General features: G+C 71.4%; 50 protein-coding genes and 1 pseudogene (1 of these 51 cut by a window edge). 32 read left to right on the top strand and 19 right to left on the bottom strand.

The features are described from left to right. The 3 genes in view from ACFWY5_RS35730 to ACFWY5_RS35720 are tightly spaced (each overlapping or abutting the next) and all read left to right on the top strand, a layout consistent with a single transcriptional unit that may run on beyond the window. Positions 1–275 carry the final stretch of an acyl-CoA dehydrogenase family protein gene (locus tag ACFWY5_RS35730; protein WP_379637240.1) on the top strand. 823 nt of this gene lie to the left of the window's left edge, so the window shows 275 of its 1,098 coding nt (coding positions 824–1,098); the start codon falls outside the window, past its left edge; it ends in the stop codon at positions 273–275. Beyond that, the gene (locus tag ACFWY5_RS35725) at positions 272–1,207 is read left to right on the top strand and encodes an acyl-CoA dehydrogenase family protein (protein WP_379637238.1); all 936 of its coding nucleotides are present in this window, start codon (positions 272–274) and stop codon (positions 1,205–1,207) included. The genes ACFWY5_RS35730 and ACFWY5_RS35725 overlap by 4 nt, the downstream gene beginning before the upstream one ends. Further along, the gene (locus ACFWY5_RS35720) at positions 1,204–2,031 is read left to right on the top strand and encodes a TIGR03619 family F420-dependent LLM class oxidoreductase (protein ID WP_379637236.1); all 828 of its coding nucleotides are present in this window, start codon (positions 1,204–1,206) and stop codon (positions 2,029–2,031) included. The genes ACFWY5_RS35725 and ACFWY5_RS35720 overlap by 4 nt, the downstream gene beginning before the upstream one ends. Here the strand turns inward: ACFWY5_RS35720 and ACFWY5_RS35715 are convergent. After that, a complete protein-coding gene (locus ACFWY5_RS35715) occupies positions 2,021–3,664 on the bottom strand; it encodes a CHAP domain-containing protein (protein ID WP_379637234.1) in 1,644 nt (547 codons plus the stop codon). The two genes, ACFWY5_RS35720 and ACFWY5_RS35715, sit on opposite strands and share 11 nt — an antisense overlap. Positions 3,665–3,929: 265 nt before the next feature. On the opposite strand from ACFWY5_RS35715, the gene ACFWY5_RS35710 reads away from it, so the two are divergent. Together ACFWY5_RS35710 and ACFWY5_RS35705 are read left to right on the top strand one after the other, a co-directional pair. After that, positions 3,930–4,556 (top strand): PaaI family thioesterase, encoded by a 627-nt coding sequence (locus ACFWY5_RS35710; protein ID WP_379637232.1) that lies wholly within the window; start codon positions 3,930–3,932, stop codon positions 4,554–4,556. A gap of 165 nt (positions 4,557–4,721) precedes the next feature. Continuing rightward, positions 4,722–5,399 carry a GntR family transcriptional regulator gene (locus ACFWY5_RS35705; RefSeq protein WP_379620619.1) on the top strand — a complete coding sequence of 226 codons (678 nt, stop codon included), beginning with the start codon at positions 4,722–4,724 and terminating at the stop codon, positions 5,397–5,399. 7 nt (positions 5,400–5,406) lie between these two features. Here ACFWY5_RS35705 and ACFWY5_RS35700 read toward each other — a convergent pair whose 3' ends face one another. The 6 genes from ACFWY5_RS35700 to ACFWY5_RS35675 are packed head-to-tail and all read right to left on the bottom strand — an operon-like array spanning position 5,407 to position 12,029. After that, a complete protein-coding gene (locus ACFWY5_RS35700; protein ID WP_379637230.1) occupies positions 5,407–6,156 on the bottom strand; it encodes a glucose 1-dehydrogenase in 750 nt (249 codons plus the stop codon). Further along, on the bottom strand, positions 6,143–8,209 hold the full coding sequence (locus tag ACFWY5_RS35695; protein ID WP_379637228.1) for an acetate--CoA ligase family protein: 2,067 nt from the start codon (positions 8,207–8,209) through the stop codon (positions 6,143–6,145). The genes ACFWY5_RS35700 and ACFWY5_RS35695 overlap by 14 nt, the downstream gene beginning before the upstream one ends. Then, complete coding sequence (locus tag ACFWY5_RS35690; protein WP_379637226.1) at positions 8,196–9,731, bottom strand: class I adenylate-forming enzyme family protein; 1,536 nt, start codon at positions 9,729–9,731, stop codon at positions 8,196–8,198. The genes ACFWY5_RS35695 and ACFWY5_RS35690 overlap by 14 nt, the downstream gene beginning before the upstream one ends. A gap of 17 nt (positions 9,732–9,748) precedes the next feature. Next, the gene (locus ACFWY5_RS35685; RefSeq protein ID WP_379620627.1) at positions 9,749–10,072 is read right to left on the bottom strand and encodes a VOC family protein; all 324 of its coding nucleotides are present in this window, start codon (positions 10,070–10,072) and stop codon (positions 9,749–9,751) included. Then, a complete protein-coding gene (locus ACFWY5_RS35680) occupies positions 10,069–10,284 on the bottom strand; it encodes a Zn-ribbon domain-containing OB-fold protein (RefSeq protein ID WP_379637224.1) in 216 nt (71 codons plus the stop codon). The genes ACFWY5_RS35685 and ACFWY5_RS35680 overlap by 4 nt, the downstream gene beginning before the upstream one ends. A 26-nt stretch (positions 10,285–10,310) precedes the next feature. Next, complete coding sequence (locus ACFWY5_RS35675; RefSeq protein ID WP_379637222.1) at positions 10,311–12,029, bottom strand: serine/threonine-protein kinase; 1,719 nt, start codon at positions 12,027–12,029, stop codon at positions 10,311–10,313. A gap of 109 nt (positions 12,030–12,138) precedes the next feature. Here ACFWY5_RS35675 and ACFWY5_RS35670 point away from each other — a divergent pair, with 109 nt between their 5' ends. The 3 genes from ACFWY5_RS35670 to ACFWY5_RS35660 are packed head-to-tail and all read left to right on the top strand — an operon-like array spanning position 12,139 to position 15,197. Next, on the top strand, positions 12,139–13,743 hold the full coding sequence (locus ACFWY5_RS35670; RefSeq protein ID WP_379637220.1) for a BCCT family transporter: 1,605 nt from the start codon (positions 12,139–12,141) through the stop codon (positions 13,741–13,743). Between the two features lie 42 nt (positions 13,744–13,785). Beyond that, on the top strand, positions 13,786–14,397 hold the full coding sequence (locus ACFWY5_RS35665) for an isochorismatase family cysteine hydrolase (protein WP_379637218.1): 612 nt from the start codon (positions 13,786–13,788) through the stop codon (positions 14,395–14,397). Between the two features lie 5 nt (positions 14,398–14,402). Then, on the top strand, positions 14,403–15,197 hold the full coding sequence (locus ACFWY5_RS35660; protein ID WP_379637216.1) for an SDR family NAD(P)-dependent oxidoreductase: 795 nt from the start codon (positions 14,403–14,405) through the stop codon (positions 15,195–15,197). A 5-nt stretch (positions 15,198–15,202) separates the two neighbouring features. On the opposite strand, the gene ACFWY5_RS35655 is transcribed toward ACFWY5_RS35660, so the two are convergent. Next, positions 15,203–16,333 (bottom strand): serine hydrolase domain-containing protein, encoded by a 1,131-nt coding sequence (locus ACFWY5_RS35655; RefSeq protein WP_379637214.1) that lies wholly within the window; start codon positions 16,331–16,333, stop codon positions 15,203–15,205. Between the two features lie 29 nt (positions 16,334–16,362). On the opposite strand from ACFWY5_RS35655, the gene ACFWY5_RS35650 reads away from it, so the two are divergent. After that, the gene (locus tag ACFWY5_RS35650; protein WP_379637212.1) at positions 16,363–17,247 is read left to right on the top strand and encodes a cyclase family protein; all 885 of its coding nucleotides are present in this window, start codon (positions 16,363–16,365) and stop codon (positions 17,245–17,247) included. Here ACFWY5_RS35650 and ACFWY5_RS35645 read toward each other — a convergent pair. Continuing rightward, positions 17,244–18,374, bottom strand: a complete 1,131-nt coding sequence (locus ACFWY5_RS35645) for a cytochrome P450 (RefSeq protein ID WP_379620643.1) — start codon at positions 18,372–18,374, stop codon at positions 17,244–17,246. The two genes, ACFWY5_RS35650 and ACFWY5_RS35645, sit on opposite strands and share 4 nt — an antisense overlap. A 77-nt stretch (positions 18,375–18,451) precedes the next feature. Between ACFWY5_RS35645 and ACFWY5_RS35640 the strand changes: the two genes are divergently transcribed. After that, positions 18,452–19,042, top strand: coding sequence for a TetR/AcrR family transcriptional regulator (locus ACFWY5_RS35640; RefSeq protein ID WP_379637210.1), 591 nt, complete (start codon positions 18,452–18,454; stop codon positions 19,040–19,042). Here the strand turns inward: ACFWY5_RS35640 and ACFWY5_RS35635 are convergent. Together ACFWY5_RS35635 and ACFWY5_RS35630 are read right to left on the bottom strand one after the other, a co-directional pair. After that, on the bottom strand, positions 19,027–20,541 hold the full coding sequence (locus ACFWY5_RS35635) for an AMP-binding protein (RefSeq protein ID WP_379637208.1): 1,515 nt from the start codon (positions 20,539–20,541) through the stop codon (positions 19,027–19,029). The genes ACFWY5_RS35640 and ACFWY5_RS35635 overlap by 16 nt on opposite strands. Positions 20,542–20,577: 36 nt before the next feature. After that, positions 20,578–21,633, bottom strand: a complete 1,056-nt coding sequence (locus tag ACFWY5_RS35630) for an LLM class flavin-dependent oxidoreductase (protein ID WP_379637206.1) — start codon at positions 21,631–21,633, stop codon at positions 20,578–20,580. Between the two features lie 67 nt (positions 21,634–21,700). Between ACFWY5_RS35630 and ACFWY5_RS35625 the strand changes: the two genes are divergently transcribed. The 4 genes from ACFWY5_RS35625 to ACFWY5_RS35610 all read left to right on the top strand — a co-directional run bounded on the left by ACFWY5_RS35625 (position 21,701) and on the right by ACFWY5_RS35610 (position 26,582). After that, positions 21,701–22,621: a carbon-nitrogen hydrolase family protein gene (locus ACFWY5_RS35625; protein WP_379625021.1), complete on the top strand. Its 921-nt coding sequence runs from the start codon at positions 21,701–21,703 to the stop codon at positions 22,619–22,621. Positions 22,622–22,625: 4 nt separating this feature from the next. Further along, entirely contained in the window at positions 22,626–23,579 is a 954-nt protein-coding gene (locus tag ACFWY5_RS35620; RefSeq protein ID WP_379637203.1) for a LysR family transcriptional regulator, read from the top strand. Next, a complete protein-coding gene (locus ACFWY5_RS35615) occupies positions 23,539–24,753 on the top strand; it encodes an alpha/beta fold hydrolase (protein ID WP_379637201.1) in 1,215 nt (404 codons plus the stop codon). The genes ACFWY5_RS35620 and ACFWY5_RS35615 overlap by 41 nt, the downstream gene beginning before the upstream one ends. A 62-nt stretch (positions 24,754–24,815) precedes the next feature. Continuing rightward, entirely contained in the window at positions 24,816–26,582 is a 1,767-nt protein-coding gene (locus ACFWY5_RS35610; RefSeq protein ID WP_379637199.1) for a hypothetical protein, read from the top strand. Here the strand turns inward: ACFWY5_RS35610 and ACFWY5_RS35605 are convergent. The 3 genes from ACFWY5_RS35605 to ACFWY5_RS35595 form a co-directional block, all read right to left on the bottom strand. Further along, the gene (locus tag ACFWY5_RS35605) at positions 26,579–28,066 is read right to left on the bottom strand and encodes an ATP-binding protein (RefSeq protein ID WP_379637198.1); all 1,488 of its coding nucleotides are present in this window, start codon (positions 28,064–28,066) and stop codon (positions 26,579–26,581) included. The two genes, ACFWY5_RS35610 and ACFWY5_RS35605, sit on opposite strands and share 4 nt — an antisense overlap. Further along, on the bottom strand, positions 28,063–29,712 hold the full coding sequence (locus ACFWY5_RS35600; RefSeq protein ID WP_379625032.1) for an FAD-dependent oxidoreductase: 1,650 nt from the start codon (positions 29,710–29,712) through the stop codon (positions 28,063–28,065). Before ACFWY5_RS35600 ends, ACFWY5_RS35605 begins: the two co-directional genes overlap by 4 nt. 70 nt (positions 29,713–29,782) lie before the next feature. After that, a complete protein-coding gene (locus tag ACFWY5_RS35595) occupies positions 29,783–30,409 on the bottom strand; it encodes an NAD(P)-dependent oxidoreductase (RefSeq protein ID WP_379625034.1) in 627 nt (208 codons plus the stop codon). Between the two features lie 52 nt (positions 30,410–30,461). Here ACFWY5_RS35595 and ACFWY5_RS35590 point away from each other — a divergent pair, with 52 nt between their 5' ends. Next, positions 30,462–31,061, top strand: coding sequence for a TetR/AcrR family transcriptional regulator (locus ACFWY5_RS35590; RefSeq protein ID WP_379637196.1), 600 nt, complete (start codon positions 30,462–30,464; stop codon positions 31,059–31,061). A gap of 21 nt (positions 31,062–31,082) precedes the next feature. Here the strand turns inward: ACFWY5_RS35590 and ACFWY5_RS35585 are convergent, their stop codons facing one another. Beyond that, a complete protein-coding gene (locus ACFWY5_RS35585; RefSeq protein ID WP_184967134.1) occupies positions 31,083–31,757 on the bottom strand; it encodes a ThuA domain-containing protein in 675 nt (224 codons plus the stop codon). Positions 31,758–31,845: 88 nt separating this feature from the next. Between ACFWY5_RS35585 and ACFWY5_RS35580 the strand changes: the two genes are divergently transcribed. Genes ACFWY5_RS35580 through ACFWY5_RS35570 form a run of 3 tightly spaced genes read left to right on the top strand, consistent with a single transcriptional unit; the run spans position 31,846 to position 34,344 of the window. Then, on the top strand, positions 31,846–32,709 hold the full coding sequence (locus tag ACFWY5_RS35580) for an NAD-dependent epimerase/dehydratase family protein (protein WP_379637195.1): 864 nt from the start codon (positions 31,846–31,848) through the stop codon (positions 32,707–32,709). Beyond that, a complete protein-coding gene (locus ACFWY5_RS35575) occupies positions 32,709–33,563 on the top strand; it encodes an RNA polymerase sigma-70 factor (protein WP_379637341.1) in 855 nt (284 codons plus the stop codon). The genes ACFWY5_RS35580 and ACFWY5_RS35575 overlap by 1 nt, the downstream gene beginning before the upstream one ends. Before the next feature lie 19 nt (positions 33,564–33,582). Then, positions 33,583–34,344 carry an SDR family NAD(P)-dependent oxidoreductase gene (locus tag ACFWY5_RS35570; protein ID WP_379625040.1) on the top strand — a complete coding sequence of 254 codons (762 nt, stop codon included), beginning with the start codon at positions 33,583–33,585 and terminating at the stop codon, positions 34,342–34,344. A gap of 1 nt (position 34,345) precedes the next feature. On the opposite strand, the gene ACFWY5_RS35565 is transcribed toward ACFWY5_RS35570, so the two are convergent. Next, a complete protein-coding gene (locus ACFWY5_RS35565) occupies positions 34,346–34,969 on the bottom strand; it encodes a MerR family transcriptional regulator (RefSeq protein ID WP_379637193.1) in 624 nt (207 codons plus the stop codon). Between the two features lie 16 nt (positions 34,970–34,985). Continuing rightward, positions 34,986–35,825 carry a LysR family transcriptional regulator gene (locus ACFWY5_RS35560; protein WP_379637191.1) on the bottom strand — a complete coding sequence of 280 codons (840 nt, stop codon included), beginning with the start codon at positions 35,823–35,825 and terminating at the stop codon, positions 34,986–34,988. A gap of 255 nt (positions 35,826–36,080) precedes the next feature. Here ACFWY5_RS35560 and ACFWY5_RS35555 point away from each other — a divergent pair, with 255 nt between their 5' ends. Beyond that, positions 36,081–37,112, top strand: a complete 1,032-nt coding sequence (locus ACFWY5_RS35555; RefSeq protein WP_379625088.1) for an acetyl-CoA acetyltransferase — start codon at positions 36,081–36,083, stop codon at positions 37,110–37,112. A 39-nt stretch (positions 37,113–37,151) separates the two neighbouring features. Then, a complete protein-coding gene (locus tag ACFWY5_RS35550; RefSeq protein WP_379625046.1) occupies positions 37,152–37,682 on the top strand; it encodes an RNA polymerase sigma factor in 531 nt (176 codons plus the stop codon). A 53-nt stretch (positions 37,683–37,735) separates the two neighbouring features. Here the strand turns inward: ACFWY5_RS35550 and ACFWY5_RS35545 are convergent, their stop codons facing one another. After that, positions 37,736–38,908, bottom strand: coding sequence for an RNA-guided endonuclease InsQ/TnpB family protein (locus ACFWY5_RS35545; RefSeq protein WP_379637189.1), 1,173 nt, complete (start codon positions 38,906–38,908; stop codon positions 37,736–37,738). A 113-nt stretch (positions 38,909–39,021) separates the two neighbouring features. On the opposite strand from ACFWY5_RS35545, the gene ACFWY5_RS35540 reads away from it, so the two are divergent. After that, on the top strand, positions 39,022–39,864 hold the full coding sequence (locus ACFWY5_RS35540) for a hypothetical protein (protein ID WP_379637187.1): 843 nt from the start codon (positions 39,022–39,024) through the stop codon (positions 39,862–39,864). Here ACFWY5_RS35540 and ACFWY5_RS35535 read toward each other — a convergent pair. Further along, positions 39,854–40,795 carry an N-acetylglucosamine kinase gene (locus ACFWY5_RS35535; RefSeq protein ID WP_379625050.1) on the bottom strand — a complete coding sequence of 314 codons (942 nt, stop codon included), beginning with the start codon at positions 40,793–40,795 and terminating at the stop codon, positions 39,854–39,856. The genes ACFWY5_RS35540 and ACFWY5_RS35535 overlap by 11 nt on opposite strands. Positions 40,796–40,875: 80 nt before the next feature. Here ACFWY5_RS35535 and ACFWY5_RS35530 point away from each other — a divergent pair, with 80 nt between their 5' ends. The 11 genes and pseudogenes from ACFWY5_RS35530 to ACFWY5_RS35480 form a co-directional block, all read left to right on the top strand. Next, positions 40,876–41,745, top strand: a complete 870-nt coding sequence (locus tag ACFWY5_RS35530) for a MurR/RpiR family transcriptional regulator (RefSeq protein ID WP_379625052.1) — start codon at positions 40,876–40,878, stop codon at positions 41,743–41,745. After that, entirely contained in the window at positions 41,746–42,480 is a 735-nt protein-coding gene (locus ACFWY5_RS35525; RefSeq protein ID WP_379637185.1) for a sugar isomerase domain-containing protein, read from the top strand. It abuts the gene before it with no gap. A gap of 12 nt (positions 42,481–42,492) precedes the next feature. Next, entirely contained in the window at positions 42,493–43,866 is a 1,374-nt protein-coding gene (ngcE, locus tag ACFWY5_RS35520; protein WP_379637183.1) for an N-acetylglucosamine/diacetylchitobiose ABC transporter substrate-binding protein, read from the top strand. Between the two features lies 1 nt (position 43,867). Next, positions 43,868–44,806, top strand: a complete 939-nt coding sequence (locus tag ACFWY5_RS35515; protein ID WP_379625058.1) for a carbohydrate ABC transporter permease — start codon at positions 43,868–43,870, stop codon at positions 44,804–44,806. Continuing rightward, positions 44,806–45,723: a carbohydrate ABC transporter permease gene (locus ACFWY5_RS35510; protein WP_379625061.1), complete on the top strand. Its 918-nt coding sequence runs from the start codon at positions 44,806–44,808 to the stop codon at positions 45,721–45,723. Before ACFWY5_RS35515 ends, ACFWY5_RS35510 begins: the two co-directional genes overlap by 1 nt. A 17-nt stretch (positions 45,724–45,740) precedes the next feature. Then, the gene (locus ACFWY5_RS35505) at positions 45,741–46,298 is read left to right on the top strand and encodes a GNAT family N-acetyltransferase (RefSeq protein ID WP_379637181.1); all 558 of its coding nucleotides are present in this window, start codon (positions 45,741–45,743) and stop codon (positions 46,296–46,298) included. A gap of 5 nt (positions 46,299–46,303) precedes the next feature. Next, positions 46,304–47,170, top strand: coding sequence for an SseB family protein (locus tag ACFWY5_RS35500; protein ID WP_379637179.1), 867 nt, complete (start codon positions 46,304–46,306; stop codon positions 47,168–47,170). Continuing rightward, positions 47,167–47,550, top strand: coding sequence for a hypothetical protein (locus tag ACFWY5_RS35495; protein ID WP_379637177.1), 384 nt, complete (start codon positions 47,167–47,169; stop codon positions 47,548–47,550). Before ACFWY5_RS35500 ends, ACFWY5_RS35495 begins: the two co-directional genes overlap by 4 nt. 85 nt (positions 47,551–47,635) lie before the next feature. Then, positions 47,636–48,040 (top strand): YbaB/EbfC family nucleoid-associated protein, encoded by a 405-nt coding sequence (locus tag ACFWY5_RS35490; RefSeq protein WP_379625070.1) that lies wholly within the window; start codon positions 47,636–47,638, stop codon positions 48,038–48,040. Then, entirely contained in the window at positions 48,037–48,387 is a 351-nt protein-coding gene (locus ACFWY5_RS35485) for a hypothetical protein (RefSeq protein ID WP_379625072.1), read from the top strand. The genes ACFWY5_RS35490 and ACFWY5_RS35485 overlap by 4 nt, the downstream gene beginning before the upstream one ends. 27 nt (positions 48,388–48,414) lie before the next feature. Then, positions 48,415–56,314 (top strand): annotated as a pseudogene (locus ACFWY5_RS35480) (hypothetical protein); the annotation flags it as partial.

Genomic DNA, 56,314 nt, shown 5'->3' with positions numbered 1-56,314 from the left:
TCGACGCCGAGGCCTACCGCCTGCACACCTTCGCCACCGCCCGCCGCCTGTCCGGGGGCGCGGAGATCGGCTCGGCCACCAGCATGGGCAAGGTCTTCTGGTCGGAGCTCGACCTGCGCATGCATACGCTCGCCACGGAACTGCTCGGCGAGCGCGCCGCGGCCACCTCCTGGCACGACGGCTTCCTGTTCGCCCTGGCCGGGCCCATCTACGCCGGCACCAACGAGATCCAGCGCTCCATCATCGCCGAACGAGTCCTGGGGCTGCCCCGATGAACTTCGCCTTCACCGACGACCAGCTCGCCCTGGCCGCCACGGTCAGGGACGTCCTGCGCACCCACTGCCCGCCCCACGCCCTGCGCACTGAACGAGCGCCAGGCTGGGCCGAGCTGGCCGTCACCGGCTTCTTCACCGCGCTGGTGCCCGACGCGGCCGGCGGGCTCGGGCTGGAGCTCATCGACCTGGTCCCGGCGCTGGAGGAAACCGGGCGCGCGTGCCTGCCCGGCCCGGTGGTGGAGACCGCCGTGGCGGCGCCGTACCTGCTGGAGGGTCGTTCCGAGCTGACCAAGCTCGGCGCGCTCACGGTGAGCGCCGCCCGCGACGGACTCGCGCCCGACGCCGACCTCGCCGACCTCGTCGTGGCCGGCCCGCGCGTGGCCACCCGTGATCGGGTACGGCTGGCGCCGGCCCCGGGCGCCGACCCCTGCCGCAGGATGTTCGAGGTGAGCCTGACCGGCTCGGAGGAACTGCCCGGATCGTGGGCCGCCGCCCTGCCCAGGGCGACCGTCGCGACCGCCGCCCAGCTCATCGGCGTGGCCCGCCACCTGCTGGACACCTCGGTCGGCTACGCCCGCGCCCGCACCCAGTTCGGCGGCCCGATCGGCGCCTTCCAGGCGGTCAAGCACATGCTGGCCGACGTGGCGATCGCGATCGAGTTCGCGGCGCCGCTGGTGAGCCGGGCGGCGCTCACCCTGGAGCGGCCCAGCGCCGTCCGGGACGTCAGCGCGGCCAAGGCGGCGGCCGGTGAGGCCGCGGCGCTCGCCGCGCGCACCGCGTTGCAGGTCCACGGCGCCATCGGCTACACCTACGAGCTGGACCTGCGGTTCTGGCTCGCGCGGGCCTGGTCGCTGTCGGCCGCGTACGGCGGCGCGGCCGAGCACCGCGCGATCGTGCGCGCCGAACTGCCCGGGGCGGCGAGGTTCCCGTGAAGTACGGCGTGCCGCTCGGCCTCATCCACCCCGCCGCCTGGAAGGACGTGGCGGTGGCCGCCGACGAGCTCGGGTTCGAGTCGGTGTGGCTGCCCGAGCACCTCGTCTTCACCACCGACCTGTCCACGGCCACCTATCCGGGCGGCGCGAACCCCGGGATCAAGCCGGCGACGCCGTTGTTCGACGCGCCCGCCTACCTGTGCTTCCTGGCCGCCTGCACGCGGCACGTGCGGCTGGGTACGGCGGTGCACCTGTTCGCGCTGCGGCACCCCCTGGTCTCGGCGCGCGCCTTCGCCACGCTCGACGTGGTGTCGGGCGGGCGGGCCATCTGCGGGGTGGGCGCCGGGTGGTATCGGGGGGAGTGGGAGGCGGCAGGGGTGCCGTTCGCGGCGCGCGGGGCCCGGCTGGACGAGGCCCTCACGGTGGCGCGGCGGCTGTGGAGCGAACCGGTCGTGCGCCACTCCGGGCGCTTCTACGACCTTCCCGAGGTGGCCTTCGAGCCCAAGCCCGTGCAGGCGCGGCTGCCGGTGTTGTGCGGCGGCGAGTCCGCGGCGGCGCTGCGGCGGGCGCGCACGCTCGGGGACGGGTGGATCAGCATGCCGCACACCCTGGAGACGGTACGGCCCCAGCTCAAGGCGCTCCGGCCGCCCGCTGACCGGGACTTCTCCGTCACCGTGCACGCCTACGGGCTGGCCTCGCCCGAGGAGGTGCCCGCCTGGGCCGCCCTGGGTGTGGACCGGCTGATCGTGCGGCCGTGGTCGCGTACGCGCGACGCCGTGAGCGGGCTGACGGCCTTCGCCGCCGCCTACGGCGTCACACGCTGACGCGGCGGGATGCTTCCGTGCGGCGGTGACGGCGGCCGCGGAGCGGGGCCTCCTGGGTGAACGCCTCCGGGGTGTCCAGGATGTCGCCCACGAACGTCGCGTGGGCGGAGGCGCGGTGACGTCGTCCGCGGGCCGGGGCGTACTGGGCGTTCTGGGCGAAGGCCGTGTCGAGCTCGGTGGGGAGCTCGGGGCGACGGCGTCTGCCGTGGTAGGAGCCCGTCTTCTTCGGCGCGGACGTGCGCGGGGTGAACGGGTCGAACGGCTCGACGGCGCGGGCGGTGGCGGCGTCGAGGTTCTCCAGGGCCTTGGCGGTGAGCCGGTCGAGGTCGAGGTCGGCGGCGGGCTCGTCGAAGATGCGGGGGAGGGCGCCGGTGTCCTCGGAGAACACGTAATGCGACGTGTCCACGGCGGGCTGGTTCGTGTCCACGGTCGGCGGCTGTGTGTCCAGGGCGTTGGCCGTGGCCGCCATCTGGGCGCTGATCGTGTCGATCGGCCGGTCCAGCACCGCACCGGTCCGCAGGGGGAGTTCCAGCTTGGCCGGGGCGGTCTCCAGGCCGGCGAACGTCAGGTCCAGCGGCTTTTCGGCGAGCGGGGTCGCTTCGGTCGCCAGGGTGACCTCGGTGGTGGCCTGCAGGGCGATCTGGCCGCGGCGGGGACGGCGGCGCCTGCCGCGCTTGGGGGCGGGCTTGGCCGGGGTGGCGGCGGCGGGCCGTACACGGAGCTGGCGGGTTTTGGCGACGGCGAGCACCGCGAGGGCGGCGATCAGGGCCGAGCCGATGAACGCGGGCGTGCCCAGGGCGGTGGTCGTGTCGGCGGGCTTGGTGTCCACGATCACGGGCAGCGGCGCGGTGGTGGCGGCGTTCGTGTCGGCGGTGGCGGGCTTGGCGTGCTTGCCCTTCTTGACGGCCTTGCCGGCTTCCGGGGCCGTGCTGGCTACGCCGGGTTTGGCGGCCTCGGGCCGCTCCTCAGTGGGCCGGTTCGCACCGGATTTGGGCGCTGCGGGGCTTTCTGCGGTCTTCTGGGGTGAAGGGGCGGACAGGGGGCTGTGCGCCTGTTCTGGGGCCGTCTGGGGGATCAGCGCGGTCAGCCCCTGGTCCGGCAGACCGTCGCCGTCGGCCGGGTGGCCGGTCGAGGCCTTGACCTCCTGCTCGTCCCGCTTGCGCGCGGCCTCCTTGTCGAGGCGGGCCTTGATCTTCTCCGGATAGCCGTAGCCGACGACCTTGCTGGTGTCGCGCTCCTTGCGCTTGGCGACACCGCCGTCGATGTTGCCCTCGATCGTGTGGATGGTGTTGCCCTCGACCCGGGTCACGATGCCCACGTGGTCGATGCCGTCGACGTCGTTGCCGCCGCGCCAGTCGTAGAAGACGAACGCGCCCGGTTTGGGCGTCTTACCCCAGGCGTCCTGCTCCTGGAACCACTCGGCGTGCGCCACGGTCCAGGCGAACTGCCCTACCCAGTCCTCGTAGCCCAGCTTGGCCGCCGCCCAGGAGAGGTACATGTCACACCAAGGTGCCGAGCTGTAGTCGGCGTCGAACTCGATGTTCTTGCCGTACCAGTCGCCGAACTTGGTGTACGCATCGGCCTTCTCGGAGTACCCGAGTTCCTTCTCCAGCAGGTCGATGAACTTCTTCATCTCTGGGGTCATGTACGTGCTGCGGACCTTCCGGGCAGCCCGGGTACGAGGGAGCAACCCGGGACGCTAGTGACGACAGTGGGGGGCTGTTGTCTTCCGTGAGGAGTGAGGCTACCTCGCCAAAAGGCCAGGTCAAGCATGAGCCAAGAAACCGCCAAGTGCAGCGCGGTATCAAAACCGCAGGTCAAGAGCCTGCCAGAAATTTCACGAAATCGCCGGGAAAGGGGGAAAAATCTCCCGAACATAGTTCGGTATGCTGCTGGTCATGACGATCGAGGCGGCCACCGTCGAACCCCGGCTCCAGGCGCTCTGCGAGCTGTCCGCGCAGGTCCGCGACCTCATGGACGCCACCGCTCTCACCGACGTCCAGGAACCCGAACTCGCCGCCGTCACCGCGATGCTCGCCGAGGCCACCGCCCGCCTGCGCGCCGCCACCCGCGACACGCCGCAGCCGTTCGAGATCGGGCCCGACGGCGGCCTGCGCCACCTGGGCAACGCCGTCACCGGCGGGGCCAACCCGCACGCCCTGCCCCTGGTCGTCGAACACGACGGCACCGCCGTACACGCGCGGCTGTCCTTCCGGCCCATGCACGAGGGCCCGCCCGGATCCGTGCACGGCGGGATCAGCGCGATGATCCTCGACCACCTGCTCGGCCAGGCAGCCGCCGCGGCGGGCGCGGCCGGGATGACGGCCTCCCTGACCGTCCGCTACCTCAAGCCGGTCCCGTACGGCGCGCCCCTGCTGGCCAGGGCGGAACACGTCCGAGCCGAGGGCCGCAAGTCCTGGTCGGAAGGCCGGATCACCACCCCGGACGGCACCCCGCTGGTCGAGGCCACCGGCCTCTTCATCACCCCCACAGCCTGGACCACCCGCCCAACCCCCCACCCCTGACCCCCACCCTCCAGGCCCCCGGCATGCCGACCCCCTGGGCTGTCACCCCTCGGTAGGCCCGCCGGGTTTGTCGCCCTGCGGAGGGCTTGGGGTGTTGGCGGTCGGGGTCAGGGTGCTGGTCTTTGCGGCGTTGGTGGGGCGGGGGGAGACCGTAGGGTTGAGGGCATGTCCACGGCCCGGGAGACCGTCTACGCCACGCTCAAGGAGCGCATCATCGAGGGTGACCTGCACCCCGGGCAGCGCCTCATCGAGCGGGACCTGGCCGCCGAACTGGAGGTTTCCAGGGTGCCGGTGCGGGAGGCGCTCGGGCGGCTGGAGGCGGAGCGGCTGGTGGTGCTGGTGCCGCGGCAGGGGGTGCTGGTCAGCCCGTTCACCCCACAGGACGTGGCGGACTTCTTCGACGTGCGGGAGAGCCTGGAGGTGCTGGCGGCGCGGCTCGCGGCTCAGCGGGCCGACGGGAACGGGCTGGCGGCGCTGCGGGCCGTACTGGATCAGGCGGATGAGGCCACCCGGCGCGGGGACGCGCGGGCGATCGCGCTGGCCAACGCCGCGTTCCACACCGCGGTGGTGGCGCTGTCGGGCAACGCGCTCCTGGCCGACATGATGCGCCCGCTGGAGGCCCGGCTGCGGTGGTTGTTCCGGCTCACGCACTATGACCCGGAACAGCAGTGCGCCGAGCATCACGAGCTTTACCAGGCCATCGCGGCCCATGATCCCGACAACGCCGCCGACCAGGTGTTGCGGCACATCCACGCGGGCCGCGCCCGTTCGGTCGAGCTGGCCGCCACCTGGACCGCGGTCGATCCGGTGGCCGCCACCCGGACGCGGCGCCGCCGTACCTGACCGCGATTCAGTAGCCCGCGCCGGTGGTGAGCCCGCCGTCGACGGTGAACTCGCTGCCCGTGCAGTACGACGCCTTGTCCGAGGCCAGGAAAGCCACCAGGTGCGACACTTCCACGGGCTTGGCGAAACGCTTGATGACCATGGATTTCACGAAGGAATCGGCGTCCACCTCGTTCATCATGTCCGGGTCCAGCGTCATGGGCGTGTTGATCGCTCCCGGATGGACGGAGTTGACGCGAATCTTGTACGGCGCGAGCTCCCTGGCCGCCGATTTCGTGACTCCGCGGATGGCGAATTTCGAGGCCGCGTAGGCGGAAAGCCCGGCCGCCCCGATAAAGCCCTCGATCGAGGAGATGTTGACGATCGCCCCCCGCCCCGCGACTCTCATCGGCTCGATGACGGTCTTGATTCCCAGCCAGGTTCCTTTGAGATTGACGTCGACCACCCGGTCGAACTCCTCCGGCGCCATGTCCGCGATCCGCCGGAACTTGAGAATCCCCGCATTGTTGACCAGCACGTCCAGCTTCCCGTAGGCCTCCACGGCGGCGTCGGCGGCGCGCGACCATTCCTCCGGCCGGGTCACGTCGTGCCGGACGTAAACCGCCCCGGTCTCCTCCGCGAGCGCCTTTCCCTCGTCGTCGAGCACGTCCCCGAACACCACCCGCGCGCCCTCTTCGAGAAACAGGCGCACATGAGAGGCGCCCATTCCCCGGGCGCCGCCGGTGATCAGCGCCACTTTCCCGTCAAGCAGTCCCATGACGCCCTCCAGCCGCGACGGCCACGGCCGCCGCCTCCATCGACCGATAAACCGGAATCCCCGACACGGCGACGATCCGCCTGACCTCTTCTTCGACCCCGCCGGGCGCGCATTCCGCATTCCGCACCACCAAAGTCACCCGCGCCCGCACGTCCTCCTGCGCTGCCGCCAAAGCCCGCGCGTAATCCAGCAAGGGCTCCGCCCGCGTGCCGTAGGTGAAAAAGCTCTGCGCGTTCACGTGCGCGACCACGTCCGGGTACGGCTGCCGCCGCACGATCGCCCCCACCACCTCGCGCACCAGCTCGGCCCGCCCGCGCGGCCCCACCGGAATCTCCAGCGGATTGGCCAGCGAACTGCCGACCCCGACCCCGAGCCCGCGCAGTTCGCCCGTGGCGTCCTCGCCCAGCGGATCCAGCCGCAGCCCCGCCCGGTCCAGCACGTCCGCCGCCAGCACGCTCGCCCCGCCGCTTGGCCCCACCACCAGCACCCCGCCCGGCTCACCGAACGGCAGGCGGCGCGCGTGCGACTGGAAGTAGGACAGCACGCCGATCAGGTCGTCCTGGCTGGCGACGAGCGTGGTGCCGGTCTGGTCGGCGAGGGCCTGCCAGATGCGCCCGTCGCCGACCAGCCCGCCGGTGTGGGAGGCGGCGGCCCGCCGTCCCTGGGCACTGCGCCCGCCCACCAGCATGACCAGGGGCTTCCGGCAACCGGCCACCGCCTCGAAGAGGGCCCGCCCGTCACGAGGGTCCTCCAGGTACAGGCCCACGGCCGTGGTCTCCGGATCGGCCGACAGCCAGCGAAGAAGCTCGGCGGGGGTCACGTCGGCCGCGTTGCCCACCGTGGCCACGCGGCTGAACCGCAGTCCCCGCCGCTCGCCGACCTTGATCACCTCTCCGGCCAGCCCGCCGCTCTGCGAGACCAGCGCGATGCCGCCGGGTTCGCCCAGCCCGCCGCCCACGAACGTCTGGCGGCCCCGGGGACTGTAGACCCCCATGCAGTTGGGGCCGAGCAGCCGCGTTCCCGCCGCGCGGACCGCCGACACCAGCTCCGCCTCCAGGTCGTGCTCGCCGCTCTCGCCGAAGCCGCCGCTCATCACCTGCACGTACGGCACGCGCCCCGCCTGCCGTACCACGTCGGGGCATCGTGCGGCGGGCACGGCCACGAGGGCGTAGTCGACGTCGGCGGCGTCCAGCGACGGTACGGCGGGCACCCCGGCGATCTCCTCGGCCGTCGGGTGGACGGCCACGACGGGTGTCCCGGCGGCCTTGTAGAACTCCAGGAACATGTTCCCGAAGTTCGGCCGGGTGGTGGAGGCGCCGACCACGGCGACCGCTCTGGGCTCGAACAGCGGGAGAAGGTCGGGTACGGGGCGGCTTCGGGCGGCCTCGTGACGGCCGGGGATGTAGCGGGCGTCCACGGCGACGGCGCCGCCGGCTGTGGCGATGACCGGGTTGAGCTCGAACTCGCCCAGGTTCAGTCGTTCCCAGAGGCCGCCTGCTCCGCCCAGCGCCAGCAGGATCTTGACCACCGCGTCCACGTCCACCGGGTCCGTGCCGCGGTAGCCGTACAGGAGGGGCGATCCGCGCAGGGAGGCCAGCATGCGGCGCGCGTCGGTCTCCGTGATCGGGCACAGGCGCAGGGTGGTGTCGCGGAGTGCCTCGGTGAAGACGCCGCCCAGGCCGGTCAGCAGGACCGGGCCGAACCCGGGATCGTGGACGAGGCCGGCGATCAGCTCGATGCCGGGCGCGGCCTGTTCCTCGACGAGGTAGGCGTCGAGGCCGGCCCGCGCGGCCATGGCGGTCGCCTCGGCGGGCAGGTCGGCGTGGGTGAGGCCGAGGCGGACCGCGCCGACGTCGGACTTGTGGAGCGGACCGACGCCCTTCAGGACCAGGGGCGCCGTCAGGCCGGCGGCGGCGGAGAAGTCGCCGTCGCGCACCACGACGCCCCGCGGCACCGCGATCCCGGCCGCCGCCAGCAGAGCCTTGGCCTCAGGCTCGGTAAAAGCGGGCTCAGTAAACGCGGGCTCGGGGGGTGTGGGGTCAGGCTGGGTCACCGTGCTCCGCCACGTGTCCGTAGGTCTCGCGGATCTCGCGGCGCAGCAGCTTGCCGGGCCCGCCGGAGGCGTCCTGGAAGTGCGGCAGCGCGTCGGCGACCACGATCGTGTCCGGCCGCTGGTGCGGCGCGAGCGTGTCGGCCAGGGCGAGCGCGATCTTCGCCGGCTCCAGCGAATGCCCGGCCCGTGGCACGACCGCCAGCAGGACGCGCTGCTCGGAGGCCCCTTCCGGAACGCCGACCGCCCCGGCCTCCGCCACCCCGTCGAGCGCGGCGGCCGCCTCCTCGACCGTGGATGGCTGGGTCCACTGGCCCGATTTCAGGATCGCGTCCTCGCGCCGCCCGAGCACCCGCAGCACGCCCTCGGGGGAGAGGGAGCCGAGGTCGCCGCCCACGTACCAGTCGCCGCGCAGCACGTCGGCCGTCTGACCGGGCTCGCCGTCGTAGCCCGCCATGCGGTGCGGTCCGGCCAGGTTGATCTCGCCGGTCCGCCCGACGAGCCGCTCGCCGGAGGGCCCGGTGATCCGTACGGCGTTGCCGGTGCGGGCCCGGCCGGAGGCGCCGAGCGGGGTGGAGCCGTCGTCGACGCGGCCCATGCAGGTGTACGGGGCCTCGGTCTGGCCGTAGTAGGAGTAGACCCCGGCCTCCGGAAGGCGTTCCTTGATCTTCTGGAGCATGGGCGCGGTCAGCGGCTCGCCGCCCAGCATGATCACGCGCAGGGAGGTCAGGTCGACCCCGGTGTGGTCGTCGCCGCCGAGCAGTGCCGCGTAGAAGGAGGGGATCTGGGAGACGTGGGTGACCTTCTCGCGGGGCACGACCTCGAGGAAGTTGGCCGGGCCCCAGTCCTGTTCGAGGACGAGGCGCATCCCGGCGTACAGGGCCGGGCCGACGATCGCGGGGAAGCCGATGCCCCAGATGATCGCGCCGGTGCCGAAGACGGAGTCGTCGGCGCGCGGGACGTCGAGCCAGATCTGGGCGGTGGCCAGCGACGAGGCGTGCGTGTGGACGACCGCCTTGGGCAGGCCGGTGGTGCCCGAGGTGTAGTAGAGCGCGAGCGGGTCGTCGTGGTGGCCGCCGAGCGGGGGCTCGCTCTCGTCCTCGTGCTGAAGGTCGGCCGCGCTGATCCAGGTGGTGACGGCGGGCAGGTCGGGGCGGATCCGCTCGACGACCTCCTCGACGGTGGAGTCGTAGACGAAGGCGGTGCAGCCGGAGCGCTCCACGACGGCCCGGAGGGTCTCGACGGGCCAGTAGGGGTTGAGCGCCGCGGTGATCGCGCCGATCTTGGCCTGGGCGAGGTAGACCTCGGCCACCTGGAGCGTCTCGTTGAGCAGCGCCGCGACCCGCCGGCCCGGCCCGATGCCGGCGGCGAGCAGGGCGTGGGCGCGGCGGTTGACGATCCGGTTGAGCTGGTCGTAGGTGAAGCTCTGCTCGCCGCAGTAGGTGAGCGCGACCCGGTCGGGGGTGCGCAGCGCGCCGGCGGTCAGGATCGCGTGGCCGTAGTTTCCGTAGGGTGATCGCGCCATGGGGGGTGGCCTCCGGTTCAGAGGGACGTGTACAGCACGAAGACGTTGCCCGAGGGGTCGCGCAGGACCGCCCTGATCTCGTGGGGACCGGCCGCGGGCGGCGCGAGGACGGTCGCGCCGCGGGCTTCCAGATCCCGTACGGCCCGCCGTACGTCATCGACCTTGTAGGACGGCGCGCAGGCGTCGGTGACGTGCTCGGCCGGAGCGGCGAGTGCGAGCGTGACCCCGCCGCCGTCGAGGGCGGCGAAGCGGTCGCCGTCGCGGAACTTGACCGGCAGCCCGTAGAAGGCGATCGCCTCGTCGAGGTCCTTGACGGGGATGAACACGTTGCCGAGCTTCACGCTGGCCTCCACTGGGGTAGGTCGTCGACGAGGGTCATCCGGACGGGCATCCCGACGCGCACGCTGCCGGGCGCACAGTCGATCACCTGGCCGAACGCGCGGGTCCCGTCGGGCAGGTCAACCCAGGCCAGCACGTACGGCTCGCGCCCCCGGAACTCGGGCACGAACGAGCGGTACACCACGGTGAACGTGCAGACGGTGGCATGCTTCATCGCTTGCCAAGCTAGCGCACGCTTGGTTAGTCAACAAGAGGCTCGGAGGGCGACGGCGAGGAAGAAGAGGGGGACGGGGGAGAGGCGGCGCCGCGCGAGGGCGAGGCGGACGACGGCGAGGCCGACGGGCAGGCCGGGCCGTCCATGGCGACCTCGCTCACCTGCGGCCCGTTGGCGGCGGCGGGCGTCGTCAGGACCACCACGCCGAAGTAGGCGCGCTCGCCGCAGCCCACGTCGCCGAGGTCGCGGGTGAAGCCCGAGGTGTAGGAGGTCTGCCCGCTGAGCGTGGTCGTCTCCCTGTGCACGACGCGGGAGCTCTCGCCGTCCTCGCGCCGCGTGTAGGAGACCGTCAGCCGTACCGGCCCGGCTCCGGAGGCCGCGACCCGCACCGCTCCGGCCGACCCGCTCCAGCCCATGATGCTCGCCGACCGCACGGAGGTGCGCGGCAGTCCCCGGCCGGTGGGCGTGGGCGCCGGGGCGGACGTCGGCGCAGGCGGAGGGGTGGACGCGGGCGGGGTGGACACGGGCGGGTTGGGCGGCGGCGCGTCGGTCGGCACGCCGGGCGGGCTGACGCTGCGGGTGGCGGTGCGCGCCGGCCGGCCGGTCGGCGAGGTCTTCGGGGAGGCCGGGAGCGTGGAGCGCGAGGGGGCGGGTTTCTTGGCGGAGGTCGCGGGGCTCTGCGCCACCCCCTGCGGGGCCTCGTCCGGGGGGACGAGCAGCATGCCGGGGCCGGGCGGCAGCCGTCCGCCCGACAGCATGAGCCCGATCAGCACCGCGGCCACGGCTCCGCCCGCCACCCACAGGTGCGGGGGCAGCCGGGGCAGGCTCACCTTGCGGCGCTCGCGGCGCGCCTCCGGAGCGCCCGGCGGGGAGGTGCCGGCGTCCGGCTTGGCCAGTGGGAAGCGCAGCGCCAGCAGCGTGGCCAGTTCGGCCAGGTGGCGGCGGCCCCGCTGCTCCCAGCCGGGGCCGTACCCGGCGACCGCGTCCTCCTCCAGTTCCGCCGCGAACTGCCGGGCCGAGGCGTAGCGCACCGCAGGGTCCTTGGCCAGCCCGCGCCGCAGCAGGTCCCGCAGCGTGTCGGGGACGACCTCCACCGGCACCGGCTCCACCAGATGCTTGTCGCGCAGGGCGGCGATGTCGTCGGCCCGGAACGGCGGCCGCCCCTTCACGCACTCGAACAGCACGCAGGCCGCGGCGTACAGGTCGGCGGGGATGCCGGCCGTACCGTGGGTCCAGAGCTCCGGCGACATGTACGGCGGGCTGCCCGCGGGCACGCCGGGCTCCTCGGCGTGCACGACGACGCCGAAGTCGGCCAGCTTGGCGGTGCCGTCGGCCTGCACGAGGACGTTCTCCGGCTTGACGTCCCGGTGCGCCACGCCCTTGTCGTGGGCCGCGGCCAGCCCCAGCAGCGTGCCCTTGAGCAGTACGAGCGCCGCCTCAGGGCTGGTACGGCCGTGCTCGGTCAGCAGCGTGCGCAGCGAGACGCCGTCGACCACCTCCATGACCACCGCGGCCCTGGTGGCGGTCTCCACGTACTCGTAGAACGTGACCACGTTCGGATCGTCGATCTCGACGAGCCGGGGGGACTCCGCGCGGAAGCGGGCCATGAACTCGTCGTCCCTGCGCAGGGTGGCGTTCAGGTACTTGATCGCCACATAGGCGCCGGTGGCCTGGTAGGTGGCGAGGAACACGCGGCCGGTGCGGCCGGCGCCGAGCTGGCGAACTTCGCGGTAACCAGGGACCAAAGCGAACCCCCATAACACAGCCGTCTCCGGTTCGACGGTCTCACCCACGGTTCCGGTTGTCACGCGACGCGATATTTCGCCCTCCGTTATTGGGGTATGACGCTGCGTAATGAGAACGCACAAGCCCGATGTCCCGTTGTTCGCGATCGCCGTGGTCCTGCTGCTCGGCGTCGTGATCTGGGGCGCCGTCAACGCCGGGTCGCTGAACGCCGTCGGCGCGAGCGCCCTGGGCTGGGTCCTGACCAACTGCGGCTGGGTGTTCGTGGTGGCCGCCGACTTCTTCCTGGTGCTCGCGCTCGTGCTCGCCGCCAGCCGCTATGGCAAGGTACGGCTCGGCCGCGACGACGACACCCCCGAGTTCACCACGCTGGCCTGGATGGCGATGATGTTCGCCGCCGGCATGGGCATCGGCCTCATGTTCTACGGCGTCGCCGAGCCGCTGACCCACTACTTCAAGCCGCCGCCCGGCATCGGCGTCCAGACGGGCACCGCGGAGGCCGCGCGCACGGCCATGGAATACACGCTGTTCCACTGGACGCTGCACCCCTGGGCCATCTACGCGATCACCGGGCTCGCGCTGGCGTACTCGACCTTCCGCAAGGGGCGGGGCAACCAGTTCAGCGCCGCGTTCGAGCCGCTGTTCGGCCGGCGCAAGGGCATCGGCCGGGTCCTGGACCTGCTGGCCATCCTGGCCACCGTCTTCGGCACCGCCACCAGCCTCGGACTCGGCGCCCTCCAGGTGGAGTACGGGCTCAACGAGCTCTTCGACTTCAGCGGCCGGCGCGCCGAGGTGATCATCATCATCGTGCTGACCCTGTGCTTCGTGATCTCGGCGGCGACCGGGGTGCACGGGGGCGTGCAGTGGCTCAGCACCGTCAACGTGTACCTGGCGCTGGTGCTGGCGCTCGTCATCTTCGTCTTCGGCCCCACGGTCGCCATCCTCGACCTGGTGCCCGCCTCGATCGGCGGCTACCTGTCCGACCTCATCGCCATGTCCACGCGGACCGGCGCGTTCACCAGCAAGGAGTGGCTGGGCACCTGGACGATCTTCTACTGGGCGTGGTGGCTGTCGTGGGCGCCGTTCGTCGGCGCGTTCATCGCCCGCATCTCGCGCGGGCGCACGATCCGCGAGTTCATCGTCGGCGTCATGCTGGTGCCGAGCGCGGTCAGCGTGATCTGGTTCTGCGTGAGCGGCGGCAGCGCGCTCACCATGCAGCGCGCCGGGACCGCCGACTTCGCCCCCGCCATCGCGAAGGGCTCGGAGGCGGCGCTGTTCGCCCTGCTGAACAACCTGCCGCTGGCCGCCGTCACCACCGTCGTGGCCGTGGTGCTCATCGCCCTCTACTTCGTCAGCGGCGCCGACTCGGCCTCGCTCGTGCTCGGCTCGCTCTCCACCCGCGGCTCCCTGCACCCGCCCCGCGCCCTGGTGATCGTGTGGGGCGTGCTGATCGGGGCGGTGGCGGTGGTCCTGCTGATCTCCGGCGGCCTGACCGGGCTGCAGCAGGCCACGATCATCATCGCGCTGCCGTTCGTGGTGGTGATGATGCTGATGTGCGTCGCCCTGGTGAAGGAGCTGCGGGTGGACCCGGGCGCGGGGCCACTGCCGGTGCGGGGGCATCCCTATGGCCTGTGGGTGGCGATCAAGCGCGTCGTGGGCGACGAGGACGCCCCGTCCTCGGAACTGCCGCGCGACCGGCCTTCCTGGCCCGCGTGATGTTAGGCTCCTAGGCAAGCAAGCGCTTGGCTGGAGGTCTGGATGGGCGGAACGGCTGTGCTGGTGATGGAGATGCAGAGAGGAGTCATCGGCGATCTCACGAAATTTCCGGAACTGGTCGCCGCCTGCGACAAGCACGACGTCGTCGCCCACACCACGGCCGTCCTGAACGCCGCACGGGCCGCCGGGATACCCGTCATCCACTGCACCGCCGCCTTCCGCCCCGACCGGGCCGGCTCGCACACCGACAACTGCCCGTTCATCGCCGGACTGCTCCGCGACCCCGCGCACATGCTGGAGGGCACCGCGGCCGTGGAGGTCCTCGACGGGCTGATGGCCCCCGGCGACCTGGAGAACCGGCGCCACCACGGCTTCTCGCCGTTCACCGGCACCTCGCTCGACATGACGCTGCGCTCCCTCGGCGTCACCACCGTCGTGGCGGCCGGGGTCTCGCTCAACCTCGGCATCCCCGGGCTGGCCCTGGAGGCGGTCAACCTCGGCTACCGCGTGAACGTGGTCAAGGACGCGGTGGCGGGGGTACCGGACGACTATGCGGCAGCCGTACTGAAGCACACACTGGGACTGCTGGCCACCCGCGTGAGTGCCGCGGACCTCGTCGCGGCGTGGGGCGGTGCTCCTGAGCGGAAGAGGTGAGGGAGATGGAAGGACTGCGGCTCGACGGACGGCGGGCGGTGGTGACCGGCGGGGCCGGGGCCATCGGGGCCGCCATCTGCGCGGATCTCGTGTCGCTCGGCGCGCACGTGGTCGTGGCCGACGTCCAGCAGGAGACGGCGGACAAGGTGGCGGCCGAACTGGCGCACACGTTCCCCTGGGTCGTGGACTCTGGGGGGACCGCCTGGTCGGAGGGGCCGGGACGGGCGGAGGCGCGCCGGGTGGACCTGGCCGACGCCGGCTCCGTCGGCGAGTTCTGCGCGGAGGTGGGGGCGGTGGACATCCTCGTGCACAACGCGGGGGTGTCGATCGTGGAGCCGTTCGTCGACAGCGATCCGGCCGCCTGGGACCTCATGTGGCTGGTCAACCTGCGCGCGCCCATGCTGCTCACCAAGCTGCTGCTGCCGGGGATGCTGGAGCGGGAGTGGGGGCGGCTGGTGTTCGTCTCGTCGGACGGCGCGCGGGCCGGTTCCGGCGGGGAGGGCGCGTACGCGGCCACCAAGGCGGGCCTGTTCGGACTGGCCAAGACGCTGGCCAGGGAGGCGGCGCGGGGCAACGTCACCTCCAACGTGGTCTGTCCCGGGCCGACGGACACCCCGATGCTGCGCCGGGTGGCGGAGGAGAAGCCCGGCCTGGTCGAGAAGATCGCCAAGAGCATCCCGCTCCGCCGCCTCGGCGAACCGGCCGACGTGGCCGGGCTGGTCGCCTACCTGTGTACCGATCGGGCCGCCTACATCACCGGGCAGACGCTCTCGGTGAGCGGCGGCATCACCATGCATTGAACCCGTCAGAGACAGGCGTAGACGGCCTCGGTCAGCCGGTACGCGCGCAGGCTGCCCGTCACGCTGCCGGCCAGGCGGTTCATGACGTAGCCCAGGGCCAGCCCGCGGGCCGGGTCGCCGAGGCCGAGGGAGCCGCCCAGGCCGCCGTGGCCGAACGCCTCCACCGCCTTGGGCGGGGTGAGGAAGGTCGTCGAGGGGCGGGAGAAGCCGAGGCCGAACGAGCTGTCCAGGAGCAGTACCCGGTCCGGTCCCTCCACGCGGCGGCGCAGCGCGTCCTTCAGGCGGTCACGGGGGAGGAGGTCGCCGGCGATCAAGGTCCGGTAGAAGCCGGCCAGGGCCTTGGCGGTGGTGACCACGCCCGCCCCCGGCCAGCCGGCGCGCAGGACGACGGGGTGGTTGGCGCCGCCCTTGAGCAGGTTCATGCCGGGGTTGCCGAGGGCGCGGTTCATGAGGCTGTCCGGGTCCAGGGCCGCCTCGCCCGCCGGGGTGCCGGGGGGCATCGGGGTGGCGGGAGCGGGAGCCGTACCGGATGGGGGGCGGGTGGTGAGGCGGGCGGCGCGGTCGATCACGTCGTCCGGGGCGCCCACCCAGAGGTCGAGGGCGTGCGGGCCGGCGATCTCCGAGGCCACCAGGGAGCCGATCGAACGGCCGGTCACGCGGCGCACCACCTCGCCGACCAGGAAGCCGTAGGTCAGCGCGTGGTAGCCGTGGGCGGTGCCGGGCTGCCAGAGGGGCCGCTGGCGGGCCAGGCGGCCGGCGATGGCGGGCAGGTCCTCGAACGACTCGACGGGCACCGGGTCCTCGATCACCGGCAGCCCCGCCTGGTGCGTGAGCAGGTGTTCCACGGTCGTCTCCCGCGTGGCGAACTCCGGCCAGAAGCGGGTGACGGGCGCGGTGACGTCGTCGATCACGCTCAGCGCGACGGCGGCGGTCAGCGCCTTCGTGCAGGAGTAGGCGAAGACGGGTGTGCCCGCCTCCCACGCGCGGCCCGTGTGACGGTCGGCGGCGCCGCCCCACAGGTCCACGACGAGTTCGCCGTCCAGATAGACGGCGAAGGCCGCCCCAAGTTCCTCGCCGTCGGCGAACTGCCGCTCGAACACCTCGCGCACCCGCGAGAACCGGGGATCGCAGTGCATCAGACCTCCGCATGAAAGGAAGCGCTTACTTGGTTTCCGAGCCTAACAACTGGGGCCGCTTCGGCCCAGACGATCAGCGCGGCACTCTCAACCTCCTGAACGGCCCCGCCGTCCTGAGCGCGCTGCGCGCCGCCGTCACCGGCCAGGTGGTCAGCCTGGCCGGCCCGATCGGACGCCGCGGCCCCCACCTGCGCGGCAGGCCGCTGCCGCAGCACTACATGTCCATCGACGGCGCCGACTTCGCCGCGGGCGCCCGGCCGGTCGGCGCGGGCCTGCGCATGGCCGACGACGCGCTGATCGTCTCCGCGCACGGCACCACCACCCACATGGACGCGCTGTGCCACATGTGGTCGGGCGAGGAACTGTACAACGGGCACCCGGCCGCCGAGGTCCGCTCCTACGGGGCCAAGAAGTGCGGGATCGACCAGGTGGGCGGGGTGGTGGCGAAGGGCGTGCTGTTCGACGTGCCGCGCCATCTGGGGGTGGAGCACCTTCCGGCCGGCCACCGGATCACGCCCGGGGAACTGGCCGCCGTCGCCGACGTCTCGCCCGGTGACGTGGCGGTGATCCGTACCGGGTGGCCGTTGGTGTGGGGGCGCTCGCCCGAGGAGTACTGGTCGGGGCAGCCCGGCCTGTCCGCCGACGCGGGACGGTGGCTGGCCGCGCGCGACGTGGCCGTCGTGGCCTGCGACAACGCGGCGATCGGCGGGCTGAACGAACGCCAGCTCGCCGACGAGGAACTGGAGGACGATCTCCACCTGATCCTGCTGCACCGCCACGGCATCCATCTTGTCGAGATGTTGTGGCTGGAGGGGCTCGCGGCGGCCGGCCGTACCGACTTCGTCTTCGTGGCGGCGCCGCTGCGGCTGGTGGGCGGCACCGCGAGCCCGCTCAACCCGCTCGCGATCCTCTAGGTCCAGGTCACGGGGACGCTGACCGCGCCGAACACCACCGCGTCCGGCCGCAGCACGACCTGCTCCGAGGGTACGGCCAGCCGCAGCGCCGGACGGCGCGCGAACAGCTCCCGATAGGCGACGGCCATCTCCATCCGGGCGAGGTTGTGGCCGAGGCACAGGTGGGCGCCGTGGCCGAAGCCGACGTTCTCGCGCGCCTCGGGGCGGGCGAGGTCGAGGCGCTCCGGGGCGGTGAACACCTCGGGGTCGCGGTTGGCGGCGGGCAGGCTGACGGTCACCGTCTCGCCCGCCCGGACCAGGACGCCGTCCAGCTCGACGTCCTCCAGCGCGACCCGGTTGGGCGCGCCCAGGTGCAGGATCGACAGGTAGCGCAGCAGCTCCTCGACGGCCGAGTCCATGAGCTCCGGATCGGCGGCCAGCGCGGCGAGCTGGCCGGGATGCTCCAGCAGCGCGAGCACGCCGAGCGAGATCATGTGCGCGGTCGTCTCGTGCCCGGCGCTCAGCAGGCCGAGGCCGATGTTGGCGAGTTCCTCGTGGGTGAGGCCGCTGCCGTTCTCGATCAGCTCGGCCAGCACGCCCTCCTCCGGCCCGCGCTCGACCAGTTCGCGGATGTAGCCGGTCAGCCGGATCATGGCGGCCCTGGCGGACTCCGGCTCGTAGGCGGCGACGATCGCGGTCTCGGCCTCGAAGAACTCGTGGTCGGTGTACGGCACGCCGAGGATCTCGCAGATGACCCGGGACGGCAGCGGCAGCGCGTAGTCGCGGACCAGGTCGGCCGGGTCGTCCATGGCGTCCAGGAGCTCACGGGCGATCTCGGTGACCCGGGGTTCGAGCTTCCTGAGGTTGCGGGCGGTGAACCAGGTGTGCAGGTGGCGCCGGTAGCGGGTGTGCTCGGGCGCGTCCATGGCGGAGAACCAGCCGGGCGCGGCCGGCTCGCGGGGCCCGTTGACCCGGACGGGCCGGAACATCGGGCGCCGCAGGTCCTGCCGGGCGCTGAAGCGCGGATCGGCCAGCACCTGCCTGACCGTGGCGTGCCGGGTGACCAGCCAGCCGGGGTGGCCGTCGTAGGACGCCACGCGGGTGATGGGCAGCTCGGGGCGGTTGCTGAACGTCTTCGGGAATTCCATAATTTTGAGAGTAGACTCCTGTTTCAAAGTTGACCACCATTTTGTGGCAGACGTCGCGGAGCGGCAGAATGGGGATCATGAGCGGGCTGCGCGAGCGCAAGAAAGCCAGGACGAAGGCCTTGATCCAGAAGGAGGCCCTACGCCTGTTCCGCGAGCAGGGGTACGCGGCCACCACGATCGAGCAGGTCGCCGAGGCCGCTGAAGTCGCGCCCAGCACGGTCTTCCGCTACTTCGCCACCAAGGAAGACCTGGTGCTGCTCGACCAGTTCCCTCCGTTCGTGCAGGCGCTGGACGCGCTGCCCGGCGACCTGCACCCGGTCGAGGCCATGCGCCAGGCCATGCGGGCCATCTTCGCCGCGCAGAGCGAGGAGGAGGTCGCCGAAGGGCTCGAACGCGAGAAGCTCATGCTGACCGTGCCCGAGCTGTGGACGGCGAGCCTGGAGAACGTCAGCGGGGCGATCAGGACGATCCAGGAGATGCTGGCGGAGCGGTCCGGCCGTCCGGCCGGCGACCCGGAGATGCGCAACATCACCGGCGCGATCGTCGGCGTCGTCGTCAGCGTCTGGTTCGACTGGGCCAAGGACCCGGACATGGACGGCCCGGCCGAGATCGACCGGGCGCTGGCCCACCTCGCCGCCGGGCTCCCGCTGGACTACACGCCGGGGTAGTTGCCGCCGCCGTAGCTCTCGTCGAGGGCGTCGTAGTCGGGGGTGAACCCCTTCTTCGGGATCTCCTCGGCGAAGACCACCTCGCGCGGCTTCTTGTAGCTCGCCAGCGTGGCCCTGACGTGCTCGATCAACTCCTCCGCTGTGGCCGTGTGCCCGGACCTGGTCACCACGACCGCCTTGACGGCCTGGTGCCAGCGCTCGTCGGGCACCCCGATGACGGCGGCGTCGGCCACGGCGGGGTGCGCCTTGAGCGCCCGCTCGACCTCGGCGGGGTAGACGTTCTCGGCGCCCGACTTGATCATCCGGAGTTTGGGGCCGACGAAGGTGATGGTGCCGTCGGGTTCGCGGCGGCCGAGGTCGCCGGTGTGGTGCCAGCCGTACGCCGACTTAGCGGCATTCAGCTCCGGACGGGCGAAATATCCGGAAAAGAGGCTCTTGCCGCGAGCGCAGATCTCGCCCACCTCGCCCGGCGGCAGCTCCGTACCGTCGGGAGCCAGAATGCGGACCTGGACCAGCGGCGAGGGACGGCCGGCGAAACCCGCCGCGCCCGGCGCCAGGCCCAGGAAGGTCAGCATGCCGCCCACCTCCGTCTGCCCGTAGCCGCCCATCTTGGAGCGGCACCACGGCGAGTCGTCCACGGTGGTCATCTCGTCCCACTCGGCCGAGTGGGAGACGAAGCGCAGCGAGGACAGGTCGTACTTGCCGCCCGCGTTGGCCGCCACCACGGCGTCGATCATCTGCCCGAACAGGAACGCCTGCGTGACCTTCTCCGCGTCGACCAGCCGGCACAGCTCCTCGGCGTCGAAGGCGGGCATGAGCACGTTCGTCCCCCCGATCTGCAACGTGGCCAGGCAGAACATCATCGTGCCCACGTGGAACAGCGGCCCGTTTCCCAGGAAGGTGAAGCCGGGCTCCATCTGGCGGACCACGAGCAGGGAGGCGCTGTGGGCCACCAGCGCGGCGCTGCTCAGCAACGCGGCGTTCGGCCGTCCGTCGAACGCGGCCGTGTACAGGGCCAGCACCGGCGCCGTGTCCTCGACCGGCGGGAAGTCATGCGGTTCCCCCGAGGCCAGGAACTCCTCGTACTCCTCGCCCGCCCGCACCCACGACGCGGGCGTGTCGACCTCGGCCAGGCCGGAGCCGGGCACCAGTGCGGCGGTGGTGTCGGAGTGCTCCCACACCACGACCTTCGGCGAGAGGTCGGACAGGACGAAGCCCAGTTCGCCGGCCGACTGCCGCCAGTTGGCCGGGCAGAAGACGGCGCCCAGGCGGGAGCAGGCCAGCAGCAGTTCCAGGATGGCGTGCGCGTTCTGTCCCAGCCACAGCACCCGGTCTCCCGCCGCCACCCCGCGCCCGGCCAGGGCGCTGGCCAGCCTGGACACCCGGGCGTCCAGGTGGGGGTAGGTCAGGCGTACCTCGCCGTCGACCACCGCGGTGGTCCCGGGGCGGCTGCGCGCGTGCTCGGACAGGACGTCGGAGAGGGTCAGGTTGTGGATCATCGCGCCTCCTGGTGGGGGGTGAGGCTTCATGAAATATCAGCGGAAGGCGGGCATGACCTCGGCGGCGAAGAACCGCATCACCTGCTTCATCTCCTCCAGCGGCAGCGGCCGGGTGCTGCCGAAGTCGCACAGCAGGTTCGAGAAGCCGGCGTCGCGCAGCAGCGTGATCTGCTCGATCACCCGGGCCGGGTCGCCGATCACCTCCAGTTGCTCCCAGCGGAAGTCGTTGGAGACCTCGCCGCCCTTGAGGTAGCGGTCCTGGTAGTACTCGAAGCCCTGGGCGGCCTTGCCGGTCTTGGGGTCGATCGGCGCGCTCTTCTCGTTGAAGATGCGCGAGCGGTCGAAGGCGGCCTCGAAGCGGGCCTGGTCCGCGCGGGCCCGCTCGACCGTCGGCGCGACGTAGACGCTGCGCGCCACCACCAGGTCGGCGTCCCCGGCGTGGCCCGCCTGGCGGGCGGTCTCGCGCCAGCGCTCGGCCGCGTTCGCGACCTTCCTGAACGTCGCCGCCGGGTCGGCCAGGATGGGCAGCCCGCGCTCGGCGTACATGGTGACGGTCTCGGGGGAGACGGCGGCCACGTGGATGGGCGGGTGCGGGCTCTGCAGCGGCCGCGGGGTCAGCGTGACCTCGGCCCCGGTCTTGTAGAACTTGCCCTCGTGCCGGAACTCGGAGGAGGTCCAGAGGCCGAGCACGACCTCCAGCGCCTCGTTGAAGCGGTCGCGCGCCTCGGCCAGGTCGATGCCGAAGCCCTCGAACTCGAAGCTCTGGTAGCCGCGGCCGATGCCCAGGTCGAGCCGGCCGCCGGAGAGGACGTCCACGAGCGCGGCCTCCTCGGCCACGTGGATCGGGTTGTGCAGGGGCAGCACGACGATGCCGGTGCCGAGCCTGATCCGCGTGGTACGGGCGGCGGCGTGGGCCAGCAGCGTGAACAGGTTCGGCACGACGCCGTAGTCGCGGAAGTGGTGCTCGGCCAGCCGTACCCCGTCGAAGCCCAGTTCTTCGGCCAGTTCGATGAGCTCCAGGTGGTAGTCGTAGACGTCCTTGAAGCTCTGGCCGTCGAACCGGTGGAAAAGGTGGAAGGTCGAGAACTTCATGCGTCAGCCCCTCACGGTGAACCAAGCGCTCGCTTGGGTAGCGTATCAGGAGCTATAGGATCACGCCATGCGAATCGCCGCCGCCCAGGCCCGCTGCCCCTGGCTCGATCCCCAGGCCGGCACGGCCAAGGTCCTCGACGTTCTCAAGCAGGCCCGCGCCGGTGAGATCGACCTGGTCGCCTTCCCCGAGACGTTCCTGTCCGGCTATCCGTTCTGGGTGGACAAGACCAACGGCGCGCAGTTCGGCAACGCCGACCAGAAGCGGGCCTACGCCTACTACCTGGACGCCGCCGTCGAGCTGAACGGCCCCGAGCTGGCCACGATCACCGAGGCCGTGCGCGACCTCGGCGTCTTCACCTACCTCGGCATCACCGAGCGCTCCGTCGGCACCGTCTACTGCACGCTGGTCGCCATCTCGCCCGACCACGGCGTCGTCTCCGCCCATCGCAAGCTCATGCCCACCTTCGAGGAACGCCTCGTGTGGGGCATCGGCGACGGGCACGGCCTGCGCGCCCACGCGTACAAGGACATCAGGGTCAGCGGGCTCAACTGCTGGGAGAACTGGATGCCCACCGCCCGGCAGGCCCTCTACGCCCAGGGCATCGACCTGCACGTCTCCGTCTGGCCCGGATCCACGAGCCTGACCAAGGACATCACCCGCTTCGTCGCCCGCGAGGGCCGCGTCTACTCGCTGGCCGCCGGCGCCCTGTTCTCCTATGCCGACGTGCCCGCCGATTTCCCGTTCTACGAGGCGCTGAAGGACCTCGGCTCGCGCGCCGACGGCGGCTCGGCCATCGCCGGACCCGACGGCGAGTGGATCGTCGAGCCGGTCTCCGGCGAGGAACGCCTGGTCGTCGCCGACATCGACCCCGCGGTCGTGCGCGGCGAACGCCAGGCCTTCGACCCGGCCGGCCACTACAACCGGCCGGACGTCCTGCGCCTGGAGGTGAACCGCCGCCGCCTCGGCGCCGCCGACTTCACCGAGTGACGCCATGAGCCTGGAACTACGCCACCTGCGCACCGTCTGCGCCATCGCCGACGCGGGCAGCCTGACCAAGGCCGCCGCCGCGCTGGGCACCTCGCAGCCCGCGCTCACCGCGCAGCTCCAGCGCATCGAGCGGGCGCTCGGCGGCAAACTGTTCGCGCGCGGCAGGCAGGGCGTGGAGCCCACCGCGCTCGGCGAGTACGTGCTGGAGCGCTCGCGGCTGCTGCTCATGGGCATGGACGAGCTCATCCGCGGCGCCGCCGCACACCCCCAAGGAGGGGTACGGCTCGGCGGCGTCGCCGGCCCGATCCTGCCCGGCCTCATCGAACGGCTGGGCGACCAGGTCAGCTCCTTCACCGACGACTCGCCCCGGCTGCTGTGCGACCTGGTCGCCGCCGGACGCCTGGACGCCGCGGTCGTGGCCGACTACCGCGAGCACGAACTGCGCCCGCCGACGCCCCTGCGCTGCGAGGTCATCGCCGAGGAGCCGGTCTTCATCGCGCTGCCGGAGCGGCACCGGCTGGCCGTACGGGCGGAGATCGACCTCGCAGAGCTGGCGGGGGAGTCGTTCGTGCTGGCGCCGCCGGACGGCGGCGGCTGGCCCGAGTGCTTCCTGCTGGCCTGCGTACGCGCCGGGTTCGCGCCGCGTACCCCGCACAAGGCCTCGGACGGCTGGGTGATCAGGGAGATGGTCACCGCGGGCGGCGCGGTCGCGCCCTGCCGGGCCACGTTCGCCGAAAGCCCGGGGCTGGTGATCAGGCCGCTGGCCGGGACGCCGCTGACGATGCGCCACCTGCTCGTGTGGCATCCGGACGGCGCCGTGGCCGAGCGGTCCGGCGAGGTACGGCGGCTGGCCGCGGAGATCTTCGCGGCACATGCCCGGGAACGGCCGAGATACGTGGGCTGGCTAGGGTTGCGGGGTGAGAGTGACGATGCCCGGCCTGACCGCCGTCGACCATGAGTTCACCGTTCCGCTCGACCACGACGACCCGGGCGGCCCCGCCATCCAGGTCTTCGCCCGCGAGATCGTCGACCCGCCCAAGGCCGGCGACGACCTGCCGTGGGCGGTGTTCCTGCAGGGCGGCCCCGGCGGAAAGTCCCCCCGCCTGTTCGGCAAGGCCCACTTCCGCCACATCCTGAAGACCCACCGCGTACTCCTGCTCGACCAGCGCGGAACCGGCAGGAGCACCCCCGCCCAGCCCGCCGGCGCCGGCTACTACCGCCACTTCCGCGCCGACTCGATCGTGCGCGACTGCGAGCACATCAGGAAGGCGCTCGGCGTCGAGCGGTGGGAGACCTGGGGCCAGAGCTACGGCGGCTTCCTCACCATGACCTACCTGTCGCTGGCCCCCGAGGGCCTCAAGGCCTGCCACATCACCGGCGGCCTGCCCGGCCTCACCGCCACCGCCGACGACGTCTACGCCCGCACCTACCCGAGGGTCGCGGAGAAGACCGCGGCGTACTACCGGCGCTACCCCGGGGACGCCGCCGTGGTCGAGCGCGTCGCGGACCACCTGCTGGCCAACGAGGTCGTGCTGCCCGACGGCGACGTGCTCACCCACCGCCGCTTCCAGATGCTCGGCATGCAGTTCGGCATGAGCGACGGCTTCGAGAGCGTGCACTGGCTGCTGGACGAGGCGTGGGCGGGCGATCGCCTGTCCGACACCTTCCTCTACGGCGTCATGGCCGCGACCGGCTTCATCGGCGCCCCCCTGTACGCCCTCATGCACGAGCCCTGCTACGCCCAGGGCGCCGCCACCGACTGGTCGGCGGAACGGCTGCGCCCCAAGGAGCTCGACGAGCCCGGCACGTTCACCGGCGAGATGACCTACCCGTGGATGTTCGACGAGATCCGCGCCCTGCGCCCTTACCGGGAGGCCGCGCACGCGCTCGCCGCCGACGCCACCCTGGGCCCGCTCTACGACCCGGACCGCCTGGCCGGCAACCAGGTGCCCGTGGCCGCGGTGGTCTACCACGACGACATGTACGTGGACGCGGGGTTGTCGCTGGAGACCGCGGCCCGCGTGGGCAACGTCCGTACCTGGGTGACCAACGAGTACGAGCACAACGGCTTCCGCGCCGACGGCGAGAAGATCTCCGCCCGGCTCATGGACATGATCGCGGGACAGGCATAACGCCCGCATAACCGGATCGGGTAACGGGCGGGTTAGGCGGTGATCGATGGAATCGCCGCACTATGCAGACGTCAGTCATCGATCGCCCGGTCGCCGGACCGGCGCCCGTATCCCGTTCTCGTCCCGCGCGCCTGCCGTGGTTGCTGGCCGGCGGCTGGCTCGCGCACCTGGTGTTGCGGCTGTGGTTGTTCCGCTACCACACGGGGCCCGTGGCCAACCCCGACGAGGTCGGCTACCTGCTGGCCGCCCGCTGGCTGGCCGGCGGGCCCGGCGGCGACTACTCCGGCAGCACCTTCTACCAGGGCGGCTACCCACTGCTGCTGGCGCCCCTCTACTGGCTGAGCACCGACCCGGCCACCGTCTACCGGCTGGTGGCGGGGCTCGGGGCGGTGGCCTCCGCCTCGGCCTTTCCGCTGGCGTACCTGGTGCTGCGGCGGCTGGCGCTCGGGCGGCGGGCGGCGCTCGCGCTGGCGTTCGTGGCAGGGCTGGCACCGTCGCTGCTGGTGTTCGCCGGGCTGGCGCTGGTGGACGCGGTGCTGCCGACGCTGGTGCTGGGCTGGCTGGTCGCCCTCCACGACCTGGTCACGCGCGGGGCCGTGACCGGCCAGACCGTGACGCGCGGAGCCGTGACCGGCCAGACCGTGACGCGCGGGGCCGGGGCGGGGCGGGTCGTGGTGCCCGGGGTGGTCGCCGGGTCGCTGTCCGGGCTTGCCATGGCCATGCACATGCGCGGGGCCATCCTGTTCGGGGTCTTCGTGGTGGGCGTGCTGAGCGTGCTGGTCGCGCGGCGGGTGTCTCTGCGGGCCGGGCTCTGGGCGCTGGGAGCCGCCGCGGTCGCCGGGGGCGCGGGGATGCTGGTCAACGCCCGGCTCAAGGCCGCCCTGTACCCCAGCGGGATCAAGGACCTGTCCGGGCTGGCGCTGGAGCGGATGACCAGCCTGGAGGGGCAGGCGCGGTCGCTGGCCGGGGCCGCCGGGCAGCTCTGGTACCTGGTCACGGCCACCTGGGGCATGGCCGGGGTCGGCATCGTGGCGGCCCTGGTGGTGCTGGTGCGCGGGGGCTCGCCGTACCGGGTGACGGCGGGGGCGGCGCTCGCGCTCACCCTGGGCATCGCGTACGCGTCGTCGGCGGCCCTGCCCGACGAGCACCGGGTCGGCAACTACGCCTACGGGCGCTACCTGGCCTGCGTGGCGGTGGCGTGGACACTCGTGGGGCTGGCGACGCTGCTGCGCTCGCGGCGGCGGGCGGCCCTGGCAGGCGCGTCGTCGGCGGCGGGGCTGCTGGCGCTGTCCGGCGGGCTGGCCGCCTGGTACGCGGGCGACCGGCTGACCCGCTACCACTACATCGCCTTCGACTTCCCGGAGACCGCCTTCCTCAGCGGTGTACGCGACCGGTTCGACCCGGTGGGCGCCTCGGTCGCGGCGCTCATCCTGCTGGCCGCGATCACCGCCGCGGCGCTGGTCCGTACAAGGGGGCCGATGCGCACGAGGGCGGCGGGCGGCGCGCTGGTGCTGGCCTTCGCGCTGGCCGTGCCCAACGTGGCGTTCGCGGCGGACCTCGCGCCCAGGTCGGCCCCGGCGACGGGGAACGACGGCCTGCCCAGGCTCACGCACGGCCGTATCGGCCTGGACACCCGGGTGAAGTGGAACATCTGGGTGCATCTGATCCACCGGGTGCACTGGACCGCGGTCGAGCGCGTGAGACCGGCCGACGGCCCCCTGCCAGAGGGCCTGTGCACGGTCGTGGCCGCGCCGGAGGCGGGCGCGCCCCCGGCGGGCTGGAAGGTCAGCGGACGCGGCCAGGGCTGGGTGACCTGGACCGCCTGTTAAGCCTGGGTCTGGACGGTCTCCTTGAGCGGTAGCCGTACCTCGAACCAGGTGTCACCCGGCACCGACCGGCACTTGAGCTCGCCCCCGTGCCGCCCCGCCACGATCCGGTAGGAGATGTCCAGCCCGAGGCCGGTGCCCTGCCCGACGGTCTTCGTGGTGAAGAACGGCTCGAAGATACGATCCTTTATGGCCTCGGCCACGCCGGGACCGGTGTCGCCGATCTCGATGATCGCCTCGTCCTCGTCGTGCGCCGTCCTTATCGTGAGCGTGCCCTCCTCGCCCATGGAGTCCAGGGCGTTGTGGATCAGGTTGGTCCACACCTGGTTGAGCTCGCCGGCGTAGGCGGGGATCGTCGGCAGCGTGCGGTCGTAGTCGGTGACCACGGTGATCCCCGGGCCGATCTTGCCGCGGAAGATCGTGACCGTGCTGTCCAGCAGGTCGTGCACGTCGACCATCTGGAACGGCGCGCGGTCCATCTGCGAGTACTGCTTGGCCGAGGCCAGCAGCTTGGTGATGCGCTCGGTGGCCTCGGTCACCTCGTTGAGCATCTGCGAGATCTCGACCGCCTCGGCCAGCCAGCGCAGCGCGCCGGGCACGTGCTCGCGGCCCACCTTCTGGGTGATCTTGTCGAGGTTCATCTGGTCGAAGCCCGCGTTGACCAGCGCGGGCGCCAGGTCCCACGCGTCGCTGACGCCGATGGCCTCCAGCGCCTCGCCCAGCTCGTCCTCGGCGTCGGAGATCTCCAGCGGGCTGCGGGGCGGAAGCTGCCCGACGGCGCTCGCGCACTCGTCCTGCATCTCGATCATGTGCCGGAGCTTGCTCGGCGGTATCCCGTCCTCGGCCAGCTGCGCGAGCTGTATGCGGGAGTCCTTGATCAGCTGGCGCAGCTCGCCCACCGCCCGCACCGCCGCGGCGGAGGGGTTGTTCAGCTCGTGGGTCAGGCCCGCGGTGATCGTGCCCAGGGCGGTCAGCCGCTGGCGCCGGTCGATGATCTCCCGCTGCATCCTGCCGCCGGACAGCACGCCGTCGAGCAGATGCATCGCCATCGGGAACCACTCGGTCACGATGTGCGCGAACTTCTTGCCCGGCAGGATGAACATCCGCGTCGGCGCCGTCGCGCGCAGCGTGTGCTGGTAGGTGTCCGGCGCCCGGTCGGCCAGGTACGCGGAGGTGGCTCCGCCGTACACGCCGGGCTGGGAGGTGCGGGGCATGGCGACCGTGCCCGCGCTGAGGGTCTCCTGGATCATCTGGATCTCACCGGAGATCAGCACCGCGAAGCACTCGGCCGGCTCGCCCTGCGTGACGATGTTCTCCTCGGCGGCGAACTCCACCACCTTGCCGCTCATCGCCAGCTTGGTGAGCTGCCCGTCGGTGAGCTTCTCGAACAGGAAGAGCTTGCGCAGTTCGTCTATGTCGATGGGCCCGTGGCCGCTGTCGACGACCGCGCACGCCGCGTCCAGGTGTTCACCGTGTAGATCGGTCATTGCTTCTCCAGGTAACGGTGCACGAGCGAGACGGCCATCGCCCCCTCGCCGACGGCCGAGGCCACCCGCTTGATCGAATCGGCCCGCACGTCGCCGGCCGCGAACACCCCGGGCACATTGGTCTCCAGGAAGTACGGCTCCCGCCGCGCCGACCAGTTACGCGGCCGCTTGCCGCCCTGCACCAGGTCGGGCCCGGTCAGCACGAATCCGCGCGTGTCACGCTCCACGGCCTCGCCCATCCAGTCGGTGTACGGCTCGGCCCCGATGAACACGAACATCCACTGGGTGTCGATGTCGCGTTCCTCGCCCTTGGTGGAGACGGTCACCCGCTCCAGATGCCCGTCACCGTGCCCGGCCGTCACGTGCGTCTGCACGTGGACCTCGATGTTCGGGATCGCCGCGATCTGCTCGATGAGGTAGTGCGACATGGAGGCCTCCAGTCCGTCACCTCTCACCAACAAATTGACCTTGCTCGCGAATCCCGACAGGTAGACGGCGGCCTGCCCGGCCGAGTTGGCCGCGCCCACGATGCAGACCTCGCTGTCCCTGCACGAGGGGGCCTCGGTGAGGGCGGCGCCGTAGTAGACGCCCTGGCCGACGAAGTCGTCCAGGCCGGGGGCGGTCAGCCTGCGGTAGCTGACGCCGGTCGCCAGGATGACGGCGTGCGCGGCGATCTCGCCGCCGTCGTGGAAGCCGATCACCCGGGCCTGGCCGCGCGGCTCCAGGCTGGCGACCTTGCGGGCGGTGAGGATCTCGGCCCCGAACTTCAGCGCCTGGCGGCGGGCCCGGTCGGCGAGCTGGGCGCCGGAGACGCCGTCGGGGAAGCCCAGGTAGTTCTCGATCCTGGAGCTCTGCCCGGCCTGGCCGCCGGTGGCCAGCGACTCGACCAGGACGGTGTTGAGGCCCTCCGAGGCTCCGTACACGGCCGCGCCCAGCCCGGCGGGGCCGCCGCCGATGACGATCAGGTCGTAGAAGTCGGTGGCCGGCGTGGTGGACAGGCCCACGGACATGGCGAGCGTGGCCTGGTCGGGCGCCTCCAGCGTGTCGCCCCCGGCGGTGACCACCAGCGGCAGCCGGCAGTCCTCGCCGGCGGCGGCGATGAGCTGGGTCGCCTCCGGGTCGTCGGCCAGCATCCACTGGTAGGGCACCTGGTTGCGGGACAGGAAGTCACGCACCTTGTACGACCCCGACGACCACCGGTCGCCGATCACCCGCAGCTCGGCCCGCTCCTTGCGGTCGGTGCGCTGCCAGGCGTCGAGCTGGTCGTCGATGACCGGGTAGAACTTCTCCTCCGGCGGGTCCCAGGGCTTGAGCAGGTAGTGGTCGAGGTCGACCACGTTGATCGCCTGGATCGCGGCGTCGGTGTCGGCGTAGGCGGTGAGCAGGACGCGGCGGGCGAAGGGGTACATGTCCATCGCGGCCTCAAGGAACTGCACGCCGTTCATCTGCGGCATCCGGTAGTCGGCGAGGATGGCCGCCACGTCGTCGCCGCGCAGCCGCATCTCCTTGACGGCGTCCATGCCCTGCTGCGCCGCCTCCGCGCGGACGATTCTGTACTGCTGGCCGTACCGGCGTCTGAGGTCGCGGGCGACTGCCCGCGACACGCCAGGGTCGTCGTCAACTGTCACGATGACCGGCTTGTCCATGCCCGTCCCTTCCCAAGGTTCCTAAGGGAAGGATGTCATGGCTTTTCCAATGAAGAGGTAAGCCGCCGCCTCAGTACGCGACGTCGACGGTGTGCCGGTGGGTGTCCGGGTCGGGCAGCACGCGGAGCACGGCGTCGGCCAGGTCGGCGCGGCCGATGGACATCCCGCCGCGCACGCAGTCGTCGACGGCGGTGCGGTAGGCGCCGCGGGCGGGGGAGTCGAGCAGGCGGGGCGGGCGGACGACGGTCCAGTCGAGCGGGCTGTCGCGGATCCACCGGTCCACGCGGACGTTGTCCTGGTAGGGCGTCCTCAGGAAGAGCGAGCGGATGACGATCTTGGTCAGCCGCTGCGCCGCCGTGTCGGACGGGCCGTTCATCATGCCGTTGGTGACCAGCACGAGGCGCTTGACCCCGGCGGCGTCCATGGCGCCGACCACGTTGGGCACGCCCTCGGAGTAGACCGTGGGCGGGCCGCTCCTGGCCGGGCCGGCGAGGAAGACGACGGAGTCGCAGTCGGGCTCGATCGTCAGCGTCCCGGCCTCCATGACATCGCCGGCCACCACGGTGAGCCCCGGATGTTCCGCCGTGACCGCCTCCGGGCGGCGGGCGACCGCGGTGACCACGTGGCCCTCGCGCAGCGCCTGGTCGACGAAGAGGCGACCGGTGCCGCCGGTGGCGCCGTAGACGGTGAGTTTCATCTGTACGGTCCCTTCTGGTGAGTAAATGCTCACTCACCTCTATGATGGGTGAGTGCCTACTCACCGTCAAGCCGAGCAGACTCGCGAGCGCATCATCGAGGCCGCCTACCAGGCCATTCTTGAGCACGGCATCGCCGGTGCCACCACCAAGCGCATCGCCCGGCTGGCCGGATGCTCGGAGGCGCTGCTCTACAAGCACTTCGACGCCAAGGAGGAGCTGTTCCTGGCGGTGATCCTGGAGCGCATGCCCGCGCTCGCCCCGCCGCTGAGACGGCTGCACGCCGCGGCGGGGGAGGGCGACCTGCACGCCCACCTGACGGAGTTCGCGCTCGCCGCCATCACCTTCTACACCAGCACCGCGCCCATCGCCTCCGGCATGATCGGCGACCCGCCGCTGCTCGGGACGTTCCGCGGGATGCTGGCGAACCTGGACGCCGGACCGCACCTGCCGATCCGGATCCTGGCCACGATCCTGCGCTCCGAGCAGGAAAGCGGGCGGATCGCCGCCGGCGCCGACTGCGACGCCCTCGCCTCCCTGCTGATGGGCGCCTGCTACCACCGGGCCCACCTGTCGTACTTCGTGGACCAGGCGGTGAGCGACGAGGACTACGCGCGCGCCGTCGTCGCCACCCTGCTCAGCTCTACTCGCTGAACCCTCTACTCGCTGGACTCTCTACTCGCTGAACTCCACCGGCCGCTTCAGCAGCCACAGCGCCGCCCGGCGCAGCAGGGTGCGGTGGACCTCGTTGTCGTAGGAGCGGGTGTCGTGGCCCAGGGCGTCGTAGACGACGCGGCCGCGCCGTACCGGACGGGCCCAGACGAGGGGCTGGCCGTTCGCCGAGGCCAGCGGCCGAACGTCGGGCAGCACGTCGAGGTCGCTGTAGACCTCGTCCACGAGGTCGAAGTCGCGCAGCCCGGCCACGATCGGGTGGCCGCCGTGCACCCGCACGCCCGTCCAGCCCAGCGGCGGGTGATGGGACTTGGGCCAGGTCCAGCAGCCGCCGAGCACCCTCGGCCAGCCCTGCCAGTCGTCGAAGCAGATCGCGGCCGTGTGCATGCACAGCAGCCCGCCGCCGCGGTCGAGGTGGTCGAGCAGCGTCGTGCGCGCCTGCGCGGGCAGCTCGAAGCGCCATCGCTCGCGCTGGTCGGCGAAGCGGTCGAGGTCCATCCGCCAGCGCAGCGCGTTGACGGTGATGAGCGGCACCTCCGTCGGCTCGCTCAGCGCGCCGGCGATGTCCTCGGTGATCTCGGACTCGACGCCCACCTCGGCCAGCACCTCGGCCAACGCCGCCGACGTGGCCTCGAAGTCGTGGAAGAGGCCTCCGGAAAGGATCAGATTTCTCGCCACCCACAAACCTCATCACGGAAGTTGTCACAACCCAAGGGGGTGTTCCGTCCAGTAGGCGACACCGCCTGCCATAAGCCTTGGAGTGATCATGAGAGTTCTCGTCGCCGGAGCCACCGGAGCGATCGGCCGCCAGTTGGTCCCGCTGCTGGACGCGGTCGGCCATGAGGTGATCGCGGGGGCGCGGTCCACCGGTCTTGACGCGCTCGACCACGACGCGGCGGTGCGTTACGTCCGCGCGGCCGCGCCCGATGTCATCGTCAACCTGCTGACCGCGATTCCGCACGCGATCAACCCGCTCACCTTCGCGCGGGACATGGAACCGACCAACCGCCTGCGCACCGAGGGCACCCGCACGCTCATCGAGGCCGCGCCGGACGCGCGGATCATCAGCCAGAGTCTCGCCTACGCCTACGAGCCCGGCGACGGCCCCGCCGACGAGGAGACCCCGCTCTGGCGGGAACCGCCCGCGGAGTTCACGGCGGTCCGCGACGCGCTGCTCGAACTGGAGTCGCGCACCGCGCGGGCGGGCGGCCTGGTGCTGCGCTTCGGCCACCTGACCGGCCCCGGCACCGCCTACGACGCCGGCGGCTCCACCACTCAGGCGATCCTGGCCGGTCAGCTGCCCGTCGTCGGGGAGGGCGGCTCGGTGTTCTCCTTCACCAGCGCCCACGACGCGGCCACCTCGGTCGTCGCCGCACTCGACCGCGATCTCACCGGCGCGCTCAACGTGGTCGACGACACCCCGGTCACCATGGCCGAGTGGCTGCCCGCGCTGGCCGCCCGGCTCGGCGCGCCGGAGCCGATGCGCGTGCCCGTCGAGATGGCGAGGCCGGCCGTGGGCGGCTGGGGCGTGGCGTTCATGACCGGCCTGCGCGGCGCCGACAACACCCGCGCCCGGCTCCAGCTCAACTGGCGGCCCCGCCACTCGGCCTTCCTCCCCGAGAAGGCATGATGCTGGGCGTGGACGCATTCGAGGAACACCGCCCCATGCTGCTCGGGCTGGCGTACCGCCTGCTCGGCAGCATGTGGGACGCGGAGGACGTCGTCCAGGAAGCCTGGATCCGCTGGCAGGCCACCGACCGGGCGGAGGTCAGGGAGCCGCGGGCGTTCCTGGTGACCGTGGTCTCGCGCCTGGCGCTGGACCAGCTGCGTTCGGCGCGGGTCAAGCGGGAGGCGTACACCGGGCCGTGGCTGCCGGAGCCGGTGCCCGCCGCGCAGGTGGGCCCGCTCGACACCGTCGAACTGCGCGACACCGTGGCCTTCGCGACCCTCCATCTCATGGAACGGCTGTCGCCGCCGGAGCGGGCGGTGTTCGTGCTCCGGGAGGCCTTCGAGCTTCCGTACCCGGAGATCGCCGAGATCGTCGGCGTGACGCAGGCCAACGCCAGGCAGATGCACCACCGGGCCTCCGTACGGCTGGCCGAGGGCCGCGACCGCTTCACCCCCACGGCCCAGCAGCACACCGAGCTCCTGACGCGCTTCATGGAGGCCGCGGCCGGCGGCGACCTGGCCGCGCTCACCTCGCTCCTGCACGACGACGTGGTCATCTGGAACGACGGCGGCGGCAAGGTGCGCGCGGCGCTCAAGCCGATCCACGGCCGGGACAAGGTCATCGCCTTCCTGAACGGCCTCATGTCGCGCTACCTGTTCAGCGACATGCGGCTCGGCGAGACCAACGGCCATCCGGCGCTGATCACCAAGGTGGGCGGCGCCGACCAGCTCGTCAGCCTGGAGATCCGCGACGGCAAGATCGTCACCATGCTCGGCGTCCTCAACCCCGACAAGCTCACGCGGATCCGCCCATGATCGGCTTATAGTCGCCCGTATGGATCTCGGCATCGCGGGCAAGGTAGCACTGGTCACCGGCGGCAGCGCGGGCATCGGCCTGGCCTCGGCCAAGTCTCTGGCCAGGGAGGGCGCCAACGTCTGCGTGAGCGCGCGCAACCCCGAACGCCTCGCGGACGCGGTGGTCGAGCTTCAGGAGTTCGGCGGCGTCGTGCACGCCGTCCTCGCCGACGTGGAGGACCCCGCGGCGGCGGCGCGGGTGGTGGCCGAGACCCGCGACGTCCTCGGGCCCGTGGACATCCTGGTGGCCAACGCCGGCGGCCCGCCCGCCGGGCGCTTCGTGGACATGGGCCTGGCCGAGTGGGACGTGGCCGTCCAGCGCAACCTTCTCGGCACCGTCCGCCTGATCCACGCCGTGCTGCCCGAGATGCGCGCGCGCCGCTGGGGCCGCATCGTCACGATCACCAGCCGCTCGGTCCGCGAGGCCCTCGACGGCCTGGCCCTGTCGAACGCCACCCGGTCGGCCGTCGCGGGCGTCGTACGCACCCTGGCCAGGGAGGTGGCCGCGGAAGGCGTCCTGATCAACAACGTCCTGCCGGGCTCGGTCGACACCGACCGCCTGCGCGAGCTGTCCGGCAGTGCCGAGAACCTCGCCGCCCGTGCCGCCGCCACGCCGATGGGCCGCATCGGCCGTCCGCAGGAGATCGGCGACGTGGTGGCGTTCCTGGCCGGCGAACCGGCCTCCTTCGTCACCGGCGCCTCGCTCCTGGTGGACGGCGGCGAGACCCACGTGATCGCCTGAGTCAGCGGTTGAGGCGGCGGGCCGACTCCGACTCCTGGGCCAGGCGCCTCAGGGCGTCGAAGGCCTTGCCGTACAGGACGGTGCCGAGCACCAGCGCCTCCACGGCGGCGTCGCGCGGCCCGTCGAACGGGATGGTCGCCATCTCGAACTCGCGCACGATCCGGTCGGCCGCCTCGGCGTAGGGGGCGAGGTCCGGTGTCATGCCCAGGCTGCGCATCCTGAGGAGGATCTCGGCCAGTTCCGCCCTGGGCGGCGCGTCGGGGAGCACCCGCCAGCCGTGCTCGGCGACCACCCGGTCCACCTCGGCGCGGGCGACCTCCAGCTCGTCGCCGGGCTCGGCGGGGGAGACCTCGGGCGCGAGGGCGTAGTGGGCGGTGCCGAGCATGGTGTGGACGGGCAGGCTCTCGTCGTCCACCGCCTCGATGATCTTCTTGATCGAGGCGACGGGGAGCTTGCCCACCTCCAGCAGGGCGCGGATCAGGCGGAGCCGGCGCAGGTGCGTGTCGTCGTAGTCGGCGCGCGTGGCGGAGCGCTGTTCACCCGGGTGGAGCAGGCCCTCACGCAGGTAGTACTTGATCGTCGGCAGGGCGACACCGGACTCGGCGCTCAGCTCTGAGATGCGCATCGGTAGACCATAACGTCTAGCCGGAGCGTGCGAGCTGGCGGGCCGCGGTGACGAGGTCGTGCACCTCCGCCTGGCGGTTCCACAGGAAGACGACCTCGATGGGCGGCACCGCCTCCGCGATCGGCACGAACGCCAGCGCCTCCGGCACGGGAGTCCCCTTGCGTACGCACAGGGTGTAGCCCGCGCCGGATTCGACCAGGTTCACCGCCAGGTCGTGGGTGGCGGCGGCCGGGCCGAGGCGGGGGTGCAGGCGGTGGCGGACGAAGCCGGACAGGAACCGGCCGCCGTCCGACTCGGGCATGACCAGCGGCTCGGCGGCCAGGGCGGCCAGCGGCAGCGCGTCCTGGGTGGCCAGCGGGTGCTCGCGGGGGAGCAGGGCGTGGACGGCGGCGCGCTGGATGAGCGTGCGCGCCACGCCGCGCGGCAGCGTGCCGGGGGCGTAGCCGAGCCCCGCCTGCAGGCTGCCGTCGGTGATCGAGACGATCTGCTCCGCTGTGCTCATGGGCGCCACGCGCAGCCGGGGCCCGCCGGGCAGGTGGGACAGCAGCCGCGCCTGCACGTCGCCGAGCCCGTCCGCCACGCCGATGCGCAGCGCCTGCCCCTTGCCGCGGGCAGCGGCCACGGCGCGTTCGAAGGCGTCGACGGCGACGGTGGCTTGGGCGAGGAACACCTCGCCCGCCTCGGTGAGCCGCACGCCGCTGGACGAGCGGGTGAACAACTCCGCGCCGATCTCTCTCTCCAGCGCCTTGAGCTGCTCGGAGAGGGTGGGCTGGGCGATGTGCAGCACGCCGGCCGCGCGGCGCAGGCTGCCAGCCCGCGCGATCGCAATGGCGTAACGCACCTGGCGCAGATCCATCCATCACCTCGTTTATCGGCTTTCATCATCGGCCTTTCATCGGATCGAGTCCCGGTTTCGTGTCGGTGACTTTTCGCGAGCGTCCGGTAACCGAGCAAGCGCTTGCCTAACAACGGGCGCCCGGCTAGCGTGACGACTGTCGTCGCCCGCCGGGACGGATCGCGCCCCGGCCCGGTGGGCGGCCGCCGAGAAGCTCGAGAAGGGAGCCGTGACGTGCAGCCCTTCTCCGGCCGGGCGGCTATAGCGGGCGTGGGGATGACCGCGCTCACCAGGGCCTCGGGCCGCAGCGAGCTGGATCTTGCCGTCGAGGCCGTCCGGGACGCCTGCCGCGACGCCGGGATCGAGCCAGCCGAGGTGGACGCCCTGCTCAGCTACCACATGAACGACTCCGTCCCGGTGGTCCAGGTCGCCAGGGCCCTGGGAATCGAACGGCTGGGCTGGCACAACGACATCGCGGGCGGCGGCACCCAGGCCGCCTCCATCCTGGGCGACGCCGCGATGCTGATCCACTGCGGTATGGCACGAAATATCGTGATCTATCGGGCGCTGAACGGCCGCTCGGGCAAGCGGCTCAACGTCGCCTCCACCGGACCCCAGGAAGAGCTCACCCGCCGGTACGGCATGGCCGGCCCCATCCCCCTGTTCGCCCTGGCCGCCACCCGCTACCTCCACGACACCGGCCTGACCGAGGAGCACCTGCACGCCGTCGTCGCCCAGTCGCGCGACAACGCCGCCACCAACCCGCGTGCCCTCCGCCGCGAACCCCTGACCTGGGCGGACTACCAGGCCAAGCCGTACGTGTGCACCCCCCTGCGCACCGCAGACTGCTGCCAGGAGACCGACGGGGCCTGCGCGCTGGTCGTCAGCGGCGTACTCGCCGGCCCGCGCGTCCACGCGGTGGTGCGCGGCGGCGGCCCGGGATGCTCGGCCATGGACCGCGCCCCCGACGTCAGCGCGATCTTCTCCGGGCACGTCGCCCCGATGTTGTGGCGGGCCTCGGGCATGAAGCCGGCCGACGTGGACGCCGCGCTGCTCTACGACGCCTACTCGTGGCTGGTGCCGAGACAACTGGCCGACTTCGGGCTGGCCGAGGATCTGGACGGCTACCTGCTGGAACGCCGCCACGCCTGGGTGAACCGGCACGGCGGCCTGCTCTCCGAGGGGTACGTGCACGGGCTCAACAACGTGGCGCAAGCCGTACGGGAGCTGCGGGAGGACCGCGAGGTGGCGCTGGTGACGGGCTTCGGCGGCTCCTACGGCAGCGCCGCCCTCCTCACCTCTCCATAATTCCTGAAATGCTCAGGGCATCTCCGACATGGACATGATGTGAGCACCCAAGCCGACAGGTTCGCCGCGATCTACGCGGCGACCTACGAACAGATCCTCGGCTACGCCATGCGCCGCTGCGAGATCCCCGAGGACGCGGCGGACATCGTGGCCGAGACCTACGCGACCGCCTGGCGACGCGCCGACCGGCTCCCGGACGGCGACGAGGCCCGCCTGTGGTTGTACGGCATCGCCCGCAACACCCTCGCCAACCACCGCCGTGGCCAGCTCCGCAGGCAGCAGCGCAGCGCCGAGCTGAACGTCGACCTCGCCGACCTCTACTCCCGCACCCCGGAGAGCACGGTGGAGCTGGGCGCCATCGCCCGCACCTTCCGCGAGCTGAACGCCGACGACCGCGAGCTGCTCTCGCTGGTCGCCTGGGAAGGACTCGACCACGCCCAGCTCGCCACGGTCCTGGGCGTGTCCCGCAACGCGGTCCGCATCCGCCTGCACCGCGCCCGCAAGCGGTTCTCCCGAGCCCTGTCCAAGGCCGGAGTGACCGCCCACAACCTCGCGATGGAGTCAGCTTGACATCCTCCCCACGGCTGAAGCCGGGGGATTCCAGCCCTCGCGGGCTGGGGTTCCTACTTCACGGCCAGTTGCCCGCCCAGTTCGCACTGCTTGGGTCTTACACCGGCTCCACAGGCGTTTCGGCTCTCCGCCAGCCCGGCGGCGAGGATGTTCTTGGCCGCATTCACGTCGCGATCGTGGGCGGCGCCGCAGGCGCACTCCCATTCCCGGACGTTCAGCGGCATCTTGTGTTGCGGGGCTCCGCACGCCGAGCAAAGTTTCGAGGACGGGAACCAGCGGTCCACGGCCACGAGCGTGCGCCCGTACCAGGCGGCCTTGTACTCCAGCATGGTCCGGAACTCCCTCCAGGACACGTCCGAGATGGCGCGCGCCATCGAGTGATTCTTGACCATGTTGCGGACGGTCAGGTCTTCCACGGCGATCACTTGGTTCTCGCGAACAAGCCGTGTCGTGACCTTGTGCAGGTGATCCCTTCTGCGGTCGGCGATCCGGGCGTACACTCTGGCCATCCGCAGGCGGGCTCTGGCCCGGTTGGCCGAGTCCTTCTGTTTGCGGGTGAGCGCGCGCCGCGCTTTGGCCAGCCTGCGACGGTCCCGCCGCTCGTGGCGCGGGTTGATGATCTTCTCTCCAGTGGAGAGCGTGGCAAGTGCGGTGATGCCCGCGTCGATCCCGACCGTCTCCGAGACCGGGGCCAGCGGAGAGATCTTCTCCTCGACCAGCATCGAGACGAACCAGCGTCCCGCCGCGTCCTTGGACACGGTCACCGTCGACGGAACAGCGCCCTGCGGGAGCGGACGCGACCACACGATCGCGAGCGGGGCGTCCATCTTCGCCAGCGTCAGGGTCCCGTCACGCCAGCGGAACGCGCTGCGCGTGTACTCCGCGGACTGTCTCGACTTCTTCTTGCTCTTGAACGCCGGGTATTTGGCGCGCTTGGCGAAGAAGTTCGTGAACGCCGCCTGCAAATGACGGAGAGCCTGCTGCAACGGGACGGACGACACGTCGAACAGGAAGTCGAACTCGCCGCTGCGCTTCCACTCGGTCAGCTTGGCCGACGACTCCACGTAGGAGACGTGGCGGCCTTCGAGGGTGTAGACACGGGTCCGCTCATCGAGGGCCTTGTTGTAGACGAGGCGGATGCAGCCGAACATCCGGGCGAGCTCTCTGGCCTGTTCGGGGGTTGGGTAGAAGCGGTACTTGTAGGCCCGCTTCACGATCCGCGCCACGCGCACATTCTATCGCTCACACACCTGAGGGTCGTGCGGGTGTTCGATTTGCGGCACTATGCCGCTTCCTTTCCCACGCCTGAAGGCGGGGTCTCCATGCTAGGGAGATTGAGATGAACGAGTTGCGGCAGCTCGCCAGGGTGAGCGACGAGGATCTCGCGGGTCAGGCGTCCGGCGCGGGGGCGCGGGCGTTGCTGGCCTCGATCATCTCGGAGGAGCCGGTGAAGGAGCCGCGGCGCCTGCCGTGGAAGCGCCTGGCCGCGGCGGGCGTGCTCACCGCGGCGCTGGCCGCCGCCGTCGTGCTCGGCCCGAGCATCCTCAACACGCCCGGCAGCGCCACCTCCTACGCCAACGCGGCCATGGACATCAAGCTCGAGAACGGCATGTGGGTCGCCAGGATCAAGGACCCGTTCGCCGACCCGGCCAAGTACGAAGAGGCCTTCCGCGCCGTCGGGCTCGAGGTCAAGCTCCAACTCCAGCCCGCCACGCCGGACGCGGTGGGCGAGATCTTCCAGATCGGCAACGGCGGCGGCCCCGGCCGGCCGGGCAGCATCGCCATCGACAGCGAGCCCAGGCACTGCAAGATCACCGCCCCGGACTGCACGATGGTGCTCACGCTCTCGCCGGACACGTCCGGAGCGTGGGTCAAGGCCGGCCGTCCCGCCAAGGCGAACGAGCCCTACGCCAACGGCAACCAGGCCACGGAGGACGGCGGCTCGCTGACGGGGTACAAGGTCGAGGACAAGCAGGTGAGCGAGGTCGCCGCCGAAGCCGAGCGGCGCGGGCTCAAGGTCGTCTACCAGATCGTCGAGCCCAGTCCCGACGGCGGGCACGCCATGAACCCGAATGCCCAGTCAGCGGCGGTGGGCCAGGACTGGTGGGTCTGGGACGCCGAGGACGCCCAGCTCGGCGTGGTCCGCCTCCTGGTCAGCAAGGAGCACGTGATCAGGAAGTAGCCACGAACCTCCCGTGCAGCTCAGCGGCCCGTGACCCGAGCAGGTCGCGGGCCGCCAGCCACGCCGCCGCCCCCGCCGCGTCCTGCGCCGTGCGCACGGGCGTGTCACCCAGCAGTTCCTGTACGGCCTGCCGTACCGGCCCCGGGTTGGTGAGCACGCTGCCGGCCAGCACCACGGGCCCGGTCGTGTGCACGCGGCGCACGGTGGCCACGAGCTGCCCGGCCGCCTCGCGGGCGATCTTCCCGGCCATCGGATCGCCCGCCGAGGCGGCCTGGCTGACCAGGGCGGACAGGGCGGCCAGGCACATGTGGTCGGCCTGCGCGAGCCGTACGATCCGGTCGGCCGTGGCGCGCGGGGTCGTGCCGCGCTCGGCGCCGAGGAAGTGCGTGAGGACCAGTTCGGACAGCTCTCCGGCGGGCTCGCCGCGGTCGAGGCCGTGCACGACGGCCTTGGCGGCGGCGCGGCCGATCCAGAAGCCCGAGCCGGCGTCGCCCAGCAGCCAGCCGAGCCCGTCGGCGATGACCGACTGGCGGTAGCCGGAGATTCGGGCGGCGATCGCCCCGGTTCCGGACAGCAGCAACGAGCCTTCCGAGGCGGGTGATCCGGCGACGTAGCCGATGGCCACGTCGCCGATCATCTCCGGCGCCCGGGGGATGCCGTGCTCGGCCCAGAGCCGGGCGAGCTCGACGTCCATGACGTCCTGCTTGCCGGCGATGCCCGCCAGCGAGCCGACCACGGCGGTGGCATCGGCCGAGGCCAGCGCCTCGCGCAGGGCGGTGGCGATGTTGGCCACCGCCTTCTCGGCGCCGTGGGCGGAGGGGTTGCCCGCACCCGCCCGCGCGTAGCCGACGCGCTCGCCGTCGAGCGTGTGGACGGCGACGCGGGTGGAGGTCGCGCCGGCGTCCACGCCGACGACCAACGAATGAGTCACGGTCCCGATTTTGGGTCTTGACTCGACCGAGAAGCAAGAATAATTTTCGCCTGAAGACCGAGTATTCGGAAGGAATATTCGTGACTTCAGGGGCCCTTGGGCGCGTTGAGACAGAATTGCCGGGATTGCCGGAAGCACTACGCCGCGTGGGCGAGGTGATTCTGGGCGACCCGGCCGAGGCCGCGAGGTCCACGATCATCGCGCTGGCGGAACGGGCGGGCAGCTCGCCCGCGACCGTGACCAGGTTCTGCCGGGCCTTCGGGTTCTCCGGCTACGCCGAGCTGCGCGTGGCGCTCGCCACCGAGACCGGCAGGGCCGCGCAGGCCGGCTGGGGCGCGGGCGTCGGCCACGAGATCGGGCCCGACGACCCGCTCGACACGGCCATCGAGGTCATGGCGGCCGCCGACACCCGGCTCATTCAGGACACCGCCGCCCAGCTCGACCTCGACACCGTCGCCCGCGTGGCGGACGCGATCGTCGCCGCCCGCCGTGTCCTCCTGGTCGGCGTCTCCACCAGCGGTAACGTGGCGACGATGTTCGAAGGCAGGTTACGCCGCATCGGGATACCGGGCTGGAGCGCGTGCGACGCGCACGTGGCGCTGTCGGACGCGGCCCTGCTCGCCCCGGGCGACGTGGCGGTCGGCATCAGCCACCGCGGGCGTACCCGCGAGGTGATGGAGGCCCTGGTCGAGGCGTCCGGCCACGGGGCGCTGACGGTCGCGGTCACCTCCTTCGCCCGCTCGCCGCTGGCCGACCTGGCCGACCAGGTGCTCACCACGGCCAGCAGGGAGACCACGTTCAGGCTCGGCGGGCTGGCCGCCGTCCACTCGCAGCTCTTCGTCCTGGACGCCGTCTACGTCGCCGTCGCCCAGCGCACCTACGAACGCACCAACGAGGCCTTCGAGCGGACGATCAGCGCGGTCGAGAGCCACAGAGTCGAGAGAGGCTGAATGTCGTACGCAACACAGGTCCTGGACCTGGCCAAGTCCGTGATCTCCCGCCAGGAGCACCAGGTGCGCCAGGCGGCCAGGCTCATCGTGACCTCGCTGCGCGGCGGCGGCGTCGTCAACGCGTTCGGCTCCGGCCACTCCGAGGCCATCGCGATGGAGATCGCCGGACGGGCCGGCGGCCTCGTGCCCAGCAACCGCCTCAGCCCCCGCGACCTCGTCCTGTACGGCGGGCAGCCCGTCAGCGTGCTCACCAGCGAACTGGAGCGCGACCCGAAGATCGCCCAGCAGATCTACGACCTGGCGTCGGTCGAACCGCAGGACGTGTTCGTCCTGATCTCCAGCTCCGGCGTCAACGGCACCGTCGTCGAGCTGGCCAGGATCGTCAAGGAACGCGGGCACACGCTGATCGCCCTCACCTCGGTCGAGCACAGCAGCGCCATGCCCTCCCGGCACCCGTCCGGGCGCAAGCTGCTCGACCTGGCCGACGTCGTGCTCGACAACGGCTCGCCGTACGGCGACGCCATCCTCGAACTGCCCGGCGGCGGCGCCTACGGCGCCGTCTCGACGGTCACCTCCGCGCTGCTCGCGCAGATGGTCGTCACCACCGCGGTCGAGGAACTGGTCGCGCTCGGCGAGACGCCCCCTGTCTACCTGTCGGTCAACGTGACCGGCGGGGACGAACACAACAAGGCACTGGAGAGCCGCTACGCAGGTCGCATCAGACGCGGAGCATAAGGAGTCATAGCAATGTCCGACACCCCCCAGCTTTCCCGGCGCCAGCTCTTGCGCAGCGCCGCTCTCGTCCCCGTCGCCGGGGCCCTGGCCGCGTGCGCCACCCCGGCGCACCAGACGCCCGCGAGCACCGCGCCCGGCGCCGCGAAGGCGCTGGAGGTCTGGATCTTCGACGGCGGCTTCGGGCACAAGTACGCCACGGACATCCACCAGCCGTTGTTCAAGACCAAATATCCCGATGTGGCGATCAAGCACAACTTCACCAAGGAGATCACGAAGGTCCTGCAGCCGCGCTTCGCCGGCGGCAACCCGCCCGACGTGATCGACAACTCCGGCGCCAACGCCATGGACTTCGGCGCCCTGGCCCAGGACGGGCAGTTGCAGGACCTGACCCCGCTGCTGGACATGGAGAGCTGGGACGACCCGGCGGTCAAGGTACGCGACACGCTCGACCCGGCCGTGATCGAGATCGGCACCTACGACGGCAAGTTCTCGGTCGTCGGGTACGTGAACTACATCTACGGCATCTGGTACTCGATGAAGGCGTTCAAGGAGAACGGCTGGGAGGCGCCGAAGACCTGGGACGACTTCATCAAGCTCTGCGAGGCGATCAAGAAGTCCGGCAAGATGGCGCCCTTCACCTACGCCGGCAAGCACCCCGGCTACGCCCTCGACCCGATCCTCGTCACGGCCGCGAAGATCGGCGGCAAGGAGATCCTGCTCAACCTCGACAACCTGGAGGACGGCGCCTGGAAGGCCGAGGCGCTCAAGGAGTCGGCCACCCGCTGGGCCGAGATCGGCGCCAAGTACCTGATGGAGGGCACCGCCGGGCTCGACCACGTGCAGACCCAGACCGCGCAGAACAAGTACCAGGTCGCCATGCTCCCCTCTGGCTCCTGGCTGGAGAACGAGCAGCGCACCACCACCCCGCCCGGCTTCGACTACGCGATGTTCCCCGTCCCCGACGTCACCGGCTCCGACAAGCTCCCGCACGGCGCCCTCCACACGCAGCCGGGCGAGAACTTCATCGTCCCGGCGAAGGCCGCCAACGCCAAGGGCGGCATGGAGTACCTGCGGGCCATGCTGTCGAAGAAGGCCGCGGGCGAGTTCAGCCAGCTCGTCTCCACCGTGCCCACCGTCAAGGGCGCCGGCGAGGGCATGCAGCTGTCGACCGGCGTCAAGAGCGCCTCCGAGGCCTACGCCGCCGCCGGGGAGAACACCGTCTACTTCCGGTGGAACGCCTGGTACCTGCAGCTCAAGGACGAGAGCGCCGCCGCGACCGGCGAGCTCATGAGCGGGCGGCTGACGCCCGACAAGTTCCTGGAGCGCATGCAGAAGAAGGCCGACGAGATCAAGGGCGACTCCTCGATCAAGAAATTCAAGCGCTGACATGGGAGTTCCGGCCGCAGCGGTGCCGTCGTGGTTTCAGCGGCACCGCCGTACCCTCTTCATCGGCTCTTTTCTCGTCGCGCCGGTGGTGCTCTACCTGGTCTATGTGATCTCGCCCTACATCCAGGCGTTCCAGATCTCGCTGACCGACTGGCGGGGCGTGTCCGGCACGCCGAACTTCATCGGGCTGGACAACTACCGGCGGCTCTTCGACGACAGCGTCTTCTGGAAGGCGGTCACGCACAACGCGGCGCTGCTGGTGCTGCTGCCGGTCGTGACGATCGTCATCGCGCTGTTCTTCGCCTTCCTGCTCAACGTGGGCGGGGCCAAGGGCACCAGCGGGATCACCGGTTCCGGCTTCTACCGGGTGGTGTTCTTCTTCCCGCAGGTGCTCGCCGTGGCCGTGGTCGCCGTGCTGTTCCAGCAGGTGTTCAGGCCCGACGGCAGCGGCATGCTGAACGGCCCGCTGATGGCGCTCGGCGTCAAGCCGATCGGCTTCCTGTCCGATCCCGGGATCGCCTTCTGGTCGGTGCTCGGCGTCATGGTCTGGCAGGCCGTCGGCTTCTACGTCGTGCTGTTCTCGGCCGGGCTCGCCTCGATCCCGAACGACATGTTCGAGGCCGCCCAGATCGACGGCGCCGGGCGGATCAGCCTGTTCTTCCGCATCACGCTGCCACTGCTGTGGGACACCATCCAGGTGGCCTGGGTGTATCTGGGCGTCCTGGCGCTCGACGTGTTCGCCATCGTCTGGGTCATGACCGACCAGCACGGCGGCCCCGACTTCTCCACGACCGTGATGGCCGCAGAGATCTACCGCAACGCCTTCCAGTACTTCAGGTTCGGCTACGCCTCCGCGCTCGGCGTCATCATGTTCTTCTTCACCGTCGGCTTCGCGATCCTGTCGCTGCGGCTGTCCCGGCGTGAGCGAATCGAGTATTAATGACAACGCTGATCTCGTGGACGGTCGCGAACTCCCGCAAGATCGCCAGGAAGGAGCGCAAACGGCAGCTCGGCCCGCTGTCCGTGCTGACCCACCTGGCGCTGCTCATCTGGACCGTCCTCGTCGTGGTGCCCATCGTGTGGACCTTCCTCGCCTCGGTGAAGAGCGAGGACGAGATCTTCGGCGACGCCTGGTCGCTGCCGGCCTCCCTGCGCTGGGACAACTTCGCCCGCGCCTGGGAACAGGCCAACATCGGGCAGTACATGCTCAACAGCGTCGTCGTCGTCTCCTTCAGCACGTTCGGCACGATGCTGATCGGCTCGATGGCCGCGTACGTGCTGGCGCGCTACCCCTTCAAGGGCAACCGGGCCATCTACCTGATGTTCGTGTCCGGCCTGGCCTTCCCGGTCTACCTGGCCCTGACGCCGCTGTTCTTCGTCGTGCAGAACATGGGCAACGTGCCGCTGGTCGGCCCCTTCATCGGCCTCAACACCCATGCGGGGCTGGTGCTGGTCTACATCGCGTACTCGATGCCCTTCACGATCTTCTTCCTGGCCGCCTTCTTCCGTACGCTGCCGACGGCGGTGGCCGAGGCGGCCCTGGTGGACGGCGCCTCGCACACGAGGGTCTTCTTCCAGATCATGATGCCGATGGCCAGACCCGGGCTGATCAGCATCACGATCTTCAACGTGCTGGGCCAGTGGAACCAGTACCAGTTGCCCCTGGTGCTGCTGCAGGAGCGCGACAAGTGGGTGCTCACCCAGGGCATCGCCGACATCTCCACCGCCGCCGGCTACGACCAGGACTGGGCCGCCCTCTTCGCCGCCCTGACCCTGGCCATCCTGCCCATGCTCGTCGTGTACACGGTCTTCCAGCGCCAGATCCAGTCGGGGCTGACGACGGGCGCGCTCAAATAGCGGGGATCATGGGGTGCATGACTTCGGCATGGACGGGCGAGCGCGTACGGCTGCGCGCCATCGAGCCCGAGGATTGGGCGGCGTTCAAGGAGTTCGACGAGAACACCGAGGACCAGAGCAACGGCGACCGCCTCCACCCGCCGCGCTCGGCGGAACGGGCCAGGCAGTGGGCCAAGGAAGTGGCCGAGAAGGACCAGGGCCCCGACATCCTGCGCCTGGCGATCGCCGAGCGGTCCGGCGGGCAGCCGGTCGGCACCATCAGCACCCACGCCGTGGACCCCCACCACGGCACCTTCGAGTACGGCGTCGCCATCGGCCGCGCCCACCAGCGCCACGGCTACGCCGCCGAGGCCGTCGTCATCCTGCTCAGGTACATGTTCGGCGAGCGCCGCTACCAGAAGTGCGACGCCACCGTCTACGCCTCCAACGCGGGCTCGCTGGCGCTGCACCGGCATCTCGGCTTCACCGAGGAGGGCCGCCGCCGCAGGGGCCGCTTCCACCAGGGACGCTACGACGACATCGTGCTGTTCGGGATCACGGCCGAGGAGTTCGGCGAGCGGCACGGGCTCGGGTGACGGTGGTGGAGGAGCCTTTCGAGGAACGGCTCTGGGCGGCGTTCGAGGAGGGGCGTACCGCGCTCTGCCTGAGCCTGCTGAAGGACGCCGACCTGGCGCTGCCGATGTCGCGGGCGGCCTTCGAAGGCACCGAGCCGATCGTGTGGCCGACCGCCGAGGCGGACGGGCGCACGTGGGTGCTCGCCTACACCTCGCCCGAGGCCATGGCCACCGGGTTCGGCCAGATCACCGAGCACTTCCGCATCGTCTCCATGGTCGAACTGGCCGCGGGCTGGCCCGACCCGCACTGGGGGCTGGCGATCAACCCCGGCATGACCGTCAACTTCAACCTGGAGTCGGGCACCGTCGCCAGGCTCGCCGTGCCCACCCTGGTCCAGGACCTTGCGCTCGCGCCGGAGTCCGGCGTGCCGGTGGTGCAGAAGCTCCTGCATCCGACCGAGATCCACGACCTGCTGATCGAGCGCGAGCCCAGGGTCTCCGGCTACTGCCACCACGCCCTCGACGTCTCGCACATCGCCACGCCCGCCGTACTGGCCGACGCGCTCGCGCAGCCGGGCTTCCTCACCTCCGAAGGCACGCTCAACCTGCTGCGCTGGCGGCCGGTCGGGCTGGAGATGTACCGCACGCCGTACGGGGGGACCGACGAGGCGGGGAGAGAGGCGGTGGCCGGGTGGGTCGTCGAGGAGCCGCCCTTCGTCGGGCTCGGCCTGGTGCCCAACCGCGACCAGGTGATCCGCGAATACAAGGTGTACGGCGTGGCCCTCACCCACGGCGCGGAGATCTGGGAGCTGACCACCGCGGGAACCGAGGTCCGGCGCGCGGTCTACCACGGCGACCTGCGCCGCTGGTTCGCGATCGGGCGGGCCGCGTGAGCGGCTACCGGGCGCGCTGGCGCGGCGCCGACTACCCCGCCAGCCCCGACGCCACCGCCCTGGAGGTCTGGGTACGGCTGCGCCGCGAGGAACCCGCCGATGGCTTCACCGAGATCGAGCCGGGCTGCCACGTCAGGATCGTGCCCGCGGCCGAGTGCGAGGCCCTGTGGGCGGTGTTCACCGTGTGCACGTGGGGCGGGCGGGAGTTCCTGGTCCGCGACGAGCGCGAGGACGCGTTGCTGCTGGAGTATCTGGGCGGCTCCGCGCCGGAGGCCGTGGCCCTGGGGATGGAACGCGCCGAGCGCGGCGTCTACCGGCGCTGGGTCCCACGTGCGGAAACCGGCGAACCCACCGAACAGGCGCTCGACATCAGCCCGTGAGTCCCGGATTTTTCCCCCGATCTTGTCGAATGGTGTTCATGTGTCGGAAACTACCTCTTAACACCTGTGTGGTCAGGGAGGTGAAATGGAGTCGTCCAACGAGAGGGACGCCGCGGGACTACAGGCCTACGCCGACGAGCTCCGCACGACCTTCATGCGGCTCCAGAGCGAGGGGGCAGAGCTCCACGCCAGAGCCAGGTCGTTGCAGGTCACGGAGAAGTCGCGGGACGGGCTCGTCAACGCCACCGTGGGCTCGCGCGGCGAGCTGATCAGGCTCGACCTCGATCCGCGCATCTACCGGCACCCCGACGCCAGGACCCTCGCCGACACGATCACCGAGACCGTCCAGCGGGCCGGTGAGAAGGTCCGCGAGCAGCTCCTGGAGCTCTTCTCGCCGCTGATCCCCGCCGAGCAGATGCAGGCGCATCTCGACGGCGACCTCGAAACCGTGATGGCCCAGTTGGCCGATCAGATGGGCGGGCGTAGATGAGCCGGGACGAGCATGGCATCGAGATCTACAAGCCCGTCGCCTACGAGGGCATCAACCAGTGGTCCACGATGGCCGGCGACATGGAGCGGGAGGTCGAGCGGCTGGCCGCGGAGGTACGGGCCTGCCTCGCCACCACACCCTGGGGCGACGGCCTGGAGGGCAAGGCCTTCTGGCAGAAGCACTTCCAGGACGACGGGCCGTACAAGATGGTCTACCGCTTCACCGACCTGCCGAACCAGTTACGCGACGCCGGGGACCGTGCCCGTCAGGTCGTCGACAACGTACGCACCACCGACACCGGGATGGGCCAGGAAATGCTGGCCCGCGCCCAGAGCAAAGATGTCTGACAGTGAGGAGCGGATGACGGGAACGGCGTGACGACGACCAGCGGCGGGCAGCCCGGCACCGGGTCCGAGGTCCTGGGCGCGGGCGGCGGCCGGCCACAGGGCTGGGCGCTCATCGACAGAGACGTACGGCCCGCCTGGGAGAACTCGACGCTCCCCGACTGGGTCAACAACTGGCTGATCCCCATGCTCTCGGGCGGCCAGAAGTGGCCCAAGGCCAGCGAACACGCCCTGTCCAAGCTCGCTCAGTCCTACGCTGATCTCGGCGTCGGCGCCACGGCCCAGCTCGACGACGCCGGCCGGGCCGCGAGGAAGATCGTCTCCGGCTGCGCCACCCCCTCCATGTACGGATTTGTCGGGCGGGCCCAGGAGTTGTGCGGGCCGCAGGCCGGCATGGTCGGCATCGCCCGCGACGCCGAGGCCCGCTCGCTGGAGGCCGGCAACTTCGCCATCGAGACCCAGTACTCCAAGCTCTCCGTCAACGTCGCCTTCTGGGTCACGGTCGTCGCCATCGCCATCGCCCTGTTCGTGGCGTTCTTCACCGCCGGCTCCTCCGCGCCGCTCGTCGGCCCCTTCGCCACCGCCGCGCGCGCCGCCATCACCCGCATCCTGTCCAGGCTCGCCGCCATGGCCGGGCGCGAGGTCGGCGCCGCGGGCCTGGCCCGCCTCACCGTGCTCAGCGGCGCCACCGGCCGCGCCGCGCTGCTGCGGCTGCTGTCCACGCCGCTCGGCAAGGAACTCATCGAGGAGATCGGCGAAGAGACCTTCATCGACGCCATGGCCCAGTGGCAGCAGATGAAGATGGGCACGCGCACCGAGTGGGACTGGAAGAAGACCGCCGCCTCCGCCGTCGGCGCGGGCGTGGGCGCCGGGGTCGGCATGTGGCTGACCAGGCCCGTCTCCCGGGTCACCCGCTTCGTGCCCGGCTTCGGCGGACGGGCGCTGACCACCGGCATCACCAACGCCTTCGCCTCGCCGGTGGGCAGCATGGCCGCCAACACGCTCGTCTACCAGCAGCCGCCGGGCAATCCGTTCACCGCGGAGGCCATGCTGGGGGCGTTCATGGGCGGCGTGGGCCGTACCGGGACGATCAGCCCCTTCAACCCCGACGTCTTCACCGCGGTGACCCACCCGCTGTCCTCGCTGGCCTCGGCCAACGACCTGGCCAACGCCGCCGACCTGGCACGCTCGGGCGACACGCCCCCGCCGCCGTCATCTCCGCCGGGCACCGGCGGCGGCCCCGGCACCAACCAGCCGGGCGGCCCGGTACCGACCGGCGGCATGAACACCGCCCCCGGCACCGGCCCGAACACCCCCAACAGCCCGAGCTCACCCAGCCGTAGCGGCCAGAGCGGCCAGAACCCGCAGCAGCCGAGCCCCGACCCCGCCACGCGCACCGGCCGCAACACCACCACCCAGCCCGCCCCGAACACCCCCCAGCCCGACCCGAACGCGGCCCCCCAGCCCGACCCGAACGCGGCCCCCCAGCCCGACCCCAACGCGGCCCCCGCCCCCGACCCCAACGCGCCGCAACCCCAGGCTCCCAGCACGCCCCAACCCCAAGCCCCCAACACGTCGCAGAACCCGGCCGCGAACCCGGGGGCCGGCCAGCCCACCGGATCCGGCCAGAACCAGGCCCAGCCGCCCGCCCCGGACCCGAACGCCGCCCCAGCCGCTCCCGACCCGAACGCCGCCCCCGCGTCCGCGCCCACCCCCGACCCGAACGCCGCCCCTGCCGCCCCGGACCCCAACGCCGCACCCGCCGCCCCCAACGCCGCGTCCGCTCCGGACCCCAACGCGGCGCCGAGCCAGGCACCGAACGCGGCCTCCGCGCCGGACCCCCAGGCCGCGCCCAACCCCGACCCCGGCGCGTCGCAGGGCCAGGCCACCGGCACGGGCCAGACGTCCGCTCCCGATCCCAACGCCGCCCCGGCACCCGACCCCGGAGCGACCCAGACGGCCACCTCGGGCCCGGACCCCGGCGCGCAGCAGACCCCCGGTGTCGCCCCGGACCCCGCCCTCACCCCGCAGCCCGGCCAGCCGCCCACCCCGGTCCCCGCCCCGGCCCCGGGAACCACCCAGCAGACCACCCAGAGCGGCAATCAGACAGGCGGCCAGACGGGCAATCAGACCGGCAATCCGACGGCGGCCGGCACCACCCCCTCGCCCGCCCAGGAGCGGAAAGCCAAGCTCGCCGCCAAGCAGGCGATCGACGAGGCCCTGCTCCACCTGGCCCCAGAAGGCCTCTGGCTGCAGGACGGCAGCGTGCTGCTGGCCGACGACGGCGGCCGGGCCGTACAACTGTCGGCTCAAGCGCTCGCCCAGGCCGCGCAGTCGCTGCAGCAGAACGCCAAGGACGGCGCGCGCGAGGACCGCCTGCGCGCGCAGGCGGCGGCGTGGCTCGGCGCGGAGATGGCGCGGGCGACCGGACGGCCGGAGGCGGAGGGCGCGCTCGACGCGCTGGCCCTCCTCACCCAGCGCTCCCCGCAGACCAGGCAGGCCGCGACCGAGGTGACCGAGGCGGTGCTCGCCGCCAACCCCGGCACCCGCGCGCGCACCCTCGCCGAGGAGAACCCCGCGGCCGACCTCGGGCTGAGCCCCGGCTACCACCAGTCCGCCGCCGACGAGCTGACCAGGCGGGTCACGGCGCTCGGCACCCCGCGGACCACGACCCCCGCCCCGGGCACCACCCGCAGGACGCCGGCCGGCGCGCCGCCAAGACGCCGCCGTCCGCGCACGTCGCGGGCGGTCCCGGGGACGCCGTTCGCCGCGGACACCCGTCCCACCCCACTCAACGACCTCGCCGACCCCGAGGTCAAGGCACTGATCACCGGCAACGAGATCAAGCCCGGCGACTTCGGCGGGGACGTCCGCTCGATCGTGTGGTCGGCCTCCGGCCCGCAGATCCAGGTGACCAGCGATGGCCAGGGCACCCAGCACTTCGAGGTGCGTTACGAACGGCCGGGCCTCGACACGCACGCCACCGTCACGGTCGGCGCGGGCACCGCCGCCGACCCCCACGTGGTGCACCTGTCGCCGCGCCTGCACCCCGGCCTGGTCTCCACGACGCTGGTTCACGAGATCACCCACGCGCTGCAGGACCTGGCCGCGCCCCCGAGGCAGGGCGTGATCAGGAACACCCTGGACCGGCTGGCCGGCCGTACCACCGACGCGTGTGTCGCCGCCCGCTACAACGAGCACCGCCACCTCGCCAGGCGCTACCTGGAGACGAACGACCCGGCCAAGCAGCGCGACCTGCTCGGCCTGATCCAGGTCATCGCCGAGGACCTGACGCGCCGTGGCGCGAGCCCGCCGGTGTCCCCGGAACAGACCGGTGACCAGGGCGTACGCCCACCGCCGCCGCCCGCCCCCGAGACTCCGGCGGCCGCCTCCGCGCGGCTCGCCCAGGAGCAGGCCGACGCCCTGACCCAGGCGGTCGCCGGCCTGGACGCGCGGATCGCCTCGCACGAGAAAACAGCAGAGCAGGCGAAAAAGGATAAACAGGACGCCAGGAAGGAGGTGAAGAAGGCCCGGAACGAGCGCGACAAGTTCGCCCCCGAGCGCGAGCGGCGGGCGAGGGCGGACTTGAAGAAGCACCGGGAGATTCAGGAGCGCCACCAGCGCATCGTCGCCGCCTACACCGAGGCGCGGGACGCCGCGAAGGCGGCGCAGGAGGGCTACGCGAAGCTGGCCGCCGACCTGGATTGGCACAAGAGCGCCACCCCCGGCGTCGTGGCCGCGGCCGCGAGCGCGCTGGCCGACACGGAGGCGGAGGCCAAGAACCTGCTCGACGCCTACGACGCGGCGCTGCGCAAGGCGGTACCCGACCGGGAGATCCTGCCGAACGCGATGGTGACCGACAGGTTGCCGCACATCACGAGGCTGACCGAGCGGCTCAACGCGGCCATGCGCGCCCAGAAGATCGACCAGACCTTCACCCCCGACCAGCTCCAGAGGGTGCTGAAGGCCCACTTCCGGCGGCTGGTGACGACGGAGGGCGCGGTCCTGCGGGTCGGCGTCCACCACCAGGGCGAGCTTCGGATCAAGCTGTCGACCAAGGAGCTGGTCGAGGTTCTCGGGCACGCGGCGAACGCCTCCGAGATGATGGTCGGCCGCCTGCCGCAGGGCGGGCTGACGGTCGCGGCCGCCTTCGCCCGCGCGCACGCCCTGAAGCTCGGCGGGAAGGCGAAGGGCCTGCTGCCGTTCGTGAAGCTCCTGCCCGAGGGCAGCGACGTCAGGGACGCCATCGAAGCGGTGATCAGGACGTCCGGTCCGGGCGCCGACTTCAACTACTCCCGTACCCGTTCGGTGAACGGCAGCTCCACCGACCACGTGGTCGGCGGCGCGGTCGAGGACAACCGCGGCGAGTCCACCCTGTTCGCCGCCGAGGCCGAGTGGCAGATCGACATCCGCACCTCCCAGAAGGACGGCTGGAAGAGCGTCGACTCGGTCAATACCGGGACCAGGAGCGACGCCAAGGACGTGCGGATGTGGGTGGGCATGGCGCACACCGACCGCTCCGACGGCAAGTCCATCACGATGGCGGAGCTGGAGGCCAGGTTCCCCGGCGTCTCCAACCTGGTCGACGGATTCCCTCCGCACCTGCTGCTCGGGATCAGCGGAACCGAGGACATGTTCGAGGCGGCCGTCACGGCGCTCGGGAGCGCCGCCGGTATCGGCACCGACCTGCGCCACCAGCTGCGTACCTTCCTGTACGAGAAGTGGCACAGCCAGATGGCCAACTCCATCAACTCCGGCGTGCAGGCGCAGCTCACCAGGAACGGCCGCCCGTACGCGCGCGTGGAAGTGGTCACGACCCCCGTGTACGGCCAAGCCCGCCGGGTTGGCGTCTCGACCGACGAGCGCTGGAGGGAGGACCTGGGCGTAGCGGTGACCACCGCGAACGGCGGCCAGTCGTTCGGGTACTCCGTCGACGGCTCCGTCAGCACCGAGCAGGTGTTCGACGACCTCGGCGAGGAGGCCGGAGAGCTCCTGAACACCAGCGCCGAGGGTAAGTGGGGCGCGGGAAGCGGCCACGGCAGGTCCAGGTCCGAGGGGGTCAGCGCGGGCGGTACCGCGTACAAGCCCGTGGTGGACCGCAGCATGGAGCACCAGCAGAACGTCATCGTCGGCTACACGGCCGAGCTGCGGATCACGCTGGAGAGCGGCGTGGCGCTCGACACGATCGAAACCGCGGGTGAACTCCACATGGTCATGGCCGAGTCGGACGCGGCCCGCGCCGGCCTGCCCTTCGATCCCGCCGCCGTGCGGTACAAGCGGGACGGCACCCCGCGCCGCGACAGCCAGGGCCGTATCCTCCTGCGCGACGACCCCAAGGAGCTGAAAGCCCGGGAGAAGGAGGAGAAGAAGGGCGAGAAGGCCCGGCCGATCTGGCAGGGCGATGATGCGCACCAGATCCCGGACGCGGTGTTCGCCCTGGTCAGGGAGGTGTCGAACCTCCCCCAGGTTCTGGAACAAACGATCAAGAACTTGACTGGGCTCGGCCTGCTGCCCCCCATCGTCAACGGCCGGCCGGTCTTCCCGTCGGACGACGCGCTCAAGGCGGCCTCGCAGTACGACAACCTGGTCGAGGTTTCCAGCCAGCTGACCAACCTGCGCGTCAGGACCGGCCTCAACCAGGCGATCCAGCAGAACATCCACTTCGACCTGACGATCAACAGCCGCTTCCACGCCACCGAGCACTTCACCGTCGAGGTCGACCTCAGGGCGAAACTCGACACCACGGAGATCGTCGCCACCACCGACAAACGGGCGATGGCGCTGCTCAACATCGGCTCCAACACCGGCGTCGCCTCGTCGGGACACGGCCGTTCCACCAACGCCAACGGCGGCGTGAACGCCGGTCACGCCCCTGAACCGGACACCGAGGGCGCCAAGTACGGCGCCAGGACCGGAGCCGGCGCCGGGGTCAGCAAGAACAGCGGCTCCAGCATGGGCGACACCGGCAACGACGTGACGCTCATCGAGACCTCGACGGAGATGGCCGTCACCCGAACCGATGGCGAGATCATCGTCACCCTCCGGCAGGAGGGCGAGGAGGCGGTGGAACTTTCCCGCGCGGACGTGGTCATCACGATGATGACGCCGACCGACCTGATGCTCGACCCCGACCGTCCGCCGGGGGAGTGGCAGCCGATCCCCGCGGACCTGATCGACCAGGCCACGCTGCTCCACGTCGACACGCGCGGCTTCCTGGACGCGGCCAGGCAGATCGTGCCCCGGCTGATGGGCTGGGCCTCGCCCGCCTTCCACCACATCGCCGGCTTCCTCGGGGTGCACAACGTCTCGGCGCACCCGTTCAGGAAGTCGCCCTACCTGACGCGCTTCGCCGTACGGGGGAAGGGGCGGTTCGGGCCGGCGCACGGGTGGCTCAAGCTTGACTGGAAGCTCGGCCAGATGGAGTTCCTGACGTCGAGCCCGCTCGTGATCGGCGACATCTTCCTGCAGTTGTTCAGCCAGGGCACCTCACTCGGCACGTCCTCCAACGTCGGACCCAACGCCGGCGGCGAGTTCGGCCACCAGGAGTCCGACAACGGCGGCCTCGGCCCCAGCGCCGGCGCGAACGCCTCCTGGAACCAGGGCCGCAACGCCTCCAGGCTGCTGATCTGGGGCCGCGAGCGGCTGACGATCGACATCGGCCAGCAGTACATCTTCCGCGCCTCGGCGGAGTTCCCGATGTCGGCCTTCGACCCGGGTGACGGCGCCAAGATCAGGACCGTGAACGTGGACGGCCGCACCGTCCTGTTCTCGGTGCCGGAGGAGGTCGTCCTGCGGATGTACGCGCAGGGCGACCTGCAACTGCCCCTGCACCAACTGGCCGACGCCGTGGAGCGTTTCCTCGACGGAAACCTGGAGATCGACCGTACGGTCGCCGTCCCGCTGGCCAAGCGCTACCTCATGGAGCTGCGCGCGCACGACAGCGCGGGGCTAAAGGAGGTCCCGCTGACCGACCGGCACACGCCCCAGGCCCTGTACGAAGCGCTGGCCAAGCTGCCCGGCATGGCCGAGCTGAAGCAGGAACCGGAGGGCTCACGCATGACCAAGGCGGCCGAGCTGGCCGCGAAGGTCCGCAAGGTGATCCTGCCGAAGCACATCGCCACCCAGATGGGCATGACCAAGATCGACAGCGCCACGTTCACCAAGGACGGCGAGCGCACCGAGATCTTCGACGCGGTCCGCGACGCCATCGAGAAGATCGCGCCCGGCTCGCTGCTCAGCGACCCGGCCGTGCTGGACAAGCTGGACGGCTCGCTGTCCGGCAAGCGCTGGCGCGGAAAGATCGACAACATGCTCGGCCGCGGTCACACGGACACGTTCACGATGCGGGTCGGCTCGACGGGCAGGGCCGAGCGGTTCATCATCAAGATCAAGATGAAGCTCAATCCCGAGGCGGAGGACCTGGGCCGGACGAAGACCAAGGTGCCCCTCCACCAGGACTACACCTACGAGGAGGACGGCGTCACCCAGTCGGTCGGCCGCAACCTCGGCACGGAGCTCAAGGGCGCCGACTCGGAGACCTCGGGCGGCCAGGACATGTCCGCGTCCACGGACAGGAACCGCTCCCGCTCGGGCTCCTACTCCAGCCAGGAGACCTCGGTTGAGCGCTACGGCGGCGCCGCCGACATGCACCGGGTCAAGCAGAGCGGCACGGTGACCATCTCGGTGGAGCGCAGGCCCGAGCGGGTGCGCTTCGCCGCGCTCAGGAAGGGCCCGCGCCGCCTGGCCGACAAGGTGTTCCACCCCGGGCGGCGCGCAACGGAGCCTGTCGAGCTCAAGGTCGAGATGGTCCGTCTCATCGAGTCCGACGAGGTGATGCCGGCGGAGAACGCCCCCGCCACCCAGCCCGCGACGGTACAGATCGACCCGCGGCCGGTCCGCCGTCTTCTTTTGTTGTGTAGATCTGTGTGTT

This window comes from Nonomuraea sp. NPDC059007 (genome assembly GCF_042740555.1).
In the GTDB taxonomy this organism is placed as follows: Bacteria; Actinomycetota; Actinomycetes; order Streptosporangiales; family Streptosporangiaceae; genus Nonomuraea.
This window is presented reverse-complemented; position numbering and strand designations above follow the sequence as displayed.

Bases quoted from the DNA above. Each gene is read 5' to 3' on its own strand.
- ACFWY5_RS35725 (WP_379637238.1), top strand. From the start codon at position 272: ATGAACTTCGCCTTCACCGACGACCAGCTCGCCCTGGCCGCCACGGTC.
- ACFWY5_RS35715 (WP_379637234.1), bottom strand. From the start codon at position 3,664: ATGAAGAAGTTCATCGACCTGCTGGAGAAGGAACTCGGGTACTCCGAG.
- ACFWY5_RS35710 (WP_379637232.1), top strand. From the start codon at position 3,930: ATGACGATCGAGGCGGCCACCGTCGAACCCCGGCTCCAGGCGCTCTGC.
- ACFWY5_RS35705 (WP_379620619.1), top strand. From the start codon at position 4,722: ATGTCCACGGCCCGGGAGACCGTCTACGCCACGCTCAAGGAGCGCATC.
- ACFWY5_RS35700 (WP_379637230.1), bottom strand. From the start codon at position 6,156: ATGGGACTGCTTGACGGGAAAGTGGCGCTGATCACCGGCGGCGCCCGG.
- ACFWY5_RS35690 (WP_379637226.1), bottom strand. From the start codon at position 9,731: ATGGCGCGATCACCCTACGGAAACTACGGCCACGCGATCCTGACCGCC.
- ACFWY5_RS35680 (WP_379637224.1), bottom strand. From the start codon at position 10,284: ATGAAGCATGCCACCGTCTGCACGTTCACCGTGGTGTACCGCTCGTTC.
- ACFWY5_RS35670 (WP_379637220.1), top strand. From the start codon at position 12,139: ATGAGAACGCACAAGCCCGATGTCCCGTTGTTCGCGATCGCCGTGGTC.
- ACFWY5_RS35665 (WP_379637218.1), top strand. From the start codon at position 13,786: ATGGGCGGAACGGCTGTGCTGGTGATGGAGATGCAGAGAGGAGTCATC.
- ACFWY5_RS35660 (WP_379637216.1), top strand. From the start codon at position 14,403: ATGGAAGGACTGCGGCTCGACGGACGGCGGGCGGTGGTGACCGGCGGG.
- ACFWY5_RS35655 (WP_379637214.1), bottom strand. From the start codon at position 16,333: ATGCACTGCGATCCCCGGTTCTCGCGGGTGCGCGAGGTGTTCGAGCGG.
- ACFWY5_RS35645 (WP_379620643.1), bottom strand. From the start codon at position 18,374: ATGGAATTCCCGAAGACGTTCAGCAACCGCCCCGAGCTGCCCATCACC.
- ACFWY5_RS35640 (WP_379637210.1), top strand. From the start codon at position 18,452: ATGAGCGGGCTGCGCGAGCGCAAGAAAGCCAGGACGAAGGCCTTGATC.
- ACFWY5_RS35635 (WP_379637208.1), bottom strand. From the start codon at position 20,541: ATGATCCACAACCTGACCCTCTCCGACGTCCTGTCCGAGCACGCGCGC.
- ACFWY5_RS35630 (WP_379637206.1), bottom strand. From the start codon at position 21,633: ATGAAGTTCTCGACCTTCCACCTTTTCCACCGGTTCGACGGCCAGAGC.
- ACFWY5_RS35625 (WP_379625021.1), top strand. From the start codon at position 21,701: ATGCGAATCGCCGCCGCCCAGGCCCGCTGCCCCTGGCTCGATCCCCAG.
- ACFWY5_RS35620 (WP_379637203.1), top strand. From the start codon at position 22,626: ATGAGCCTGGAACTACGCCACCTGCGCACCGTCTGCGCCATCGCCGAC.
- ACFWY5_RS35610 (WP_379637199.1), top strand. From the start codon at position 24,816: ATGCAGACGTCAGTCATCGATCGCCCGGTCGCCGGACCGGCGCCCGTA.
- ACFWY5_RS35605 (WP_379637198.1), bottom strand. From the start codon at position 28,066: ATGACCGATCTACACGGTGAACACCTGGACGCGGCGTGCGCGGTCGTC.
- ACFWY5_RS35600 (WP_379625032.1), bottom strand. From the start codon at position 29,712: ATGGACAAGCCGGTCATCGTGACAGTTGACGACGACCCTGGCGTGTCG.
- ACFWY5_RS35595 (WP_379625034.1), bottom strand. From the start codon at position 30,409: ATGAAACTCACCGTCTACGGCGCCACCGGCGGCACCGGTCGCCTCTTC.
- ACFWY5_RS35580 (WP_379637195.1), top strand. From the start codon at position 31,846: ATGAGAGTTCTCGTCGCCGGAGCCACCGGAGCGATCGGCCGCCAGTTG.
- ACFWY5_RS35575 (WP_379637341.1), top strand. From the start codon at position 32,709: ATGCTGGGCGTGGACGCATTCGAGGAACACCGCCCCATGCTGCTCGGG.
- ACFWY5_RS35570 (WP_379625040.1), top strand. From the start codon at position 33,583: ATGGATCTCGGCATCGCGGGCAAGGTAGCACTGGTCACCGGCGGCAGC.
- ACFWY5_RS35565 (WP_379637193.1), bottom strand. From the start codon at position 34,969: ATGCGCATCTCAGAGCTGAGCGCCGAGTCCGGTGTCGCCCTGCCGACG.
- ACFWY5_RS35560 (WP_379637191.1), bottom strand. From the start codon at position 35,825: ATGGATCTGCGCCAGGTGCGTTACGCCATTGCGATCGCGCGGGCTGGC.
- ACFWY5_RS35555 (WP_379625088.1), top strand. From the start codon at position 36,081: ATGACCGCGCTCACCAGGGCCTCGGGCCGCAGCGAGCTGGATCTTGCC.
- ACFWY5_RS35540 (WP_379637187.1), top strand. From the start codon at position 39,022: ATGAACGAGTTGCGGCAGCTCGCCAGGGTGAGCGACGAGGATCTCGCG.
- ACFWY5_RS35525 (WP_379637185.1), top strand. From the start codon at position 41,746: ATGTCGTACGCAACACAGGTCCTGGACCTGGCCAAGTCCGTGATCTCC.
- ngcE (WP_379637183.1), top strand. From the start codon at position 42,493: ATGTCCGACACCCCCCAGCTTTCCCGGCGCCAGCTCTTGCGCAGCGCC.
- ACFWY5_RS35515 (WP_379625058.1), top strand. From the start codon at position 43,868: ATGGGAGTTCCGGCCGCAGCGGTGCCGTCGTGGTTTCAGCGGCACCGC.
- ACFWY5_RS35510 (WP_379625061.1), top strand. From the start codon at position 44,806: ATGACAACGCTGATCTCGTGGACGGTCGCGAACTCCCGCAAGATCGCC.
- ACFWY5_RS35505 (WP_379637181.1), top strand. From the start codon at position 45,741: ATGACTTCGGCATGGACGGGCGAGCGCGTACGGCTGCGCGCCATCGAG.
- ACFWY5_RS35490 (WP_379625070.1), top strand. From the start codon at position 47,636: ATGGAGTCGTCCAACGAGAGGGACGCCGCGGGACTACAGGCCTACGCC.
- ACFWY5_RS35485 (WP_379625072.1), top strand. From the start codon at position 48,037: ATGAGCCGGGACGAGCATGGCATCGAGATCTACAAGCCCGTCGCCTAC.